This window comes from Arthrobacter sp. 10T44, from assembly GCF_056393885.1.
The window spans coordinates 566,010-621,839 of sequence record NZ_JBFTGT010000001.1; the positions used below are offsets into that span (position 1 = coordinate 566,010).

The window sequence follows — 55,830 nt, forward strand, 5'->3', positions numbered from 1 at the left end:
CAAACGATCCGGGCTCCCCCGCAAGCTCTTCCGGATGGTTCATGGAGTTCATGACGTTCTGTTCCACGGGCTTGCCGTCGCGGCCGTGCTTGGACACAAATGCGCCCATCGGGCTCATCACGTCCAGGACGTCGCCGGCCTTGAGCTCGGAGTTGGCCCAGGTGGAGAAAAGGCCGCCGAGGTCCTTCTTGATGGCCACACGGATCTCGCTGCTGCCGTCCGCGAAGCTGCGCGGCTCCGCGCAGATCGAGTAGCTGCGGCGGATTTCCTTCGGCTCGCCGGACTCGTCCGGAAGGGTGGTTCGCAGGGCGACGTACTGGCCCGGGAGGTAATCGAACTGGCCGGCCAGTTCAGCCGGAACGCCGAAGGTCACCTCGATGGCGTCATCGGTGAGCCGGCGGACTTCGTCCACCGTCAGGGCGTGGAAGGACGCACGACGGCGGCCGGTGGCTGCGGCCGACTCGGCGGCGGTCTGGCGGACAACAGTCATGGAGGCACCTGTTCCTTACAAAACTTTGAAGTAGTCGAACGGTTCCTTGCAGTCCTGGCAGACGTACAGCGCCTTGCAGGACGTGGAACCGAAGCGGGTGAGTTCCTTGGTGTTCAGCGATGAACACTGCGGGCATTTGACGGCGAGGGACAGGCGGATCGGCCCGGCGTGCCGGACGGCGTTGGAGTGGCCGGAAGGCGGGGCGATCCCGTACTGCTCCAGCTTGGCCTTGCCGGACTCGCTCATCCAGTCCGTGGTCCATGCCGGGGAGAGAACCAGCTCAACGTTGACGCTGGGATAGCCCTCCCGGTTGAAGGCGGTCACGAGGTCGTCGCGAATGGCGTCCATGGCAGGGCAGCCCGAGTAGGTGGGCGTGATGGTGACTTGCACGGCCGGGACCATGCCGCCGTCGTCTGCGTTTGGTTCCTTCGTCACCCGGACGTCGCGAAGGATCCCGAGGTCCTCGATGGTGAGGACGGGGATTTCCGGGTCGCAGACCCTGGCGGCGACGTCCCAGGCTTTCTGATCCGCAGTCTTCTGGTCTGCGGTCTTCTGCTGCCCGGGTGCCATGGAATCGGCCGTGGGGTGGCTGACGTACATGTCCGGCATGGTTACCAGCTCGCTCCGGGGAATTCGCGTGCCAGGACCTGCATTTCGGAGAGGAGGTAGCCCAGGTGTTCCGAGTGGAGTCCGCGGCGGCCGCCGCCCGGTGCGGGCTGGACCTGCGGGACTTCCAGTTCCGCTTCCGCGAGCACCGCGCCGGTGAGGCGGTCGAAGTCGGCGCGCAGGCTGGAGGGCTCGACGGCGGCACCGGACTCGCTGAGGCGGTGGGTAAGCTCATCGTCGCGGAACAGCTCGTCGACGTAGGGCCAGATGACCTTGAAGCCGTGGATCATCCGCTGGCGGGACTCGTCCGTGCCGAGGGCCAGGCGCAGCACCCACTGGGCGCTGTGGTCGCGGTGGTAGTCCACTTCCTTGACGGCCTTCGCCGCAATGCCGGCCAGGGTGGCGTCGGTGGAGTCCACCAGCCGGCGGTACAGCTCGAACTGGTAATAGCTCACGACGAACTGCCGGGCGATCGTGACCGCGAAGTCGCCGTTCGGGATTTCGAAAATCTCGACAGACCGGAACTCAGGCTCGCGGCGGAAGTACGCAAGATCGTCCTCGCTGCGGCCGTCAAATCCGCCGGCGTAGCTGAGGAAGGAGCGGGCATGGCCCACCTGGTCCAGGGCGATGTTGCCCAGGGCGATGTCCTCTTCGAGCTCCGGCGCACGGGAGATCCAGTGGCCCAGGCGCTGGGCCAGGACCAGGGCGTCGTCGCCCAGGCGGAGGGCGAATTCGGCGGCGTCTTCGCTGGGCTTGGCGGTGCCGCGGCTGACGGCCAGGGCAATGTCCTCCGGGCGGAGGGCATTTCCGGGGGTGATCCGGGTGGCGCTGGCCATGCCGTCGCCGCCGGCTCCTGCCCCGGTGACGCCGACGGAGATGTCCCCGTGGCCGGCGTCGTGGGCGTTTGCTTCAGTCGTTGCTTCGGGGGTGCTCACAGGTGCTTCACGCCTTCGCTCTTGGTGTAGTACGTCGCGTGCCGGTAATCCTTGCCCTGCGGCGACTCGAAGAAGGAGCCCTTTGAATCCGGGTCGCTTGAGGCGATGGCGTCGGCGGGGACTACCCAGATGGACACGCCCTCATTGCGGCGGGTGTAAAGGTCCCGCGCGTTGCGCAGGGCCATCGCGGCGTCCGGGGCATGCAGGGATCCGGCGTGGACGTGGGAGAGGCCGCGGCTGGAGCGGACGAAGACTTCCCAGATGGGCCAGACGTTGCCTGCGTGGGGTTCGGGGGTTGTCATGCTGCGGATTCCTTCTCTGCGTGCTTTTTGGCCTGTTTTTCCGCGTAGGCGGCGGCGGCTTCGCGTACCCAGGCACCGTTCTCGTGGGCTTCGCGGCGTCGTTCCAGGCGCTGGGCGTTGCACGGTCCGCGGCCGGCCAGGACTTCGTGGAACTCATCCCAGTCAAGCGGGCCATGCTCCCATTTCTTGGTTTCTTCGTTGAAACGGATGTCCTTGTCCGGGAGGGTGAGTCCCAGGACCTTGACCTGCTCCATCATCATGCCGACGAAACGGTTGCGGAGCTCGTCGTTGCTGAAGCGCTTGATGTTCCAGGCCATGGACTGCTTGGAGTTGGGGGAATCGTCATCCGGCGGGCCGAACATCATCAGGGCCGGGGCGTACCAGCGGTTCACGGCGTCCTGGGCCATCTGCTTCTGCTCGGGGGTGCCGTTCGAGAGTTCGAGCAGGATTTCGAAGCCCTGCCGCTGGTGGAAGGACTCCTCCTTGCAGACGCGGACCATCGCGCGGCCATAGGGGCCGAAGGAGGCCCGGCAGAGCGGCACCTGGTTGGCAATCGCAGCGCCGTCGACCATCCATCCGATGGCACCCATATCCGCCCAGGTCCGGGCCGGGTAGTTGAAGATGGAGGAGTACTTGGCCTTGCCGTCCATCAGGTCCTGCATCATCTGGTCGCGCGGCTGGCCAAGGGTCTCGGCGGCGGAATAGAGATAGAGGCCGTGACCGGCCTCGTCCTGGACCTTGGCCATCAGGATGGCCTTGCGCTTGAGGCTCGGGGCACGGGAGATCCAGTTGGCCTCGGGCTGCATGCCGATGATCTCCGAGTGCGCATGCTGCGAGATCTGGCGCAGCAGGGTTTTGCGATAGGCCGGCGGCATCCAGTCACGGGGTTCGATCCGGGAGTCCTCCGCCATGACTTTGTCGAAGTAGGCCTGCCCCTCGGCATCACGGCGGGCCGCGTCCTCCGGGCTCATTTCATGCCGCGTTTCGTGCCGTGCCGGGGATGGCTCGGCGGGCACTGACTGCAGGGTCTGCGATGCCATGGTTGCTCCTATGCATTTCCGATAAATAATTACCGACCGTTCGTTCAGGATATGCGGAAGGCGGGAAGGGAGTCAAGCACCGCGGCGCTGGCCGCGGCAGCCGACACGCGGGGCCCCGGCGGCCCGGAGGAGACGGACCAGCCATGGCCTCCGGTGATATTGTCCGGTCATGGCAACGCCGGAAGCAGCAGAACCACCAGCAGCACCACCCCCGCCACCGACGGGCCGGCGGCGCCGCCGGATCCTGTTCGCCGCCCTGGGGCTGCTGCTGACCGCCGGCATTGCCGCGGCGGCCTTCCTGATGGCACCGCGGACGGAGAACGCGGCCCCGCCGCAGACCCCGGCCCCGAGCGCCACACCAGCGGCGACCAAGAAGCCTAAGCCCACCCCGCCGCCGGAGCCTCCGCCCACCGCGCTGAACATCCTGCTGGTCGGCAGCGACAGCCGGGTCAACCAGCGGGCCGCGGCCGCTGCGGGCAAGCCGTCGACCCAACTGGCGGACAGCATCGTGTTCGTGCACATCCCTGCCAACCGGAAGCAGGCGTACGGCATCTCCCTGATGCGTGACCTGTGGGTGGACATCCCCGGCCACGGCCAAGCCAAGATCAACTCAAGCCTGCTGCTGGGCGGCCTCCCCCTGGTGACGCGGACCGTCGAGTCCCTGCTGGGCCAGCACGTCAACCACACCGTCATGGTCGATTTCCAGACTTTCGCCGCCCTGACGGACGCAGTCGGCGGCGTCGACGTTAATGTGAAGCTGCCCTTTGAGTCGACCATCGACCCGGGGGTCAGGTTTCCGGCCGGAGTGAACCGGCTCAACGGCGCCCGGGCCCTGGACTTCGTTCGCGAACGCAAAGCGTTCGTCGACGGCGACTACCAGCGCGTCCGCAATCAACAGACCTTCCTCAAGGCCGTTCTGACCAAGGTCGTCAAGCAGGGCGCAACCGACCGCGCCACCGCCCGCAAACTGGCGACCACTGCACTGCCCCGCATCACGGTGACCCCGGGACTGACCTTGGACGCCCTGGCACGCCTGGCGTTCAGCTTCCACACCATCCCGGCCAACGGCGCCGTGTTCTTCACGCTGCCGACGGCGGGGGTCGGAACCAGTGCGGACGGGCAATCCATTGTGCTCGAGGATCCCGCCGCCACCGCGGAGATCGCTGCGGCCCTCCGCGCCAACAAGCTCAGCAACTACGTGGCCGCCCACAAACTGCAAAACGGCAACTGACCGGCGCGGGGGTTGGGTAGATTGGGTCCATGACGCAGACTCCCGTGCAGCCTTCCCCGCAGCCCCCCGTCGCCAAGAAGGTCCCTGCCCCACGCACCCACCACGGCGACGTGTTCGAGGACGACTACGAGTGGCTCCGCGACAAGGAATCCGCCGAGGTCGTGGAACTCCTGAAGGCCGAAAACGCGTACCAGGAAGCCGTGACCGCCCACCAGGAACCGCTGCGCGAGGCCATCTTCCAGGAAATCAAGGGACGCACCCAGGAGACCGACCTCTCCGTGCCGAACCGCAAGGACGGTTGGTGGTACTACACCCGCTCGGTCGAGGGCAAGGAATATGGCATCCAGTGCCGCGTCCGCGCGCAGGACAGCGGCGACCGCGTGGCGGACTGGACTCCCCCCGCCGTCGAGGTCGGCGTCGAAATCCCGGGCGAGGAAGTTCTCCTGGACGGCAACATTGAGGCCGAAGGCAAGCCGTTCTTCGCCGTCGGCGGCTCCGCGGTCACTATCGACGGGAACCTGTATGCCTACGCCGTGGACAACGCCGGCGACGAGCGGTTCACCCTGCGCATCAAGGACCTCCGCAGCGGCGAACTGCTCCCGGACGTGATCGAGAACGTCTTCTACGGCATCTCCTTCTCCCCCGACGGCAGCCGGATCTTCTACACCGTGGTGGACGCGTCCTGGCGCCCGTACCAGGTGAAGTCCCACGTCCTGGGCACGCCCGTCAGCGAGGACGAGGTGATCTACCAGGAGGACGACGTCGCCATGTGGCTCGGCTTCGAGCTCTCCGCGGACCGCCGGCACCTGGTCCTGGGCATCGGCTGCTCCGAGTTCAGCGAAACCCGCCTGCTGCGCTTCGATGACCCCGATGCCGGGCTGACAACCGTTATTTCCCGCGACGAGCGCATCCTGTACGAGGCCGAACCGTTCCTGCTGACCGGCCCGGACGGCGACAAGTCCGAAACCATCCTGCTGACCCACAACAAGGACGCCATCAACTCGATGGTCTCGCTCGTGGACCCGGCCGAACTCGCCAAGCCCGCCGCCGAGCAGCACTGGCTTACGGTTGTCGCGCATTCCGACCAGGTGCGCGTCAACGGCGCCGGCGTCACCTCCACCCATCTGGTGCTGTCCATCCGCAAGGACACGATCGAACGGGTGCAGGTCCTTCCGTTGGCGGGCCTCGGCACCCCGGACCAGGGCGCACCCGTGGAGCCGGCCTTTGACGAGGAGCTGTACACCGCCGGGGTGGCCGGCTCCGACTATGAGGCCCCCGTCATCCGGATGGGCTACACCTCCTACTTCACGCCCTCGCGGGTCTACGACTTTGTGCTCCCGACGGCGGAAGCGCCCGCCGGCGAGCTGCTGCTGCGCAAGGAAAGCCCGGTGCTGGGCGGCTACTCGTCCGCCGACTACGTCGCAACCCGGGAATGGGCGGTGGCGTCCGACGGGACCCGCATCCCGCTCTCGGTCCTCCGGCACGCCTCGGTGCGGCAGGATTCGACCGCGGCCGGGCTGGTCTACGGCTACGGCTCCTACGAACTGAGCATGGACCCGGGCTTCGGCATTCCCCGGCTCTCGCTGCTGGACCGCGGCATCGTGTTCGTGATCGCGCACGTCCGCGGCGGCGGCGAGCTGGGCCGGCACTGGTACGACGACGGCAAGAAGCTGCACAAGAAGAACACCTTCACCGACTTCATTGCGGCCACCGACTGGCTCGCCGGATCCGGCTGGGTGGACCCGGCCCGGATTGCGGCGATGGGCGGCTCCGCCGGCGGCCTGCTGATGGGCGCCGTGGCCAACCTAGCGCCGGAAAAGTACGCGGCGATTGTCGCAGCCGTCCCGTTCGTGGATGCCCTGACCACCATCCTTGACCCGGAACTGCCGCTCTCCGCCCTGGAGTGGGAGGAATGGGGCAACCCGATCACGGACCCGGACGTGTACGCGTACATGAAGTCCTACACGCCGTACGAGAACGTCCGGGCGGCGGCGTACCCCAAGATCGCGGCCGTCACTTCGTTCAATGACACGCGGGTGCTCTACGTGGAACCGGCCAAGTGGGTGCAGCGGCTGCGCGAGGTGAACACCGGCAGCGAGCCGATCGTGATGAAGATCGAGATGGAGGGCGGCCACGGCGGCGCCTCCGGCCGCTACGTGCAGTGGAAAGAGCGCGCCTGGGACTACGCCTTCGTCGCGGACTCCCTCGGCGCCACGGAACTGCTGCCCGGCGCCGGGCTGAAGTAGGCGTCGCCTCTCCCCCGTCGGTCGCTCCGTAACCGCCGTCTTGAGCCTTCAAAAGGGCCGTTACGGAGCAACCGACGGAATATCCAGCCTCCCGTGTACCCAAATTTGATCATCATGCTTACTATTGACCTGCACTAGGCACGTAGTTGGAGACACTGCTCACTGGGGGCAGCAGGAAACCGTGCCGGAACTGGAGTCATTCGTGAGCACTGAACAAGCTATGAGCGGGCTGTCCGACGAGGAACTGATGGCCGAGGGCGCCACCGCCCTGCCGGACAAGGAAGTTGCCTCGGTCCTGGATCTGAACGCCGACCTCAACCTGGGCATCGAGGCCGCCGCGCCGATCGACCTCGCCGTCGCTGCCAACGCCAACGTCGCGGCCCCGATCGACGCCGCCGCATCGGCGAACATCCTCTCCGCTGGCTCGGAGGCGCAGGCCCTCTCCGACCAGGGCGTCATCATCGACCAGGGCATCACCGCCGACGCCAACGCCACCTCCGTCCAGGACAGCGGCATCGACCAGGCCGCCGACTCCACCGCACCCACCGCCGCCGGCGATGCCGGTACGGCCGCTCCCACGGCCGACGGCGGCACCACCGCGACGGTCGATGCCGGAGGGGTGCTTCCGGACGGAACTGTGGACGGCGCTGTTGGCGACGCCACGGGCGTCCTTCCGGACGGCACGGCACCCGACCTGGGCGGCGCCGTGGACGGCGCCGTGGGCGGAGCAACCGGAGCACTCAACGGCAACCTGCTGAACGTCGACGTCAACCTCGACGCCAACGCTGGCATCACCGCGCCGATCAACGGTGCGGTGGCGGCCAACGCCAACGTTGCGGCACCGATCGATGCCGCCGTCGCCGCCAACATCGGCTCGATCGACAGCAACGCGTTCGCCGTGTCGCAGCAGGATGCGATCATCACCCAGAACATCGAGGGCGAGGCAACGGCCTCGGCTGACCAGCAGTCGAACATCCAGCAGTAGCAGCTAGATGACTACCTTGCATGGCGGGCCGTCCGCGCAGGACGGCCCGCCGGTCTCTGCCGCCCCGGGCACCCTGCCGCCTCCGGCCCTGGCCGACGGCGTCCAGCTGATCGGCGAGACGAAGGGCTCCGGCTACAAGCAGGCCCCGTCGTTGGTCCGGCGTGCCGACGGCCAGACGATCCAGCTGACTCGCCTGCTCTACTTGGTGCTCGAGGCCATCGACGGCCGCCGCAGCCTGGAGGAGATCGCGCAGCACGCCGGCAGCGCCTACGGCAAGCCAGTCAATGCGGGGAACGTCCAGACACTGATCGACTCCCAACTGCTCCCCCTGGGCCTCCTGCGGCTGGCCGACGGCTCGCAACCCGAAGTCAAGAAGTCCAACCCGCTCCTGGGCATGCGCTTCCGGTACTCCGTGACGGACCCGGAACGCACGCGGAAACTTACCGCCCCCTTCGCCACACTCTTCAACCCGCTGATCGTCGTGGCCGTGACCGCCGCCTTCCTGGCGACCTGCTGGTGGGTGCTGATGGTCAAGGGGCTCGCCTCGGCCACCCATGAGGCCTTTGCCAATCCGGGTCTGGTGCTGCTGATCCTGCTGGTCACGGTACTGTCGGCCGGCTTCCACGAATTCGGGCATGCCGCCGCGGCCCGCCGCGGAGGGGCCACGCCGGGCGCCATGGGCACCGGTCTGTACCTGATGTGGCCGGCGTTCTACACCGACGTCACGGATTCGTACCGGCTGGGCCGCGCCGGCCGGATCCGCACCGACCTGGGCGGCCTGTACTTCAACGCCATCGTGGCTGTGGCCATCATGGGTGTCTGGTGGGCCACCGGTTTCGACGCCCTGCTGCTGGTGGTGGTCACCCAGATCCTGCAAATGGTCCGGCAGCTGATGCCGATGGTCCGGTTCGACGGGTACCACATCCTCGCTGACGCCACCGGAGTCCCGGACCTCTTCCAGCGGATCAAGCCGACCCTGCTGGCGTTAATTCCCTGGCGCAAAACCGATCCCGAGGCCCGGCTCCTCAAGCCCTGGGCCCGGGCCGTGGTCACCGTTTGGGTGCTCGTCACCGTGCCCTTGCTGCTTTTCAGCCTGGTCACCATGGTGCTTACCCTGCCGCGGATCCTCGGCACCGCCTGGGACAACGGTTGGAAGCAGCAGGCCATGCTCTCGCACAGCGCCGCCTCGGGCGATTTTGCCGATGCTGCCGTGCGGGGGCTTGCGATCATCTGCATTGCGCTGCCGGTCCTGGGCATCTTCTATATCCTGCTGCGCCTGGGCCGGCAGTTCGTGACCGGCCTCTGGCAGCGGACCCGCGGCAAGGCACTGCAGCGCGGCGTCGCCATGGCCGCCATCGCAGCTGTCACAGCGGGCCTCGCCTGGGCCTGGTGGCCCGGCGCCGAGACCTACCGCCCGGTCCAGCCCTACGAACGCGGCACCCTCAGCGACATCACCACGGCCGTGTTTCCCGCCGCCTCGACCAAGGCGATGAAGGAGGGCCAGGCCGGCCGTACCGTGGCGCTCTGGCCGGCCGGCGCGAAGAAGCCCACCCGCGAGGACCCACAGCTGAGCATGGTGTTGGTACCCCGGGAAGGGTCTGCCCCAGCCGGCGGATCCGGCACCACGACGGCGGCCCCGTCCTGGGTGTTCCCCTTCGACAAACCGGCCGCACCGGAAGAGGGCGGCAACCAGTCGCTGGCCGTCAACACCACAGACGGTTCGGTCGTGTACGACGTCGCCTTCGCATTGGTGTGGGCCGACGACGGCGAAGACGTCCGCAACACCAACGAGGCGTATGCCTTCGCCAGCTGCAAGGACTGCGCCGCCGTGGCAGTCGGTTTCCAGGTGGTGCTGATCGTGGGCCAGGCGGATGTGGTCGTGCCGGAGAACCTCTCCGCCGCCGCCAACTACAACTGCCTCAGGTGCCTCACCTACGCCCTGGCCAGCCAGTTGGTCCTCACGCTGGACGGGCCGCTGAGCCCGGACGGCATGTCCAGGCTCACCGCGCTGTGGCAGCAGATCGCGGAGTACGGGCGGAACCTGCAGAACGTTCCGCTCTCGGAGATCCAGGGCAAGCTGAACGGGTTCAAGGAACAGATCATGGAGATCGTCCGGACGGACCCCAGCGCCACCCCGGGCGGGGCTGGCACGCCGACGGCGCCGGCAACGGCTTCGCCGGGCGCCACCCCCGGGTCCACACCCTCGCCGTCGCCTGCCACGACGGACCAGCCCGGCCCGGGTGCAACCGTCCCGCCCGCACCGGACGCCACGCTCGACCCGGAGCCCAGCCAGCCTGTGGACGGCGCCACCGAGCCGGCCCCCGCGCCGGGTCCCGGCGAAGACACCGCCTCGCCCGCCACCACGACGTCGGCTCCGCCGGCCCCGTAGGCCGCCGTCGGGAGCCGCCGGCTGCCGTCGTTGACGCTCCAGCCCAGTTCATGGCTGCCCGAACCTGGCCGGGATCAGACGAGCCGCGGGATCTCGGGGGCCGCCGGAGTCCGGAGGCTGCGGGTACGGGAACAACTGGGCGGGAGCGTCGGGAGCTGTCGGCCGGAGCAATCGCCGGGTTGTACGGGCCGGCGTCCCTACCCCGGCTGCCGGGCCTGCCACTCCTCGGCGAGCATCGCGTAGACCACCTCGGTGGCCCACTGGCCCTGGTAGTGCCACTTGTCCACCTGGGTGGACTCCAGCCGCATGCCGAGGCGCTCACACAGGGCTGCGGAGGCGGTGTTCAAGGCATCCAGCTTGGCATCGATCCGGTGGAAGCCAAGGTCCTCGAAACCCAGCTTCAGCATCGCCTGCGCAGCTTCGGCCGCGTAGCCTTTTCCGCGGGCTTCCGGCGCCAGGCTCCAGCCGACCTCGGCCTGGCCGCAGCCGGGGAGCCACTTGAGCACCACCTCGCCCAGCAGTCCCGGCGAGTCGGCAGCCTCGATTGCCAGCGCCACCCAGTCGCCCTCCTGTTCGAAGACGAAGTTCGCGTACTTACCCACGTACTCCATCGACTGCGTGTAGCTCTTGGCCTCCCGCGGGAGGAAGCGGGCGGTTTCCGGCAGCGAGTGGTAGGCGTGGAAGGCGTCCAGGTCCCCGGCCTCGAAGCGGCGCAGCACCAACCGCCGAGTGCGGAGGGGCAGCCGGAAGGAAAGGTTCAGTTCGGTCATGCCCCCAGCCTAGGACCCGTTCCCCGCCGGTTGCTCCCCGCCGGCCCCCTCCCCTCGCAAGCTCGGTCAGGGAACCCTGCCGGCGTGGGCCCAGCAGTGCCGTTTTGAGCCGCCAGAAGGGCGGTTACTGAGCAACCGATGAGCGGGCGACGACGGCGGCGGTCGCCTCCGCGATCGCGCGTTCCTCGTCGGTGGGCACCACCAGCACCGGCAGGGCCGACTCGGGCGTGGAAATCACCCGGGGTTCCTTTGACCGCTCTCGGTTCAGCCCGGCGTCGAGCTCCACGCCGAGAGCCCCCAGCCGTTCCGCAACCAGGCTCCGGAACTGGTGCGAGTTTTCGCCGATCCCGGCGGTGAAGACCAGGGCCTTCGCGCCGCCGACGGCCACGTGGTAGCCGCCGATGTACTTGGCCAGCCGGTAGGAGGCCACCGCGAGGGCCATGGCGGACTTGGCGTCGCCGGCTTCGGCCGCCTCGACGACGGAGCGCATGTCGTTGTTCCCCGCGAGGCCCTTGAGCCCGGACTGGCGGTTCAGCATGGAATCGAGGTCCTCGGCGGACCAGCCGGCCCGGCCCAGGAACACCAGGATCGACGGGTCCAGGTCGCCGGAGCGGGTGCCCATCACAAGGCCCTCCAGCGGGGTGAAGCCCATCGAGGTGTCGATGGACTTGCCGCCGCGGATGGCAGTGACCGAGGCGCCGTTGCCGAGGTGCGCGATGACGGCGTCGAATTCGTCCACCGGCAGGTCCAGCAGCGCCGCGGCCCGGTGCGCCACATACTCGTGCGAGGTGCCGTGGAAGCCGTAGCGCCGGATGCCGTGGTTGGTGTAAAGCTCGTCCGGCACGGCGTAGCGCCAGGCGTGTTCGGGCAGGGTGCGGTGGAAGGCGGTATCGAAGACGGCCACCTGCGGCAGCTCCGGCCACTTCTTCGCGATCGCGCGGATGCCGAGGACGTTGGCCGGGTTGTGCAGCGGCGCCAGGGGGTTCAGCCGTTCGATGGCGCGGGTGATCTCGTTATTGACCAGCACGGGCTCGGCGAAACGCTCACCGCCGTGCACCACACGGTGGCCTACGGCGTCGAGCGGCCGGTCACCCAGTGCCTCGTGGATCGCCCCGTCCACTTGTTCCAGGGCCTCCGCGTGGTCGCGGGGGCCCTCAATCTCGCCGTCGCCGTCACCGCCGTTGCCCATCCCGATCTTCTCGACCAGCCCCTCGGCAAGGACGCTGCCCGCTTCGACGTCGCGGACCTGGTACTTGAGCGAGGATGAGCCGGAGTTGATGACGAGAACGAGCATGGGGCCTCCTAAGCCTTGGCTTCGACGGGCTGTACGGTTGCGTGTCCGGCGGCCGGCGCGGCGGCCTGTCCCGTGGCCGGCTGGGCCGACTGGGCCTGGATCGCGGTGATGGCGACGGTGTTCAGGATGTCATCCACCGTGCAGCCGCGGGACAGGTCGTTGACCGGTTTGCGGAGCCCCTGCAGCACGGGCCCGACGGCGACCGCACCGGAGGACTGCTGGACCGCCTTGTAGGTGTTGTTGCCGGTGTTCAGGTCCGGGAAGATGAAGACCGTCGCCTGGCCGGCCACGGACGAGCCGGGCATCTTGGACTCGGCGATGGCGGCGTCGACGGCGGCGTCGTACTGGATGGGGCCCTCCACCGCGAGGTCCGGGCGCCGCTGGCGCACGAGTTCGGTGGCCTGGCGGACGGCGTCGACCGCTTCGCCTGCCCCGGAACCGCCGGTGGAGTAGGAGAGCATGGCAACGCGCGGTTCGACGCCGAACTGGGCCGCGGTTTCGGCCGAGGCCAGGGCGATGTCCGCGAGCTGCTCCACATTGGGCTCGGGGTTGACCGCGCAGTCACCGTAGACCAGCACCCGGTCCGGCATCAGCATCAGGAACACGGAGGAGACGATCTTGACGCCCTCGCGGGTCTTCACGAACTCCAGCGCCGGGCGGATCGTGTGTGCCGTCGTGTGCGCGGCGCCGGAGACCATGCCGTCCACCACGCCGAGCTGGACCATCATGGTGCCGAAATAGCTTTCGTCCTGCATCACCTCGAGTGCCTTCGCCAGGTCCACGCCCTTGTGCGCGCGCAGCTCCGCGTATTTCTGCGCGAAACCCTGGCGCAGCTCGGAGGTGGCCGGGTCCACGATGTTGATTCCGGCGAGGTCGATCCCCTGGGTGGCGGCAAGTTCGCGCACGTCCGCCTCCCGGCCCAGCACGGTGAGCTCGCAGACGTCCCGGCGGTGCAGGATCTCCGCGGCCCGGAGGATCCGGACGTCCGTGCCCTCCGGCAGGACGATGTGGCGGCGCTGCGAACGGGCCCGTTCGATCAGGTCATGCAGGAAGCGCAGCGGCGTCATCCGCTCCGGCCGTGGCAGATGCAGCCGCTCCAACAGTTCCGCCTCGTCCACGCGTTTGGCCCACAGGCCCAGCGCTGACGCCACCTTGCGGCGGTGGCCGGACCAGATTTCGCTGCGCACCTCGGAGACGCGTTTGGCGGTCACGTAGGTGTCGTCCGGGGCGGCGAAGATCGGGAACGGGGCCTGCGCCAGGAGCGAGTAGATGGTGGGGTCCGGGGCCAGTCCGCCGGTCAGGATCAGCGCCGACGGCACCGGGAATTCCGGCGAGAAGGAGGAGGCCAGGCAGGCCACCAGCACGTCCGCCCGGTCGCCCGGAACGATCACCAGCGCGCCGTCGTCGAGCACGTGCAGGAAGTTGGCCACGTTCATGGCCGCGACCTTGACCGAGTGCACATCGCGTTCCAGGTCCGGCAAGCCGGCCACCTGGCCGATGCCCAGCGCGGCGGCCACCTCGCCGGTGGTGGGCCGCGCGATGTCCTCCAGTTCGGGGAAGACGTACACCGGCCGGCCGGAGGCGCCCGGGCGCACCGCCGCGGCGATTGCCTCCAAGTCCTCGGGATTGGCACGGTTGACCATGATGGCCAGCAGGGTGCACCGCTCGGCCAGGAGTTCCTTGCGGGCCACCTCGACGGCGTCCGCGGTTTCGGCCACCGTGCGGCCCTTCGCCCCTACGACGGCGACCATCGGCGCCGCGAGGTTGTTGGCGAGCCGGGCGTTGAGGTCGAATTCGACGGCGGCGTCCTGGCCGGTCAGGTCCGTGCCCTCGATGATCACCACGTCGCAGTGCCGGGACATCTCCGCGAAGATCTCCACGCAGCGCGAGTCGATCTCCTCGCGGTTTCCCTCCGCGAGCAGGCCCCGGACCTCGGCGAAGGTCAGACCGCTGCGGCAGCGGTCGTCGTCGAGGTCGAAGCGGGACTTCATCAGCGCAACCATCGGGTCCGCGTCGGCGCGGCCGTGGACCACGGGCTTGAAGAAGCCGATGCGGTCCGCGTGCCGGTGCAGGGTGTCTGCCAGGCCCAGGGCAATGAGCGACTTCCCGGATCCCGGCGTCGTCGCGCTGACATATATTCCTTTGGCCATGTGTCCCAGCATACTTACACCCCTTGACAGCAGGCACCCGGATGGGATTACCTAATGAACATTCGGTAAATAAAGCTGGAGGCAATGACGCATGGCTGAACTGACGATTTCCGGTGACACCCACCCCATCCTGAAAGACGACTACGCCTCCGAATGGATGGGCATTGAAGTCCTGGCGCTCGACGACGGCCACGCCACCATCCGGATGCCGCTCCGCCAGGAGATGCTCAACGGTTTCGGCATGGCCCACGGCGGCATGATCTTCGCCTTCGGCGACACCGCCTTTGCCCTCGCCTGCAACCCGGTGAAGCCGGGCGTGGCCGAGGAAGGCACCATCACCGTGGCGTCCGGCGTCGACATCAACTTCATCAAGCCGGCCTTCCGCGGGCAGATCCTGACCGCCGTCGCCAACCACCGCGCCAGCACCGGCCGCAGCGGGCTGTACGACATCCAGATCTACGCTGCCGACCCCGCTGCCATCCCCGGCCCGGCAGGCTCCCCCGCCGGCTCCACACCGGCCACCACACTCCCGGGCGGGCTACCCTCCGACATCGCACCGGGCGAACTCATCGCCGAGTTCCGCGGCCGCAGCCGCACCATCTCCAAGAAATAGAAACAGGGACACAGATGACCACCCCCACCGCCGAATCTGCCCTCGCCCCCAGTGACGCCGTCCTGGACCGCGAAGAAACCATCTCCCGCGACGAGCTCGAGGCCTTGCAGCTCAGCCGCCTGCAGCACACCGTGGCGTACGCCTACGACCGAGTCCCGCTGTACAAGCGGAAGTTTGATGAGGCCGGTGTGCACCCCACCGACCTGCGCGAACTCTCGGACCTGGGGAAGTTCCCTTTCACCACCAAGGAAGACCTCCGGCTCGAGTACCCCTTCGGTATGTTCGCCGTGCCGCAGCACGAGGTGGCCCGGATCCACGCCAGCTCCGGCACCACCGGCCGCGCCACCGTGGTGGGCTACACCAAGAAGGACCTCGCCGACTGGGCCAAGCTGGTGGCCCGCTCGCTGCGCGCCTCCGGCGTCCGGCCCGGCATGAAGGTCCACAACGCCTACGGCTACGGCCTGTTCACCGGCGGCATGGGCGCCCACGCCGGCGCCGAAGCGCTGGGCTGCACCGTCATTCCGATCTCCGGCGGCCAGACCGAGCGCCAGATCACGTTGATCCAGGACTTCAAGCCGGACGCCATCCTGGCCACCCCGACGTACCTGCTGACCATCGCGGACGCCATGATGAAGCAGGGCATCGACCCCGCCTCCACCTCGCTCAAGTACGCCGTGCTCGGGGCCGAGCCGTGGACCGAGGAAATGCGGCACGAGCTTGAAGTCACCATGAACATCAAGGCCTGCGACATTTACGGCCTCTCTGAGGTCATGGGCCCCGGCGTCGCCGGCGAGGCCGTGGAGACCCAGGACGGCAGCCACATCTGGGAGGACCACTTCCGGCCCGAGATCATCGACGCCTTCGACCCGTCCGTGGTCCTGGGCGACGGCGAGCCCGGCGAACTGGTTTTCACCTCGCTCACCAAGGAAGCCCTGCCGATCATCCGGTACCGCACCAAGGACCTCACCCGGCTGCTGCCCGGCACCGCCCGTCCGGCGCACCGCCGGATGGGACGCATCACTGGCCGCAGCGACGACATGATCATCCTGCGCGGCGTGAACCTGTTCCCCTCGCAGATCGAGGAAATCGCGCTGCGCATCCCCGAACTCAGCCCGCACTTCCAACTGGAGCTCACCCGTCCGGAGGGGCAGCGGATGGACCAGCTGACCGTCAAGATCGAACGCCGCGAGTCGGTCACGGTCGAGGGCAGCGCGACGGCGGCGAAGGTGCTGCAGCAGCAGATCAAGATCCACGTCGGCTCCTCCTGCACCGTCGACGTCGTCGAGCCCGGTTCGCTGGAGCGTTCCAACGGCAAGTTGCGCCGGATCTACGACATGCGCCCCAAGTCCTGACCCGTCCCCGCTTGTCCAGCCACCGGCCGGCCCGGCAGGAGTGTCCTTCGAGGCCACGCTGCCGGGCCGACCGACCGTTCATGAGAAACTAGCGAGTATGCCCAGCACAGCAACCACCACCAAGCGCGGCCGTCCCGGCTATGACCAGCAGTCGGTGCTGCTGATCGCCGTCGATGTCTTCAACCGCCACGGCTATGACGCCACCTCGATGGGCATCCTCGCCGAGAACCTGGGCATCTCCAAGTCCGCGATCTACCACCACGTGCCGTCCAAGGGCGATCTGCTCAAACTCGCCCTCGACCATGCCCTCGGCGGCCTCGAAGCCATCCTGGACCGGCCTGAGGCGCGGACCGGCTCGGCCGACGCCCGGCTGGAATTCGTGGTCCGCGAGACCATCTCCGTCCTGGTGGAACGGCTGCCGTTCGTCACCCTGCTGCTGCGGCTGCGCGGCAACACCGAGATCGAGCGGGACGCCCTGGAACGCCGGCGCACGTTCGACCACAAGGTGGCCGCCCTGATCTCGGCCGCCGGCGACGAGGGCTCGCTGCGCCAGGACATCGACCCCCGCACCGTCACCCGCCTGCTGTTCGGCACCATCAACTCGATCGTTGAGTGGTACAAGCCCGGCGGGTCCCTCTCCCCCGAGAAGCTGGCCGACGACGTCGTCGCCATGGCGTTCCACGGCCTCCACGTCCCCACCAAAGCCTGACGCCGCCTCCGGGGGCACCGTTAACGGCCGCGGGCAGGCGGTGTCGCCCTCAAAGCCCGGCGGGTCCGTGTCAACCTGCCCCCGCAAGGCCGGGAAACCCGTTCACGGCCACGAACCAGCCCATGTACAGCAACACGGCGGACAGCGGAAGCACTGCCAGCCCAAGCACGATCGAGTAGTCCTTGGCGCGGAGCAACGCTGCAAGGTTGACCACCAGCGTGCCGGCCACCACGAGGCCCTGGAAAACGCTGTTCGCGACCACCGCCCGGGGCGACTCGAACATGCCGCCGGCACCCACCAGTAACGTCACGAGGTACCAGGACGGCAGGACCCAGACCGGGAAAGCAGCCATCGCGAGGTCCAGGACCAGAGCCACATTGCCGATGCGGGTGCGTGGCAGCCAGGCAATCTTGCGGCCGCGCGCCTTGGAAGGCGACGTCACGGGGCCGCCCCGCCCGGGGTCGAAGTGAGCCAGCCAAGGAAATACATCAGCGCAGCCGACAGCAGCACGGTAAAGGCCGCGACCAGGAGGGAGCGTTCCTTCGCCCGGAGCAGGGCAGTCCAGAGCGCCGCGACGGAACCCACCAGCATGGCTACCACCACGTCGTCGGCGGCTCCCGCCCTGAACACGGCCTGCCCCAGGACCAGGAGCACCCAGACGGGCGAGAGCACCGTGAGGTAGGCCAGCGTCAGAGCCACCTTGCCGGCCCGGGTGGTGGGGAACCAGACGACGCGACGGACCAGGGTTTCGGATACCGGCCCGGAAGACGACTCAGTCATGTCTGCGCCTCGCCTCCGCCATCCGGGAATCTGGTCTCAAGCTACACCCGGGGTGCGTCCCGGGGACAGGACCGACCGGCCCTAGCCGCGGCCCCGGCCCGGGACATAGAACAGCGCCCCGGCAGGCCGGGGCGCTGTTCTATGATTCCGTTCCGCAATTCCGTTCTGCAGCGGGAGCCCGCAGCCGGGAGCCCGGAGCCGCCGCTCAGAGCTGGTAGTCGGCTGCCGTGGTGATGTTCTCGTGCACGCAGAGAATGTTGTGCTCGGAGTCCATGAACCAGGCGCACTTCTCGGAATCCGTTGTGCAAATGTGGTTCTCGGTCTTGAGATCAGGGAGGTTGTAGTCCTGGAACGTGACGCCCCTGGCTTCCATTTCCCTCACGGTGCGTTCGATCTCGCTGACTTCGAAACTCAGGGTGGTGTGCTCCGAATGCTTTCCATCCTTGACTGGCATCAGTTGCAGCATCGGGCCGCCTTCTGAACCAAATAGTTCACTTCCGTCGTCTGCCACGCCACGGTGCGGGAGCCCCAGGGTGTCCGCATAGAAATGCCGGGCACGCGCTACATCATCGACTGGCAGGACTGTTGTGGCTTTGTTGAGTGCTAGGGACATTTCGCCACCTCCTACGAGCACGATTTTACGCCGGGGCAAGGTGGAAAGACCCGCCCCTCCGCGGTTGCTCTATCACCTGTGGGTTGCCATTCGAACGTCGCGGCAGCCATAAGTGATAGAGCAACGGGCGGGGCGAGGGGTTACTTCTCGACGAGGGTCAGGACGTCGTAGGTGGCGACGATTTCATCGTTCTGGTTGGTCAGGACGGCGTCCCAGGCCACCTCGCCGTACTCGTCGGTCTCGCGCGGGGTGATCTTCTTGGCCGTCAGGGTGACGCGGATGGAGTCACCGGCCGCGACGGGCGTGATGAAGCGCAGGTTCTCCAGGCCGTAGTTGGCCAGGACCGGACCCGGCGCGGGCTCCACGAACAAGCCGGCACCCCAGGCCAGGAGCAGGTAGCCGTGCGCCACGATGCCCGGGAAGAACGGGTTGGCTGCCGCCGCTTCTTGGTTCGTGTGGGCGTAGAAGGTGTCGCCGGTGGAGTTCGCGAACTTGGTGATCTCCTCCAGCGAGACCTCGCGCAAATCGGAGCGGATGGCGTCGCCGATGTGCAGCGTGCTCAGGTGCTTCCGGAACGGGTGCTGGCCCTCGGTCTCGAGGGTGTAGTTGCGGTCCGCACCGGTGTGCCAGACGCCCGTGACGGCCGTGAGCATGTTGGGCGAGCCCTGGATGGCGGTGCGCTGCATGTGGTGCATGACCGAGCGGATGCCGCCCAGTTCCTCGCCGCCGCCGGCACGGCCCGGGCCTCCGTGGACCAGGTGCGGGACCGGGGAGCCGTGGCCGGTGGAGCTGCGGGCGTCCTCCCGGTTGAGCATGAGGACGCGGCCGTGGTGGGCCGCAATGCCGGTGACGAGTTCGCGGGCCACCGCCGGATCGTTGGTGCAGACCGAGGCGACCAGCGAGCCGCCACCGCGGGCGGCGAGGCGGACGGCGTCGGCGAGGTCCGTGTAGCCGATCACGGAGGAGACCGGGCCGAAGGCCTCGAGCGAGTGGACCTCCTCGGCTTCGGGGTCGGCCCAGCTCAGCAGCACCGGGGACATGAAGGCTCCGCCGTCGACGACGCCGACGCTCCCGTCCGCGCTGGTGACCTTCGGCGAGTCGAGGGTGCCATAGGCGAGCTCGCCCCCGGCGTCGAGCATCGACTGGACGGCGGCCCGCACGTCGGCGAGCTGCTCACGGGAGGCGAGGGCGCCCATCGTGACGCCCTCGGCGCGCGGGTCTCCCAGCACGACGCGTTCGGTGATCCGCTCCCCCACGGCGGCGACGACGTCGGACACCAGGTCCTGCGGCACGATCGCGCGGCGGATCGAGGTGCATTTCTGGCCGGCCTTGGCGGTCATCTCGGTGACGAGGGACTTGATGAAAGCGTCGAATTCCGGGGTCCCCTTGACCGCGTCCGGGCCCAGGATGGCGGCGTTGAGGGAGTCGGTTTCGGAGGTGAAGCGGACGCCACCCATGACCACGTTGGGGTGGGACTTGAGCGTGTTGGCGGTGGAGGCCGAACCGGTGAAGGCGACAAGGTCGCGGTAGTCGAGGTGGTCCAACAGGGTGCGGACCGAGCCGGAGACCAGCTGCAGCGAGCCCTTGGGCAGGATGCCGGATTCATCGATCGCCTTCACCACGGCCGCGGCGACGTAGCCGGTGGGGGTGGCTGGCTTGACGATGGTGGGGACGCCGGCGATGAAGGCGGGGGCGAGCTTCTCGAGCATGCCCCAGACCGGGAAGTTGAAGGCGTTGATCTGCACGGCGACACCGGGGATCCGGGTGTAGATGTGTTCGCCGGCGAAGGAACCGTCCTTGGACAGCACCTCCATGGGCCCGTCCACCACCACCTGGGCGTTGGGCAGCTCGCGCCGGCCCTTGGAGCCGAAGGTGAAGAGCACGCCGATGCCGCCGTCGATATCGATCATCGAGTCGATCTTGGTGGCGCCGGTCTGCGCGGAGAGCGCGTAGAACTCGTCGCGGCGGCCGTTGAGGTACTGCGCCAGTTCCTTGAGCTTGAGGGCGCGCTGGTGGAAGGTCAGCTTCCCCAGTTCTGCCTGGCCGGTGGTGCGGCCATAGTCGACCACGGCGGCGAGGTCGAGGCCCTCGGTGCTCACCTTTGCCAGGAGTTCGCCGGTGCTGGCGTCCAGGACGGAGGCGGCTCCGGCGGCAGAGGCTGCGTCGGGGGTCCACCACGAGTTGCGGATGAAGCTGGGGACGATCTCGACGGTCCCCACTGAGGGTTCCGGAGCTGTTGCAGTGGTGGTCATCGTTGACGGGTCCTTCCAACGCGGGGCAAGATCAACACGGCCGGCGCATTACTGACCGTCCGTTCGGTAATATGTCTACAGTACATGAAGGAGCCCTGCGGCACACTAGTAGCGGCGGGCCCGACCGGCCCATGACAGGCCAGAGCCCCAGAGGAGACGCAATGACGCCCGACCCCCGCAACATTCAAAGTGGTACCGAGCTGTGGAAAATCACCCTCGGTGAACTTGACGAGAAGATGGGGGTCAAGATCGTTGAGCAGTCCGTGGAGCGCGTCGTGGCAACCATGCCGGTGGAAGGCAACCGCCAGTCCTTCGGCCTGCTGCACGGCGGCGCCTCACTGGCCGTCGGCGAGGCCGTGGGTTCGTGGGCCTCGGTGATCCACGCCAGCACCCTGGGCAAGACCGCCGTGGGCGTGGACGTTTCCGCCACGCACCACAAGTCCGCCCGCGAGGGGCTGGTCACGATAACCGCCACCCCGATCCACCTCGGCAGCACGGTGACCACCCACGAGGTGCTGATCACCAACGAGGCCGGGGAGCGGCTCTGCACGCTGCGGATCACCAACCTGCTGCTGGACCGCAAGGGCTGAGCGGGCCGGGGCAAAAGGTCCGACCGTCTGCATCCAAAGAGGGGCGCCGGCCGGTAGTAACGGTGTAAGCAAATCACCGCCCGGATCCGGGCAACTCAATGAGGAGTTTGAAATGCGTAAAACCGTTTATGCCGCCGGTGCCGTGTCGATGGCGGCCGCCCTCGCGTTTGCCGCCCCGGCCCAGGCCGGCGGGAAGCACGACGGCGGCAGGCACCACGGCGACGATGCCGTCCTGTCCGTTTTGCACGGAGTCCCCGGCCTGACCGTGGACGTATGGGTGAATGGCAAGCTCACCTTGGACGACTTCAAGCCCGGCAAGCTCGCGGGCCCGCTGAAGCTCGAGGGCGGCAATTACAAGATTGCTGTCACGGCCGCCAACGCCAAGAGCGCCGACGACGCGGTGATCGGCCCGGTCGAGGTCAAGCTCAGGGAGGGCCGGAACTACACCGCCGTGGCCCACCTGGATGAGGACGGCGATCCCACCGCCACCCTGTTCAAGAACGACACCTCGCCCAGCCCTCGGGGTGAGGGGAAGCTGACGGTCAGGCACGTGGCCGCGGCGCCCGCCGTCGACGTCCTTGCCGGCAAGACTGCCGTGATCGAGGACCTGACAAACCCGGACCAGGAAGTGCTGACGCTGAAGGCCGGGAAGGTGTCCGCCTCGGTCGCGGCCGCCGGGACCACCAAGCCCCTGATTGGCCCGGCGGACATTCCGGTCGCCGCGGGCAAGAACACGATTGTCTACGCCTGGGGCAGCCTCAAGAAGGGCAACCTCGGCGTAGCGGTCCAGGTAGTCGACTCGGACAAGTGGCGGGATCACGGCCGGCACGGCCGCTAAGCGGCCGGTCCTGCCTGCCCGCTGGAAATTCCCGGCCTAGCCGGGGGTGCTGCTTTCCCTGACGACGAGGCGGGCCGGGAATATCAGCGGGTCCCGGCCCGTCCCCGGATCTTCGATGTCCGCAAGAAGCAGGCGGCCCGCCTGGGCGGCCATTTCTACCGTGGGCTGGTTGATCGTGGTCAGGGGCAGCTCGCCCGGCGCGGCCAGGTGGTCATCGAAGCCGACGACGGCGACATCCCCGGGCACCGTGCGCCCGGCGGCCAGCAGGGCCGTTATGGCACCGCGGGCCATGAGGTCGGACGCAGCGAAAATGCCGTCCACACTGCTGTCCTCGGCCAGCAGCCGTTCGGCCGCTTCGGTGCCGCCGGCAGGGGTGAAATCCCCCTGCGCGACCGGCCCCGGCGGCAGCCCGGCCTCCCTGAGGCCCGCTTGCCATCCCTCCAGCCGGTCCGCGGCTGCCGTCATATCGAGCGGTCCGGTGATGGTTGCCAGCCGGGTGCGCCCGGCCGCCGCAAGGTGAAGCGCGGCCAGGCGGCCGCCTTCGAAGCTGTCCACGTCAACGTAGTGGATCCCCAGCCCGGTATCCCACGGCCTTCCAATGAAGACTGTGGGCAGCCCCGCGGCGGCAAGCTCCTCGGTCCAGCCGTCGGCTTTATGGTGCGAGACGACAATGGCACCGTCCACGTGGCCTCCACGCAGGTACCGAAGCGTCCGGGAGGGATCGCCGCCGGCCCGGGACATCAGCAGGACCAGCTGCATTTCGGTCTCACGCAACGCCTCCGTCACCCCGGTGATGACGGCCGCGAAGAACGGGTCCATCATGACCCGGGCATCGGGTTCGTTGATCACCAGGGCGATCGAGGAAGTCCGGCGGGTGACCAGGCTGCGCGCGGCCCGGTTCGGGGTGTAGCCCAGCGAGATGACCGCAGCGTCCACCGCGGCCTGAGCTTCCGGGCTGACCCGGGAGCCGCCGTTGATGGCCCGGGAGGCGGTGGAGCGTGACACTCCCGCCGCCGTCGCGAGGTCTTCAAGGGTGGGGCTAAGTCTCGCCGGTCCGGCCCGGAGACCCGCGTGCTTCTGTTCGCTCATCACTTTGAGAATACGACATGCCCGGTCTCCGCAGGGACGGGCCCTACCGTGCCGGCAGGGCGTTCGCCGCCGCCACCCCCGAGTACCAGAGTCCGCTGGCCTTCGGGATCCGCTGCTGGGTTTCATAGTCCACCCGGACCAGACCGAAACGTTGGTGATAGCCGTACGCCCACTCGAAGTTGTCCAGCAGCGACCAGGCGAGGTAGCCGCGGACGTCGGCGCCGGCGTCGATCGCGGAGCGCACTGCGCGCAGGTGCGCGTCGAAAAAGGCCAACCGCTCCTGGTCATCGACGAAGCCGTCGGTGTCGGGAGCGTCCGGGTACGCGGCGCCGTTTTCCGTCATGTAGATCGGGATGCCGGCCGGGCCGGTGTACTCAAGCTGCAGCCGGGTCAGCAACCGGTACAGCCCCTCGGGTTGCACCTCCCAGCCCATCCCCGTCACCGGCAGCCCGCGCGGCACGGAGTGCACGTCCTCCGCGGAAACGAACGGCGTTGCCTCACGCCTGTCGGCCGACGCCGGGGCGGCCTGCGCCGTGGTGGTCACGGTGTCCGGTTGGACCCGTTCTTCGGCTGCCGCCGCCTTGGTCAGCGCCTCGCCCTGGTAATAGTTGACCCCCAGCAAATCCACGGGCGCCGAGATGACAGCCAAATCACCGTCCTGCACCACGGTGTCGAAGCCGAATCCGGCGACGTCGTCCAGCACGTCCGCGGGGTACTGGCCACGGAAGATCGGGTCGAGGAAGATCCGGTTGTGCAGCCCGTCGATCCGGCGGGCCGCATCCCGGTCCTCCGCGGAGCCGGGGTCGGCAGGATCGGCGACAGTGAGGTTCAGGGTGATGCCAAGGCTCGCTGCCGGATCACGCCGGCGCAGTTCCCTGACGGCGAGCCCGTGCCCGAGCAGGAGATGGTGGGCAGCGGCGAGGGCTGCCCGCGGTTCCTGCCGTCCCGGGGCGTGGACGCCTGCGGCGTAGCCGAGGAACGCCGAACACCACGGCTCGTTGAGCGTGGTCCAGATGCGGACCCGGTCGCCGAGGGCCTCGTGCATCACGGCCGCGTAGTCCGCAAACAGCCGGGCGGTCTCGCGGTTGGCCCAGCCTCCCTCATCCTCCAGGGCCTGCGGCAGGTCCCAGTGGTAAAGCGTCAGCCAGGGTGTGATGCCTGCGGCGAGGAGTTCGTCCACCAAGCGGGAGTAGAACGCGATCCCCTCGGGGTTCGGCGTCCTGCCGTCGGGCATGCAACGTGCCCACGACGTCGAGAAACGGTACGCCTTTAGGTGCAGCGACGTCATCAACTCCACGTCCTGGCCCGAGCGGTGGTAGTGGTCGCACGCCACGTCACCGTTGTGGCCGTCTGCCACGGCGCCCGGAACCCGGGCGAAGGTGTCCCAGATCGAGTCCTTCCGCCCTCCGGTGTGGGCGGCTCCTTCGATCTGGTAGGCGGCCGTGGCCGCGCCCCAGAGGAATCCGTCGGGGAAAGTTAGCTCGGTGGTGCTCATCCTTTGACTGCTCCTTGCATAATTCCTGAAACGAGTTGGCGACCGGCGGCGATGAAGAGCAGCAGCAACGGGACGGTGGCCAGCACGGCACCTGCCAGCACCACCGAATAGTCCACAAAGTGTGCGGCCTGCAGCAGCTGCAGCGCCACCGGGAGGGTCGGGTTGGAAGGGTCCAGCACAATGAACGGCCAGAAGAAGTTGGTCCAGGTCGCGACGAAGGTGAAAAGCGCCAGCATCGCCGCGGCCGGTCGCGCCGCGGGGAAGCCGACATACCAAAAGGCCTGGATCATGGAGGCCCCGTCCACCCGGACGGCCTCAATGAGTTCGTCCGGGAGGGCGTCCCGTAGATACTGGGTCATCCAGAACACCCCGAAGGCCGTCACCACGCCGGGGAGGATCACCGCCCAGAGGGAACCGGTCCAACCCAGCTTGGCCATCACAATGAACAGCGGAACCACGCCCAGCTGGGTGGGCACCGCCATTGTGGCGATCACGAAGACCAGAAGCCCCCTGCTGCCCCGGAAGCGCAACTTCGCGAACGCGAAGCCCGCCAGGGTGGAGAAAACCACCACCGAGGCGGCCGTGACCGTGGACACCAGGACGCTGTTGCCCATGGCCTTCCAGAACGGGATGCTGTCGAAGACTTTCGCGGCGTTGGCCACGAAGTTCCCGCCCGGCAGGACCGGGACACCGCGACTGAGCACCGTGCTGTCATGGCTGCCCACCAGGAACGACCAATACAGCGGGAACAGCGACGCCAGCAGGACCGTGCCGAGGACACTGTAGGTCAGCGCCCCGGGACGGCGCTGACCGCCTGCGCCGCCCCGGTTGCGCGGCCGGCCGGTTATGCGGTTCGGCCGCTTGGCCGCCGCCTTGGCCGCACCTTTGCCGGCGGTTTGCCGGATCATGGGGATGGAGCTCATTTGCGGCCTCCCTGGCTGGCGATACGCCGTGTGAGTAGATAGTTCAGGAGGGCAATCAGCACAATCATCAGGAACAGCAGCCACGCGACCGCAGATGCCCTGCCGAAATTGCGCTGTCCCCAGCCCAGTTCCCAGATGTACATGGTCAGCGTCTGCCACTGCCGGTCGGCGCCGCCGAGCCCGGATTGGTCGAACACCCGCGGCTCGTCGAAAATCTGCAGCCCGCCGATCGTGGACGTGATGGCCACGAAAATCACGGTGGGCCGGAGCATCGGAACCGTCACGGACAGGAACTGCCTGACCCGGCCGGCGCCGTCGATGGTGGCGGCTTCGAAGACATCGCGGGGGATGGCCTGCATGGCGGCAAGGAAGATCAGTGCGTTGTAGCCGATCCAGCGGAAATTCACCATCGTGGCGATGGCAATGTGGCTGGCGAGTTGCTCGGAGTGCCAGCGGACCGGGTCAAGGCCGACGAGTGCCAACAGCTCATTCACGAGGCCAAACTGGTCGGCGAACAGGTTGTTGAAGATCAGCCCGACCGCCACCGGGGCGACGACAAAGGGCACCAGGACGCCCATCCGCCAGAACGTTCTGGCCCGGAGGTTGGCGTCCAGCGCGGCCGCAATCAGCAGCGCCAGCACCACCTGCGGCACGGACGAAAGCAGGAAGATGCTCAGCGTGTTTCCTACCGCGTTCCAGAAGTACGGCTGCGCGAGGACGAAGCCGAAGTTCTCCGTCCCGACGAACTTGCCCTGCCCGCCGATCAGGTTCCAGTTGTGCAGGGACACCCAGGCTGTGTAGAGCAGCGGAAAGAGTCCCGTGAGGGCAAACAGCAGGAAGAACGGCGAGATGTAGAGGTAGGGCGAAAGTTTGACGTCCCACCGAGACATCCGTTGCGAGAACGCGAGCCGCCGGACGCTCCTCTTGCCGGGTATCTCCTCGTCAGCCAGTTGGCTCTGGGGCCTGACCCGGTCCGTTACCGACATGACCTACAGGGACTTCACAGCGGTGAGGAACTTCGCCCAGGAGGACTCGGCGTCGTCCTTCTTGTCCACGTCCACGCGGGTGAGGGCCTGCTGCATGGCGTCGTTGATGGCAAAGAACTTCGGGCCCTTGAACGGGGTGGCGCCCACGGCCTTGGCCCGCTCGGCGAAGATCTTTCCGGTGGGGGCGTTGTTGAAGAACTTGTTGGTCTGCCCCAGCAGTGCCTCGCTGTCGAGCGCCTTGACCTGGCTCGGGAAGTTGCCCTTGGCGGTGAAGGCCTTGATCTGCTGCTCCGGGGCGGTCAGCCAGGCGGCGAGCTTCTTGGCTTCGGCCTGGTGCTTGCCCTGCGCCGGCACGGTCAGGTACGAACCTCCCCAGTTTCCGCCGCCGCCGGGGAAGACGTTGGCGACGTCCCAGCCCTTGACGCCGGTGGCGTTGCCCTCGATCACACCGAGCATCCAGCCCGGGCAGAGGGTGGTGGCGAACTTCTGGGACTGGAAACCGGCCACCCAGTCGTTGCTCCACTGGCCCAGGTGCGCGGAGAGGTTGTCCTTCGTCGAGGCGTTGAGGACCTTGGTGTAGACGTCCTTGACGGCGGGGTTCTCGGCGGCAATGACAGTGCCGTCCTCGTTTTCGTAGGCCTTTTCCAGCTGGTTGCTCATGCCCTGGTAGATGGCTCCGGCGGAATCGAACCAGGCCGCGCCGGTCTTCGCGGCGACAAACTTCTTGCCGGCGTCGAAGTAGCTGTCCCAGGTGGTGCCGAGCATCTTGGCGACGGATTCGCGGTCCGTCGGCAGTCCTGCCGCCTTGAGCAGTGCCGAGTTGTAGCAGACAGCCTCGGGACCGGAGTCTGTGCCGTAGCCGATCAGGCGGCCGTCCTGCGTGGTCGCCGCCTCGGTCTTCCAGTCCAGCCAGCGGCCTTCGACGGCGGGATCCTTCAGGTCCACGAACTGGTCCGGATACTGCTTGAGTTCGGAGAGCCAGTCAACCTCGATAGCTTCGACGTCCGAGAGGCCCGATCCCGCCGCCAGGCGGGTGGTCAGGTTGTCGCGCGCTTCGTTGGTGGTGGCGGCTTTCTTGTGCTGGATCTTGACGTTGGGGTTGAGTGATTCGTACTCCTTGAGCAAGCTCTCGTAGCCGAACTCGTTGAACGTGGCGAGGGTGAGGGTTACAGGCTCCTTCCCCGTCTCGCCGGTGGGTGCCGCGGCTTTGGGGGCGTCTGCTCCGCAGGCGCTCAGGGCAAGGGTGAGGCAGGCAGCCGACGCCGACAGGGCGGCGAGCTTGCGGGAAAATTTCACGCGGGGACTCCTTTGTCAGGGTATGGCACGAAGAGTGCGGGGCGATGCGCCCAGAGCTGGGAGCGCTCCCGTGACTCGCATGGGAGCGCTCCCACGAGCATGGTGTCGCACATCACAATGAATTGTCAAGGTGGCGCCCTTGGCGGAATCGGGGCCCTTGCCGGGCCTTGAGGCCGGTGTTAGGCTTCCCGGCGGGAGCGCTCCCACACCGTGCCCTTCCCGGCAGCGGGGCGCCTGATTCCCTTTTGCTCCACTCCACAGCCCGTGCAAAACCGCACCCCAACGAGAGCAGGACAAGCAATGCCGCTAGCCCACCTCCGCCGCCACCGCGCGGCCCAATCCACGTCGTTCCGGGCGCCAACGCACCACCAGAGACGGCTGCTGGCCGGCGCGGTAGCGGTGATGCTTGGCGTGCTGGGCGCCGCAGCCGCCCCCGCCGCCAACGCCGCTCCGCCCCCGGCGATGAACCCGGCAGTGAACCAGGCGAAGACCACGCCTGCGCCGGCCCCCGACTTCGGCCCCAACGTGCGGATCTTCGATCCCGGCATGCCGGTGGCCGCCATCCAGGCCGAGGTGGACGCCATAGCGGCCAAACAGGTCGACGACGAGATGGGCACCAACCGTTATTCCCTGCTGTTCAAGCCCGGCACCTATGGCAGCCCGGAAACGCCGCTGATCATCCAGGTGGGCTATTCGACCGAAGTGGCCGGCCTGGGCGCCTCACCCACGGACGTCACCATCAACGGCCATGTGGACACGTACAACCGGTGCCTGACCGCGGACAACTGCATCGCCCTGAACAACTTCTGGCGCTCCGTCTCCAACCTCACCATCAATGTCACCGGTCTGGAGGGCTGCCGCAGCTCGGCGAACTTCTGGGCGGCTTCGCAGGCATCGCCCATGCGGCGGGTCAACATCACCGGCGGCAACCTCTCCCTGATGGACTACTGCACCGCCGGCCCGCAGTACGCCAGCGGCGGCTTCATTTCCGATTCAAAAGCCGGCACGGTCATCAACGGTTCGCAGCAGCAATACCTGGTCCGCGACAGCAGCATTGGCAGCTGGTCCAACGGCGTCTGGAACCAGGTCTTCTCCGGGGTGAACGGGGCTCCGGCCCAGTCCTTCCCGAACCCGCCGTACACCACCCTGGCCAGCACCCCGGTCAGCCGCGAGAAGCCGTACCTGGTGCTGGATTCCGGCGGGGGGTACAACGTTTTTGTTCCCTCGGTGCGCAAGGATTCCGCAGGAACCACGTGGGAAAACGGCCCGACGGCGGGCCGCAGCATCCCGCTGTCCGACTTCTTCGTGGCCAGGCCTACCGATTCCGTCCAGACCATCAACTCCCAACTGGCCCGCGGCAAGAACCTGCTGCTGACCCCGGGTGTCTACGACATTGATCGAAGCATCGAAGTCAAGCGTGCCAACACCGTCGTCCTCGGACTCGGCATGGCCACCCTCACCGCCGTCGACGGTTCCGTGCCGCTGACGGTCGCGGATGTCCCCGGCGTCGAAATTGCCGCCGTCACCGTGGACGCCGGCGAGAAGAATTCACCGGCACTGCTTCGCGTTGGCACCCAGCGTGCCGCAAAAGGCAACGCCCGCGCCCACAACGGCTGGAGCGATCCCGCCAACCCCACCACCCTCCACGATGTCTTCTTCCGGATCGGCGGGCCCCACGTCGGCAAGGCCTCGCTGAGCCTGGAGGTCAACAGTGACGACGTGCTCCTGGACCACATCTGGGCCTGGCGCGCCGACCACGGAAACGGCGTGGGCTGGACTACGAACACCGCAGACAACGGCGTCATCATCAACGGCGACAACGTCACCGCCACCGGCCTGTTCGTCGAGCACTACCAGCAGTACAACGTGATCTGGAACGGCGAACGCGGGAAGACCATTTTCTTCCAGAACGAGCTGCCTTACGACGCGCCCAACCAGGCCGCCTGGCAGCACGACGGCGTACTGGGCTGGGCTGGTTACAAGGTCGCCGACTCGGTTCGGACGCACGAACTCTGGGGCGGCGGCAGCTACGTCTACAACAACGTCGACCCCACCATCCACGCCACCCGCGGATTCGAAGTGCCGGTAACGCCCGGCGTGAAGCTGCATGGCCTGCTGACGGTCAACCTCGGCGCCGGGACCCTGGACCACGTCGTCAATGACACCGGCGCAGCCGTCTCGACAGACGCCGTGGGGGTGCCCAGCTACGTCGCCGATTTCGGTTAGGACGCCTGCGGGCGGGAGCCTTCCGGCCCCGCCCGCCGGCACCGGCGCAGCTAACGCACCGTCCGGCGTCGCCCTAGTGCGATGCAGGCCCCGCCGAGCAGCAGGGCCGCCGCCGCCAAAGCTGCGGCAGGAAGCACGCCGTTGGCTCCGGTGCTGGCGAGCATCGCGGGGCTGCCCGGCTGCTGCGGAGTTGAGACACGGGCGCCCGCTGCCGCCGTCGGAGGAATGTTCCCTGCCATGGCTGCGGACGCCGGCGGGCTGATCGTGAACCTGGCCCTAAGCGGTGACGAGGCGATCCCGTCGACGGACTGGGTTACGGACAGTGTGTGCAGCCCCACGGCCAGGCCGGCGGGGAACCGTACACTCCAGCGGCCGCCAGCCACGAGGACATGCGGGACCAGCGAAGGGAACACCGACTTCGTCCCCACGCCAGATCCGCCCTTCTGCACGGCACCGATCGGCTGTCCGTCAATCAGCACGGTGACCGCTGCGCCGTCGACACCCGTCCCGGAAATCGCATCGGGCAGCAAGTCCTGGCGGAACGAGACCCCGTTCCACTGTCCGGCGACAGCGGGCGCCGGCGGCGGCACCGTGAACACCAGCGTGGCTGGCGGGCTGTCCACGTGGCCGGGCGCCGTCTGGACCGCCGAGACCGAGAGCTTGCCGTACACCCGCTGGCTTCCCACCGAAACACTCCACCGGCCCTGCGGCGAAACCTTCGCGGAACCGGTCAGCTGGCCCGAAAGGACCACGGTGTTGCCCGGGGTGCCCGTTCCTTCGACGCGATCCAGCGCCGCGAGGCTGGATCCGGAGGCGGGGGCACTGATCTCCGGCGCGAGCAACCCGGAGACCTTGAGGCTGAACGCTGCGGCCCCTGACCGGCTGTGGCCGTTGACGGTCTCAGCCGTGAATTGGAACGTTCCTTCCGACGCTGGCGCGTTGAAGGACCAGCTTCCCGCCGCGTCCACCGGGATTTCGACGGCGTCCTGGTCCGGGCGAAGCAGGCGGACCGTGGAGTTCGCGGCGACGCCCGAGGCGGGGGCGGCAGGCACGCGCCCCCGAATGAGGCTGCCCGGCAACACCGTGCCGGTGTCCGGTGTCCCCGCAAGTTCGGGCTTGTTCAAGAACAGCTGGAGCTGGACGGGGCCAGGAATGGAGCCCAGCGCATCGTCGAGCGTTGTCGCGACCGCAAAGTTCTGCGCCGCGCCCCGGGGTTCCCCGGCGGAGTGTGTGCCGACGGCAAAGTTTCCGCTGATCCAGGGCCCCCCGGAGTCTCCACCGCTGGATTGGACGTCATAGGACAAGAAGCCCTTGAAGGCCCTCAAATCTCCTGCCGCGGTGGTGCGTCCTCCCACAACGTAGACGCCGGTTTCCGCTACCTCGCCGCAGGACCATCCGGTGGTGCGGCCGGACCGGCAGACAGCCTGGCCCTGGTACGGCGCTGCGGTGCCAATGATCTTGACGGAGGTTTGTCCCGGGTTGGCCGGGGTCTTCCACGTAGTGGCGGAGGGCTGCACCTTGAGCCCGGGCCGCAAATCCTTGATCACGGCAATGTCGGTGCCGATGTTGCCCGGACTCGACTCTGCACCGGTGATCGGCGAGTTATCGGGTCCGCCGAACTGGCTGAACCCGAACGATCCCAGGGGTTCGAGAACGGCCGGCAGCGAGGTGGTCGCTCCGCCGGCCGGCGCCGCGGTGGGCGGCTCGACGTCGGCCTTTGCCGCCGTTCCATCTTCGGCGCAGTGCCCGGCAGTCAGCACCAGCGGCAGGCCGGCGGGATCAAAAGCCCCGAAGCCGGCAGAGCAGATCGTCATCTTGTCGATCACGTAACCCTGCCCGCCGAAGTAGTCGTCTTCGGTCTTGATCGGAGCGCCCTTTTCCAGTTTCACGTTGGCGTAGCGGGACACGAAAGCTGCGGCCGAGATCTTTCCGGGGGCGGGCGCCGGCGCCGGGTCGAGGCTGCCGGGCGCCAGGGCCGCCGAGGTCCACGCCTCGGCTGTGTTGGTGCCGCCGGTGCGGACGATGAAGTGGCCGTCGGCGTAAGCCACAGCCTGCAGCCCGGCAGGACCGACCTCACGGACATACGCCTGGAAGAGCTGCTCGGCACTGCCGGCGACGAGTTCCGGCTTCACGGCTGCGGCCGGCGTGGCGCCTGGTCCCGTGGGAGCGGCCAGCGCGGAGGTCTTCAGCGCGGGCGCCTCGAGCGCGAATTCCGCCGGGCCGGCCTGGTTCAGTTCGTCGATTCGGGCTTGGAGCTCCACGCCGGAGCCTTCGACCACGATTTTTCCGTCCCGCAGGACAATCCCGACATAGCCAGGCAGGCCGCGCAGGGAGGGTGCAGCCTCGGCGGCCCGCTTGGCCTGCGCTCCGGCGGCGTTGAACTCCGCCAGGGTCATGCCCAGGTCCCGTCGGATCGCCTCGGCGAGCCCGGCGTCGCTGATGCCCGGTTCTGGCGAGGACGCAGCGGGTTCAACCGGCGCCGTCGGCGCGAGGGCCGCCTCCGAAGTGGGGCTGGGCGAAGGGGAAGGGGACGCCGTAGCGGGATTAGGGGACCCGGCCTCTGCCAAGGCGGGGACAGCCACAGACGACCCCGCGAGCGCCACGGCGACAGCCGCCGCTGCCCGGATTACCAGCGCGTACGTGGGAGTCTTCACCCGGTTACTCTAGTGCCCCAATTTGCCCCGGATGGCAGTCAACTCAGGAACCGTTACCCCATTGTGGCCCAAAAATTCGGCAGTTTTCAGCTGCCGCACAAAGCGCAGGAGGCTTTCCTGGCGCGCCTCGATCAGCGGCGCGAGGATCTCCTCGGGCAGGTACCGCTCATGCGGATGCGGGGTTGCGGACAGCCGGTGGTGCTCGTTGATGCCCCGCATGGCGCGTGCGTAGGACAGGGCGATGGCGTCCTCCCCGGCTCCGGCGAGGTCCTGGAGCATGGCGGCGATCATGCCGCTGCGGTCCCGGCCGGCCGAACAGTGGATCACGACTCCGCCGGGGGCTGCCGCGACGGCTCTGAACACTGCGGCGAGCTTGCCGGGGAAGATCCTGGCGTTGTCCGGATAGGACGCCGGGTTGTTCAGGTAAGGAACGCAGAGCGCGCGGAATTCAGCGTTGCCGGGATCCTCGGTGGGGGCGTGCACGACGTCGAACGCCGCCAGGGTCGCCTCGCCCACCCGTGGATCGGTGTCGCGGCGGCGGATCTCATCCGGGTTGCGGAGGTCGATCACGGTCCGGATGCCGCCGTCGTATGCCTGCTGCCAGCCGGTCTCGGTGAGCCATTCGCGGCGGCCCATCCGGTACACGCTGCCCGCAACGTGCCAGGCGTTGACGGCCCCGTCCCAAGTGACAGACCCGTCGCTGTTGACGGCCCCGTCCCAGTTCATGGGCTTCACGGCGCCGCCCTCCGGCCGGCTAGCCACGGGACTCGTCCCGCCGCTTCCCCAGCCGGAACTCCAGGCCGCTGCGTACCATCGGCCATTCATGTTCGAGGATGGAAAACACCACGGTGTCGCGCAGCACGCCGTCGGCCGTGCGGCTGTGGCTGCGCAGCACGCCGTCCTGTTTGGCGCCCAGCCGGGCAATCGCCTCGCGGGACTGGTGGTTGAGCCAGTGCGTGCGGAATTCGACGGCGGGGCAGCCGAGCGTCTCGAAGGCATGACGGAGCAGCAACAGCTTGGAGTCCGGGTTGCTGCCGCTGCCCTGCGCGGAGGCGGCGTTCCAGGTGGAACCGATCTCCACCCGGGGTGTGGCGGCGTCGATGTTCATGTAGGTGGTCATGCCGATCACTTTCCCGGGGCCGCCGGTGGCCGGGTCAAGCAGCCGGGTGGTGAACGGCAGCATCGAGCCTGCCTGCTGCAGGGCCAGCCGTCGATCGATCTCGGCCGCCATGGCCTCCGGGGCGGGGACGGACGTGTACCAGAGTTTCCAGAGCTCGCCGTCCCGGACTGCCTCCACCAGGCCGTCGTGGTGGGCATGGCTCAGCGGTTCCAGCACCACGTGCTGGCCGGTGAGGGTGATGGGTTCAATGCGCGGCGGGGCGGTAGTCACCGCACCATCCTAGGCATGCCGGCCCCTCGCTGGCGCCCGGACGGATCCCCCAATGAGCATCCGTCCGGGACCGGCTCAGGCGGTCCAGTCGAAGAAGCCCTGGCCGGTCTTGCGTCCGAGTTCGCCGCGGGCCACCTTGTCCCGGAGGATCTGCGGTGGCGCAAAGCGCTCGCCCAGGGTGGAGGCCAGATACTCGGCGATGCCGAGCCGGACGTCGAGGCCGACGATGTCGGTGGTGCGCAGCGGACCGGTCGGGTGTTTGTAGCCCAGGACCATGGCGTTGTCGATGTCCTCGGCCGAGGCGACGCCTTCCTCCACCATGCGCATCGCCTCGAGGGCGATTGCGACGCCCAGCCGCGAGGAGGCGAAGCCCGGGGCGTCATTGACGACGACGGCGGTCTTGCCGAGCGCTTCGACCCAGCCGCGGGCGGCCTGGGCGAGGGCCTCGCTTGTCTGCTCGCCGAGGACGACCTCGATCAGGGTGGACGCGGGAACCGGGTTGAAAAAGTGCAGGCCCAGGAAGTTCTGCGGGCGCTTCAGCTCGCGGGCCAGGCCGTTGACGGAGAGCGAGGAGGTGTTGGAGGCGAGGTACGCGTCCGTGGCGAGCCGCTCCTCGATCCCGCGCAGCGAGGCCACCTTCAGGTCCCAGTCCTCGGGTACGGCCTCGATGACCAACTGCCGGTCCTTGAAGTCGTCGTAGTCCACGGTCACGGAGAGGCGGGAGACCATCTCGTCGAGGTTGCCGTCGGTGGCGCCGCGCTCGATACTCTTGGCCGCCGCGGACTCCACGCGCTCGCGGGCCGCCTCGGCAGACTCCTCGTCACGCTCGACGACGAGCACGTTGGCGCCGTTGATCAGGAAGGCATGGGCGATGCCCGCGCCCATCCGGCCGCCGCCGAGCACCCCAACAAAGTCGGGAAGGCCAGTGGCAGGCAGGTTGGCGGGGAGTACCGAGTTGCTCATATCTACTTCTTCCGGTCTGGATTGGGGCCTGGCGTGGCGGCTGGCTTGTTGCTCACTTCGCGGCTGACTCTTGGGCTGATTTCTTGGCTGATTTCTTGTCCGATTTCTTGTCCAGGAAAGCCTGCATACGGTCGAACTTCGCCTGCGATTCGAAGAGGATGCCCTGCGCCAGCTGGTCGATCAGCGGGTGCGCCTCAGCCGGGGCATGGAACACGGACTTGGTGATCCGCACCGCGAGCGGGTCCTGCTGCGCGATCCGGTCCGCCAGCGCGTGGGCGGCGTCCATCAGCTCCGCGGGTTCGTGCACCTCGGTGATGAGCCCGACCGCGAGCGCCCGGTCGGCGCGGAGTACTGCGCCGGCCAGGAGGATGTCCTTGGCCACCGGCTCCCCCACCAGCTCCTTGAGGCGCCAGCTGGCCCCGGCGGCGGCGAGGATGCCGAGGCCCGTCTCGGGGTTGCCGATCCGGATCCCGGGGGTGCCGATCCGGAAGTCGGCGGCGTAGGCCAATTCGGCGCCGCCGCCCAGGCAGAAGCCGTCGAGGGCCGCGATGACCGGCATCGGCAGCTTGGCGATCCGGACGAAGATGGTGGAGTTGATGCCCTGCAGGGCGTCGTCGCGGCGGCGTTCCCGCAGCTGCGCGATGTCGGCGCCGGAGGCGAATACGCCTTCCGTGCCGGCAAGGATCAGCACCTTGGGGGTCTGCTCGAGGTACGCGCAGACGCTGTGGAGCTCATCGACCATCTGCTGGTCGATCGCGTTGCGGACCTCCGGGCGGTTGAGCAGGACCACCAGCCGGTCCTCGCGCTCCTCGACCAGGAGCGTGCCGAAGCCTGCGGTGTCCAGGCTGCCGGGCCGGGCCGCCATTAGACGCGCTCCAGCAGCATGGCTGTGCCCTGGCCGACGCCGATGCACATGGTGGCGAGGCCGATTTTGGCGTCTTCGCGCTCCATCCGGCCCAGCAGGGTGATGGCAATCCGGGACCCGGACGAGCCGAGCGGATGTCCCAGGGAGATCGCGCCGCCGTCGCGGTTCACAATCTCCGGGTCGAGGCCGAGCCGGCGCATGCTGGCCAGCGACTGGGTGGCGAAGGCCTCGTTGAGTTCGACGGCGCCGAGGTCACCGACGTCGAGCCCGCTTCGGGCGAGGACCTTCCGGGTGGCCGGGACCGGGCCGATGCCCATGATCTCTGGCTCGCAGCCGGCCGAGGCGCCGTCGATGATGCGGGCCCGCGGGGTGAGCCCGAGCTTCTGGATCGCGGCCTCGGAGGCGACGATGATCGCGGAGGCGCCGTCGTTGAGCGTGGAGGAGTTGCCGGCGGTGACCACGGAGCCGCCCGCGACGACGGGGCGCAGCCCGGACAACACGTCCATGGTGGTGCCGGCGCGGGGGCCTTCATCGGTGTCCACGACCGTCTCGCCCTTGCGCGTCTTGACGGTCACGGGAACGATTTCGTCCGCGAAGCGGCCGGCGGCAATCGCGGCGAGCGAACGCTCGTGTGAGCGGACGGCGAACGCGTCGGCGTCCTCGCGGGAAATGCCGTCCACGCGGGCGACTTCCTCGGCCGTCTCCGGCATGGAGTAGGTCATCTTGCCGTCGCGGGAGAGCTCGCCCTTCTGGAACAGCGGGTTGGCGAAGCGCCAGCCGATCGAGGTATCGAAAATTTGGCCCGGCTTGGCGAAGGCGGTCTGCGGCTTTTCCTGCACCCAGGGGGCGCGGCTCATGGATTCGACGCCGCCTGCAATGACGATATCTGCGGCGCCGGCCTTGATCATCTGGCTGGCCATGATGATGGCGCTCAGGCCGGAGGCGCAGAGCCGGTTAACGGTAATGCCGGGGATGTGGAGCGGTAGTCCGGCCAGGATGGTGGCCATCCGGGCGACGTTGCGGTTCTCCTCGCCGGCTCCGTTGGCGTTGCCGAGGATGACCTCGTCGATGGCGTCCGGGTCGATCCCGGCACGGGCGACAGCTTCACGGACCACCAGCGCCGCCAGGTCATCGGGCCGGACCGCGGAAAGGGCGCCGCCGTACCGTCCCACGGGAGTGCGGGCACCGCCAACAAGAAAAGCCTCGACCATGAGAACATCCTTCACCAAGGGAGCAGGGCCGGCAGCAGAGTAAATTACCGACCGTTCGTTCTATAAAGATTACACAACGGGTCAAGGCGGTCAACCGGACGGCCCCGGATGACGTGGCGTCGACTCAGGCCACGGTGATGCCCAGGTGGCCGGCCAGCAGCGGGGCCAGCAGGCTGAGCTGGTGCTCGTCGACCACGATGCCGGCGAGGCTGCCGAGGCCGCTGAGGGACCGGAACTCCGTGCCGCGCAGGTCGAAGTCCTTCAGTCGCGCTCCACTGAAGTCCAGGCTGCCGATGGTGCAGTTCTTCAGCGCCACCCGGGTCGCCGTGCAGGAGCCAAGGTCCAGTTCGTTGATGATGCAATCGTTGATCTGCACGTCCACCAGCTTGGAGCCGCGGAGGTTGACGTAGTCCAGCTTGCCGCCGTCGATCCGCACCGACTGCCAGCCGCTTTCATACAGTTCCGCCGACCCCCAGCGGGGGTTGCGGAGTTCGACGTCGCGCAGGCTTGAGCGCGCCGCCGTGAAGACCGGGGCGTAGATCTCGGCCAGGACGCAGTCGCGGAAACTCGCGCCGCGCAGCTGGGTTTCATTAAAGGAGGCGCCGGAGAACTCGCACTCGGCGAAATCCGTGCCGCTGAGCTCCAGCCCGTCCGCGGCCGCGCGGGTGTACCGGACGCCGTCGTAGCGCTCCCCGCGGCGGAAATCGGGGGCAGGATCCTCCGCGAGGTCCGCCAGCTGGACCGGCGTGAGGCGCGGGGCGGTGACTTTGGCTGCGCCGGAGGGCTTGGCCATCACTGTAACTCCGCCTTGGCCGCGGTCTTGGCTGGGACAGGGGGGGTTGTGGGCTCCATGGTTTCGAGCCTAGCCGGGCGGATCGACAACCCTGGCACGGAACGGATCGAATGATCTCGCAAAAGGGCTTGAATTAGTAAGCATGCTTCGTGTTATGGTGAAACTGCGTTGAATTTCAACCGGAAACGAAAGGTGGAGTACACCATGGGTATCGGAGACAAGATTCAGAACGAGGCGGAGCACCTCGGCGGCAAGGCCAAGGAAGCTACCGGAAACGCCACGGACAACGACCGCCTGAAGGCCGAAGGCCAGAAGGACCAGGTCGTCGCCGACGCGAAGAAGGTCGGCGAAAACGTCAAGGACGCCGTCAAGCGCGACTAGTCCTAAAAATCGACGGCGTCGGACATTCCTTTGGGGGATGTCCGGCGCCGTTTTTTGTGCCCGGATGCAAGACTGTCCGAACACGACTCCCGCACGACCCGACCTAGGAGTGCCCATGGCCAGGAATGCCGCCAACCGGGGCGAAGACCCGGACCCGGCCCTGCATAACGTCGACCTCAGCGGGGCCAGCCTCGCCGCCGGCGGCTCCCCCCGGCTCCGCGGCTACCTGGCGGAACCGGAAGGGGACGGTCCCTTCCCGGCCGTGCTGATGATCCATGAGGCGTTCGGCCTGGATGGCATCACGGTCCGGCACGCAGAGCGGATGGCGGCCGCCGGCTATCTCACCCTGGCTGTGGACCTGTTCAGCGACGGCGGCGCGCGCCGCTGCCTCGTCTCGACCATGCGTTCCCTGGCTGCCGGGCAGGGGCGCGCGTTCACGGACCTGGCGACGGCGCGGCAGTGGCTGTTGGACTCCGGCCGCACGACCGGAAAAATCGGCGTCATCGGGTTCTGCATGGGCGGCGGCTTCGCCCTGCTGCTGGCCAATGACGGCTTCGACGCCGCGGCGGTGAACTACGGCAGGCTGCCCAAGGACCCGGAAACGGCGCTGGCGGGCGCCTGCCCGATCGTGGCCAACTTCGGCGCGAAGGACCGTTCCCTTTCCGGGGCGGCGGCACGGCTGACCTCCGTGCTTGAGTCCCTCGGCGTTGAACACGACATCAAGGAATTCGCGACCGCCGGCCACTCGTTCCTGAACGATGAGGAAACGGGACCCAGGCCGCTGCGTCCGTTGTTCCGCGTCCTCGGCGTCGGGCCCGATCCGCAGGCCGCACCCACGGCCTGGCGCAGGATCGAAGACCATTTCGCCCGGCACCTGAAGGACTAGGCGCCAGATCCCGCATCGGCTGCTCCAACGGTGCCTTTTGCAGCCCCGGAACGGCCGTTACGGAGCAGTCGATGGAACAAACGACGGCGGCGGCCACCTTGTTCGGGTGGCCGCCGCCGTCGTTGGTCATTCAGGACCGGAGCCCTAGCTGAAGAGCTGGCTCTTCGGTTCGTTGTTCTTGACCTTCTGCCAGCCGAGCCAGAGGACCACCGCGAAGAACGGGATGGTCGCCAGGGTCCACAGGCCCAGCGGGAAGACCTCCCCGGTCTTACTGGTCATCGTGTCGAAGCCGATCAGCACGGTGATGGCCAGCAAGGCCACCAGTCCGGCCCAGCTTGTCCACGGTGAGCCCGGCATGGGCAGGGAGGACACGTTGCCCTTGGTCTTGCGCAGCGCGATCTGGCTGGCGAAAATCGAGCCCCACGTGAAGATGACGCCGATCGAGGCGGTGTTGAGTGCGAGGTCGAAGGCGTGCGAGCCGCCAAGCCAGATGTTGAGCAGGATGCCGACCAGGTAGACCGAGCCGATCGCCAGGATCGCGGCGTAGGGGACGTGGCTCTTGGACATCCGGGTCAGCCACTGCGGGGCATGCCCGTTGTTGGCCATGGTGCGGAAGATCCGGCCAATCGAGTACAGGCCCGAGTTGCAGGACGACAGTGCGGCGGTGATCACGATCATGTTCATAACGTCGCCCATCCACGGCAGGCCCATCTGGCCGAAGACGGTGACGAACGGCGAGGTGCCGGCCTTGTACTGGTCCGAGGGCAGCAGCATCGCCAGGAGGGTCACCGACCCGACGTAGAACACGACGATCCGGATCACGACGGCGCGGATCGCCTTCGGGACCTCCTTGGCCGGGTCCTCCATCTCGCCGGCGGTGATGCCGACGAGCTCGATGGCGTTGTAGGCGAAGATCACGGCGTTCAGCACGAGGATCATCACGAGGGCGCCCTTGGGGAACATGCCGCCGTCCGCCGCGAAGAGGTTGTTCACCGAGGCGTGGCCGTCGCCGACCTTGGCGTTGGTGACCACCATGAAGGTGCCGACGGCCAGGAAGATCAGGATGGCCGCGACCTTGAGGACGGAGGCCCAGAACTCGAACTCGCCAAACGCCTTGACGCTCAGCAGATTCACTCCGACGAGGAGCAGCAGCGCCGCGATGGCGGTCAGCTCCACCGGCACGTTGGGGAAGAAGAACTGGAAGTACAGCCCGATCGCGATCAGCTCGGCGATGCCGGTCATGGCCCAGTTGATGACGTACATCCAGCCGGACAGGTAGGCACCCTTCTTGCCGAACATCTCACCGGCGTAGCTGACGAAGGAGCCGGAGGTCTGGCGGTACATGATGAGCTCGCCAAGGGCGCGCATCAGCAGGTAGGCGATGACGCCCGCAATGGCGTAGGAGAAGATCAGCGCGGGGCCGGTCGAAGCCAGGCGGCCGCCGGCGCCCATGAAGAGGCCGACGCCGATTGCGCCGCCCATGGCGATCATGGTGACCTGGCGGCCGTTCAGGGACTTCTTGTAGCCCTCGGCGCTGAGGGTCGAGTCGACGACGGCGGATTGCGCCGGCGCGCTCTTAACGTCTGTGGAAGTACTTTGTGGCACAACAGTTCCTTGCAGGTCGGGGTATTGCCGCGACGGGAAGGCGGCTCCGGGAGCAGAAGTACGGACCCGGCCTGTGCCCTGAGCCCAGGAAACGGGCAGGGTTTTAGACCGAAACTCACAACGGGTCGCAGCGTCGCGCGGCACGTCCATAGTACTAGCTTTCGGCGCCGCACCGTGACGCGGGCTACACCCGGAACCGCCGAAAATACGAAATTAAAACAACGTTTTGGCGCAAAAGCGCTGGTCAGGCCGAGGTTTCCATTACTCTGAGCGAACCGGCGGGGACGTTCCCGCTGGTTCGCCTGCAACGTCACTGCAGGCCATGGCAGCAGTGCCGTGAGTCAGGGGGGACTATGAAACAGAGAGCGCTACTGCCCGCAGTGCTGCTTCTCGTACTGGCAGGGTGTTCGAGCGGCGGTTCCGGTCCGGCCACACCCAGCACCGGCAGCAGCACCGCAGCAACGCCGGCACAATCATCATCATCATCAGGATCTCCGGCGCCGAGCGCGTCCGAACCGGCCGATGTTTCCACTTCGCTTAACGCACCCGAGGCCTTGCGCGAGCCCATCTGCCGCGCGACGGCCGACGGGTCGTGGTCCTTCACGGGGACCCTGGTCAACAGCAGCGACAAGAACAAAGTGTTCACCGTGGCAATCGCGGTCACCGCCGGCCCTGCCGTGGCAGGGCACACGATCATCACCAAAACCGTCGCTGCCGGCAAGTCGGCCGAGATTGCAGCACCGAACTTTGCCAAGACCAAGGACAGCGCCGGGACCTGCACACCGGTCGTCTCCGTAGAGGATGCGCCATGAAAAAACTACTTGTCATCTCAGCGGTGGTGCTCGGGCTCGCGGCCGGACCGCTGGCGGTCGGACCGGCCTTCGCCGAGACCGCACCGCTGCCGCAGGACACAGCCAGCCCCACGGCAACGGACACGGCCGCGCCGACCGAGTCGGCGTCGACCCCCGCCATTCCGGGTCCGGAACTAAGCACGTCCCCGACAGCGACGGCGGAGCCCACCGTGGAGCCGACCTCCACTGTTGCGGAGCCAACGCCGACGCCGACGCCGACTCCGACGGAGGAGCCGACGTCGCCGTCAGTCGTTGTCCTGGGCGCCATCCAGGCGAAATGGACTGCGCTGAAGGGCGCAGCCGGTGCCCTCGGCGCACCGACCGCCAACCAGGCCTGCTCTCTCGACGTCTGCAGCCAGGTGTTCGAAGGCGGATCCGTCTTCTGGACCGCTGCAACCGGCGCGCACCCGGTGCTGCGGACGGCCGGCCACACGGGCCCCCGCTGGCACGCGCAGGGAGGCTTGGCGCTCTACGGCTATCCGGTCACGGACGAAACCGCGGTCACGGGCGGAACCATCCAGAAGTTTTCCAGTGGGCGGTTCCTCACCTGGACCACCAAGGGAATCCAGCAGATCTGGTCACGCGGCGCCATCGGCGCCCTGTGGCGGGCCCAAGGTGAGGCCGCCGGGCTCGGGCTGCCGACCACCGCCGAGGTCTGCGGGCTGACGGCGCGGGGCTGTTCTCAGTTCTTCGCCCATGGAGCGGTGTTCTGGTCCCCGAGGACCCCCGCCCAGGTTCTCAAGGGGACCATCTACACCAGGTGGAAGGCGGCCGGCGCGCAAGCCGGCGTCATGGGCTATCCCACCGGCCCCAGGACCTGTGGCCAGGCTGCCGGCGGATGCCTGCAGCGGTTCCAGGGCGGAACCGTCTACTGGTCCTCGGCAACCGGGTCCTGGATCTCCCGCGGCGGCCTCGGAGCCCGGTACGTCCGGGTGGGGGCCACCCGGAGCAGCCTGGGCTACCCGCTCGCCAACGAAAAGTGCGTTCCGGGGCAGTGCATCCAGGCCTTCCAGCGGGGGTTCATCGGCTGGACGGTGAAGCCGGGATACCGGGTCTTCGGGATGTCGGAGTGCCAGAACCTCAACAACGGCAAGTCCAAGTACCCCACCTACGGCGCGAACCGGGTCCTCCTCACGTGGACCCAGGGCTACGGACTGAACCATGCGACCAACCTGTACTGCATGAAGATCGCCGGGACGTACGTGCCGGACTGGCGGACTGACGGGTACGTCGGTAAGTCCGGGTTCAAGCCGCCGGGAGTTCCGTCCGGCCCCACCCGGAACCTGTTCTCCCCCACCGGATCGTTCTCCGTGACCGAGGCCTTTGGCCTGGGCAACCCCGGCACGAAGCTTTCGTACCGCACGCTCAACCCGCGCTCACGCTGGGGCGGCAACCCCTGGACGGCCACCTACAACAAGTACCACGAGTCCTCGTCCTGGGTTGGCTGGGACGAGAACATGTGGTGGTTCGCCAGCCTGGGCTACTACCGCCAGGGCGTGGTCATCAACTACAACCGGCCGAACATTGTCCAGGATGCGGGCTTCGCCATCTTCCTGCACATGAACAAGATCCCGACGGCCGGCTGCATCTCCCTGGATGACTGGGCGGTGGTGGACTACATCCGCAAGTCCACCCCGGGCGACCGGATCATCATGGGGACCTACGGGGCGCTGTTCCGATAGATTCCCGGCTCTGCAGCTACACGGCTAACGCCCGGCGCCCTCCGCCCGGGCGTTAGCCGTGTCCGCTCGGCGGCGGGGCTAGGCTGGTGGCATGGGTCCCGCTCTCCGTCAACCACCTGCGCAGCGTCCGGAACTGTACGCATTCTCCCGGCTGGACCTCATCACGGCGGGGATTTACGTGGCAGTGGGGGCGGTCTTCGCCACCGCCTCAGGCCTGCTGGCGCCGCTCGTGCTGCAGCTCTCGCCCAATCCGGCGGTGGCGTCCTACGCGGTGAACCTTCTGGTCTATGCGGTCATCGGCCTGCTCGCCCTGTTCGCGGCACGCCAAGTCGCGCGCCGGGATCTCCGCGTCCTGGCCACGAGACCCTGGTTCACCCTCCTGACGGTGCCGCTGGCCGTGGTGGCTGCGATGATCCTGACCGCCATCCTGGTGGCCGTGGCAGGGACCCCGCAAACCTCCGCCAACCAAGCCGGCCTGCAGGCACTCATGCAGCAGGTCCCGGCCTGGCTAATGGTGCCGCTGCTGGTGATTGTGGGCCCCTTCGTGGAGGAGTACATGTTCCGGCACCTGCTGATCGGCAAGTTGAGCCGGAAGCTGAACATCTGGCTCTGCTGCGCGCTCTCCGTCGTGCTGTTCGCGGCCATGCACGTCGTGGGCCAGGAGGCGCTGACGCTGCCCGTGCTGATGCCCTATCTCGCCATGGGCGCCACCCTGGTGTTCGTCTACGTCTGGACGGGCAAGAATGTGATGTTCTCCTACTTCGTCCATGCCTCGAAGAACCTGCTGGCCGTCATCTTCATCTACGCCATCCCGCCGGAAATCCTCGAGCAGCTGCAGTAGCGCCCGGAAAAACAACAGCGAAAGTTGCCCCGGCGGCACCCTAGCGCCGCGGGCGCCGTCGTCGTAGGTTTTTCCCATGGCACTGAACATCCAAATCGCTGTCGACTGCGTCGACCCGCACGCCCTTGCGGACTGGTGGGCCGAAACCCTGGACTGGGCCGTGGAGCCGCAGGACGAGGACTTCATCCGTTCCATGATCAAGCAGGGTTTCGCGACGGACGCGGAGACCAAGCGGCACCACGGAATGCTTGTCTGGCGGGACGGCGCCGCCATCCGGCCGCCCGAGGACCTGGGCGTCAAGCCCGCCTCACGCCGGATTCTTTTCCAGACCGCGCCGGAGGCGAAGACCGTCAAGAACCGCGTCCACTGGGATGTGAACCTGGCCGGCGCTGACAAGGACGAGGTCCGGGCCGCGCTCGAGGCCCGCGGCGCGACGTACCTGTGGACCGCCAACGAGGGCCCGCATTCCTGGCACACCATGGCGGACCCGGAAGGCAACGAGTTCTGTATCAGCTGAGCCGATTACTAGACTCGGACTGTGAGCAACGAAATCCCCGCCAAGGTATCCGACGTCTTTGACCCCACCCGCTGGCGCACCGTGACCGGCTTCGACGATTTCCAGGACATGACCTACCACCGGCAGGTGGAGCGCTCCGCGGACGGCACCGTGGTCCGGGACCTTCCCACCGTCCGGATCGCCTTCAACCGCCCGGAGGTGCGCAACGCGTTCCGGCCCGGCACCGTGGACGAGCTGTACCGGGCCATGGACCACGCCCGGATGACCCCCGATGTCGCCACGGTCCTGCTCACCGGCAACGGCCCCTCCGCCAAGGACGGCGGCCACTCCTTCTGCTCCGGCGGCGACCAGCGGATCCGCGGCCGCGACGGGTATCGGTATGCAGAGGGCGAAACCACCGAGACCATCGACCCCGCCCGCGCCGGCCGGCTGCACATCCTTGAGGTCCAGCGGCTCATGCGGACCATGCCCAAGGTGGTCATCGCCGTCGTGAACGGCTGGGCGGCCGGTGGCGGCCACTCGCTGCATGTCGTCTCCGACCTCACCATCGCCTCCCGGCAGCACGGCAAGTTCAAGCAGACCGACGCGACGGTAGGCAGCTTCGACGCCGGCTACGGCTCGGCCCTACTGGCCCGCCAGATCGGCCAAAAGTCCGCCCGCGAGATCTTCTTCCTGGCCCGCGAATATTCCGCCGAGGACATGGTCCGGATGGGTGCCGTGAACGAGGCCGTGGACCACGAGCGGCTCGAGGAGGTGGCGCTGGAGTACGCCGCGGACATCGCCCGGCAGTCCCCGCAGGCCATCCGGATGCTCAAGTTTGCCTTCAACCTCGCCGACGACGGCTTGGCCGGCCAGCAGGTGTTCGCCGGCGAAGCGACGCGACTGGCTTACATGACGGACGAGGCGGTGGAGGGCAAGGAGGCCTTCCTGGAGAAGCGTGATCCGGACTGGTCCAAGTTCCCGTACTACTTCTAAGGCTGCCGCGATGACTTCCGGAGCGGTGAACATCGAACCCGCCCTCGCTGCCCTCGCGGCTGCCCTCGGCGGGGAGGGTCCCGCCGTCGAGCTGTCCGCCGGCCCGGACGGCTCCCCCGTCGTCGGGCTGGTGGAAACCCCCGGCTTCGAGGACGCCGCCGTCGTGGTGCGGACCTCCGGCTCCACCGGCGTGCCCAAGGCCACGGTGCTGACGGTGGATGCCCTGGCGGCTTCCTCCATGGCAACGGCGATGGCGCTTAAGGGCGAGGGCCAGTGGCTGCTGGCGCTCCCGGTGCAGTTCGTGGCCGGCGTCCAGGTCCTGGTCCGGTCGCTCTTCGCCGGCACCCGGCCCTGGGCGATGGACCTCTCCGGCGGGTTCACCCCGGAGGCCTTCACCACCGCAGCCCTAGAGCTCACGGACAAGATCCGTTTCACCTCTCTGGTTCCCACGCAGCTGCAGCGGCTTCTGGAGCGGCCCTCGGCACAGACGCTGGCCATGCTCCGGCGCTTCAACGCGGTTCTGCTGGGCGGCGCCCCCGCCTCGGCGGAGTTGCTCGCCGCGGCCCGGGAGGCCGGCGTCCGGGTGGTGACCACCTACGGTTCCGCCGAGACCTGCGGCGGCTGCGTGTACGACGGCGTGCCGCTGGACGGCGTCGAGCTGAAACTCGCCGCGGACGGCCGGATCCTGCTCGGCGGCGCCACCATTGCGGCCGGCTATCTCGACGAGCCGGAGCTCACGGCCTCGGCATTTGTCGAGGACGACGGGATCCGCTGGTACCGCACCAACGACCTCGGCGCGCTGTCCGCGGACGGCACGCTGACCGTGCTGGGCCGTGCCGACGACGTCGTCATCACCGGCGGCGTCAAGGTGTCCGCCGCGCATGTGCAGGCGGAACTGGAGAAGCTCGACGGCGTGCGGGCGGCGTTCGTGGCGGGTGTCCCGTCCGCCGAGTGGGGCCAGGCGCTGGCGGCCTATGTGGTGCTGGCGGACGATTCGACGGAGGCAGCCGAGGCCTTCACGGCGCGTTTCACCGCCGGCGGCGCGGGGGCGTTGGCGGGGGCCTTGGTTCCTAAAACAGTGCTCACCGCCGCGGAACTGCTGATGCTTCCGAACGGAAAACCGGACCGAATGGGCATGACCGTTCGGCTGGACACCCGTCATCAGGGAAAATAGAAAAGCTTCAAGCAACCCTTTCCACTAGATCAACACCCAAACCAACGAGGTACTGAACGTGGCCACAGCGGCACAATGGATCCAAGGCGCCCGTCTGCGCACCCTGCCGGCCGCAATCGCGCCGGTCCTGATCGGGACTGCAGCCGCCTATGAGATGAACGCGTTCCGGCCCGTCAACGCCCTGCTGGCCGCCATGGTGGCCCTGCTGCTCCAGGTCGGCGTGAACTTCGCCAACGACTACTCCGACGGCATCCGCGGCACCGATGAGGACCGGGTGGGCCCGCTCCGGCTGGTGGGTTCCGGGGTGGCGAAGCCGGAGCACGTCAAGCGGGCAGCGTTCGCGGCGTTCGGCCTGGCGATGCTGTTCGGACTGATCCTGGTCATTATCACGCAGGCCTGGTGGCTGATCCTCGTGGGTGTGGGCTGCGTACTTGCCGCGTGGGGCTACACCGGCGGCAAGAACCCCTACGGCTACCTGGGCCTGGGCGACCTGTTCGTGTTTGTGTTCTTCGGGCTGGTGGCCACGCTTGGCACCACCTACACGCAGGCCGGCCAGCTCAGCCTCGCGGCCATCATCGGTGCGATCGGCACGGGACTCATCGCCTGCGCCCTGCTCATGGCCAACAACGTCCGGGACATTCCCACCGACCGCGTGGCCGGGAAGAAGACGCTGGCTGTCCGGCTGGGCGACAAGCACGCCCGGGAAAGCTACGTGCTGATGCTCGCCGTGGCGATCCTGCTGGTGATTGTGCTTGCGCCCGGTCGGCCTTGGATGCTGATTGTGCTGCTGCTCATCCCGGCCATCCTGATGCCGTCCTGGCTGATGATCGCGGGCCGGCGCCGCAAGAGCCTGATCCCGGTGCTGAAGCAGACCGGGCTGATCAACCTTGGCTACGCCGTGCTGTTCTCGCTCGGCTTGGTGCTGAGCCGCGGCTTCTAGGGCGGGTTCCGGGGGTCCGGCTGGTTCCGCTGGTTCCAGCGGGTTCCAGCGGGTTCCGTCTGGTTCCAGGGGGTGCTGACGGGCTCTAGGAGTCCTTGGGCCGGGTGTCGGTGCGCACGGTGACGTCCGGGTGTTCGTCCACCAGGCGGTCTTCGGCGTGGGCGTCGTCGATCTCCCCGGCACTGCGCAGCGGCTTGGCTTTGCCGGAGAAACGCTGGTGGATCGAGGCGGTGGCCGCGTCGCGCTGCTTCTGGAAGAACAGGAAGCTGATGGCGAAGGCCATCATCCCGGCGCAGAGCGCGGCCAGCAGCCAGCCAAGCTGCAAATAGACAAACAGGGCGAACAACGGCACAAACAGTGCCAGACGGATCAGGGAGTATTTCAGGAAAGCCACGCTCCCAGTTTAGCCGTCCCGGCCGGGGCGGGGACCCGGCGGTCCGTCTGCTGCTGAGTGCGGGCACCAGCGCGGCGGCCCGGCGCCGGGCCGCGGGGTTGCGGGCGGCGGGGTTCCGGGCGGCTGCCGTGCGGGTGCCGGGCGCCGGAAGCTCGCGCGGAGGCTAAACTGAAGCTATGCTCCGTGTCGTGGTACCAATCGTTGTACTGGTCGTCTTTGTCTACGGACTGATCGACCTCATCAGGACTGACGCACGCCTGACCAAGGGCATTTCCAAGCCGGCCTGGATCGTGGTGCAGATCGTTCTCCCGGTGGTCGGCGCAATCCTCTGGTTCCTCATCGGCCGGCCCCGCGGCGAGGCCGCGGCGGCTCCGGCCACGTACCGCCACCCCACCGCCCCGGACGACGATCCCGACTTCCTCCGCAACCTGGAGCTGCGCCGCCGCAACCAGGCGGAGGCTGACCGGCTCAAGAAGCTGAAGGACGAGCTGGACGCCAAGGAGCGCGAGCTGGGCAGCGGCACCGGAGACGCCCGCGGCACGGAATCCGGCGAAGCCCACGGCAGCGGCGACCCCACGCAGGGCACCGACGAGGTCAAGTAGCCGCTCTGCCCCCTGGCGCGCAGACGCGCCCTCTCAGCCGGCGCGTTCCCCTTCCCATTTGCCAGAAATGGCCTGAATCCGGACCCTCGTAGCGGCCATAGCCGGCAAATCGACGCCGCGCACCCGGACCTGCAAACCAGCCTCCACTGGCCCGCTCTTCCCCCACACCCTGCCCGGGCTGTGGACAACGTCAAATCCCGCTCCAGGCGGGCGCAGAATGCTCTTATGCGCCAGCCCAGCGAGCTTCCCCCACAGCTTCACGACAAACCATTCACGCTCGCGGACGCCCGCGCGGCGGGATTGAGCCGGCGTCGAACCCGGTGCCGGGATCTTGTCAGCCCCTGTCACGGAGTGCGCACCGCCGCCACGACGCCGGGCACCCTCCTTGACCGTATGCATGCCCTGGTTGCTGTGACGTGCGCGGTGGTGAGCCATGCAACTGCTGCCCTGCTGTGGGGCTTTCCCCTGCCGGCGTCCGTGGCAAACGTCGACGTCGTTCATCTCACCAGCCGGCCGGGCAATCGGGCTGCGCGTCGAAAGAACGTCGTGGGCCATCAACAGTCGTTTGAACCCGAGGAGATCGTGGCGGGCTCCAGGGTCCACTGCACGTCACCGCTGCGGACGTGGTTCGACCTGGCCAGCATGCTTAGCCTCGACGATCTTGTGATTGCCGGAGACTTCCTGCTCCGCCGAAGGAACCCTTTGTCCACCCTCGACGAGCTAGACGCCTACCTTCAAGGACGAAAAGGAAAGCCGGGCTACCAGAAGGCCGCGCGGGCTCGGATCCTGATGCGCTCAGGCACGGACTCCCCCAAGGAGACCGAACGAAACCGGCCGCTGGATCCAGGACCCTGATTTGTCCTATGAAGTGGAACGGGTCGCAATCCAATACGACGGCGGGCATCACGCCACTCCGGCGCAACGGCGCAGCGATATTTTCCGGGACGAAAACGCGCGGGATGCCGGGTGGCGGGTAGTCGTGCTGACCCAGTGGGACTTGACCCCGTTGGGCCCGGGCATGGAGCCAACAGCGGTCACCAGGGTACGGGCGGCGCTCGTGGAGCGGGGCTGGATGCCCGATCGTGGCCCGGCCCGGAGGCGACGTTCCGCACGCACCACGGCGTCCATCGGACAGGAATGGCCGCTAAGCGGGGTGGCTTAGCGGCCATTTGTGGCGAATCGACGATTCAGGCCCGAGGGTTAGCGGCCATTTGTGGCGAATCGCGGCGGTTCGGGGTGCGGGCCTGGTTGGTGCGGCGTCGTTTGGCCGATCTGACAGGAATGGCCGCTAAGCGGGGTGGCTTAGCGGCCATCTGTGGCGAATGGACGAGGAATCTAAGCGCCCAACCCTGGCGAAGCGAACTCCCGGCGCCTTACAGCCCCGAGTAGGAGTGCAGTCCGTTGAAGAACTGGTTCACGATGGTGAAGTTGAAGACCACGCACAGGTAGCCGACGATCGAGAGCCAGGCCGCGCGGGTTCCGGTCCAGCCGCGGGTGGCGCGGGCGTGGAGGTAGCCGGCGTAGACCACCCAGATCACGAAGGTCCAGACTTCCTTGGTGTCCCAGCCCCAGAAGCGGCCCCAGGCCTTCTCGGCCCAGATGGCGCCGAACATCAGCGTGAACGTCCAGCCGACGAAGGCGATCGCGTTGATCCGGTAGGACAGGTTTTCCAGGCTCAGGGCGTTGGGGACCAGGCGCATGAAGCCCAGCTTGTCTGCCCCGCCCGCGGCAATGGTCTTCTGCCGGTGCGACTGGACCAGCTGCAGCGCGGACATCGCGAAGGTCAGGGTGAACAGGGCTGAGGACATCACCGCGATGGAGACGTGGATAATCAGCCAGTAGCTCTGCAGCGCCGGCACGAGGTGGCCCACGGGCGTCCAGAACGCGACCGAGGCCGCGACCAGCATGATGATGGCCAGGCCGATCACAAAGGTACCCAGGAACCGCAGGTCGCGGCGGATCAGCACCAGAAGGAAGACCGCCACCGCCACGAACGCGCCGGTGGTCAGGAACTCGTACATGTTGCCCCACGGCACCCGGCCCGCGCCGATCGCGCGGGTGATGACGCCGGCGGCGTGGATGGCGGCGCCCAGCACGGCGAGGGCGACGGCGACCCGGGCCGGAACCCGGCGTTCGGCGCCGTAGCGCATGCCGCCGTCGGCGGTCACGCCGGCTCCGCTTGCCCGGCTGCCCGAGACCGACGACGTCGGGCGCTCGGCCCGTCCGACAGGGCCGCTGACGTCGGAAGCGGCGCGGTCAACGGCGGCGGAGGAGCCACCGACGCCGGCGCCCACCGGGACACGGACCGTCTCGGCTCCGGACAGCTCTGCCGCCTTCAGGTCCACCGCGCGCAGGGTCTTGCTGCTCTTGGCCAGGTCCCAGGCGAAGGCGATGAAGGCCACCGTGTAGGTGCCGGCCGCGAGCAGCATAAAGAGCTCGCTGTACTGGCCCATGGTTTCGTTGATGGGGAACATTACTGATCCTTCTTTGACTCAGGAGAGCCTACTGTGGACTGGATGAAGTCTGCTGCGGGTTGGTCCGTGGAGGCCTGCGCGCCGGCGTCGGCGCGTGCGCCGGTGTCCGCCCGGTCATTATCCGCTGTCGCGCTGGGAACAGGCTGGGAATCCTCCCCCGAATCGTCCGCGGCCCCATCATCGAGCGGCCAGGCTGCCGACAGCAGGGCCCGGATGGCGGCGGCTTCCCCGGCCAGGCGGTGGTCCTCGCCGCGGGCCAGGAGACCGTACTCCACCATGGTGCGGCCGTCCTCGTGGGTGCCGGTGCGGACCCAGACGCGGCGGCGGTTGACGTACAGCGACGTGACCAGGCCGGCGACGGCGAGCAGGGCGAAGAACAAGGCGTAGCCCTGGCCCGGGTTGTGGTGGATGTCCACGCCGATGTAACGCTTCACGCCGTCGAAGCTGATGGTGCCCTTGCCGTTGGGCAGGGTGTGAGTGGTCCCGGGGGTCAGCACGATGCCCTTGGTGGGCAGGTTGCGGGCGTTTAGCGGCGTCAGTTTCTTCACATCGAGTTCGAACACGTTCTGCGGCGAGCCGCTGTTCAGTCCGAGGTCGCCGTAGTACGAGTTCAGCGTCAGCTGCGGGTTGAACAGTTCAGGATCGCCGCTGAAGGAAACTCCTTCCTTCGTGATGAACGCGGTAGGCAGGAAGAAGCCCGCGAAGGCCAGCTGCTCCGGCTTGGCATCGGGGACCTTGATGACCACGGAGGAGTAGTAGTTGTCGCCTTGCAGCTTGGCCACCACCGGTCCCTGCATGGCGATGTTGCCGGCGCCGTCGCGCACCGTGACCACCGGGGCGTAGCCGTTGCCGGTCAGGTAGACGCTGGTGCCGCCCAGGCTGAGCGGGTCATTGACCTTCAGCACCTCCTGCTTGGCAGGCGCGCCCGGGTTCTCCTTGGTGGTGACGTCAGCCTTGAAGTCGATGGGCTGGCCGAACTTGCCCTTCGATTCGCGGTCGAAGGTGATGTGGAACTTGTCCAGCTGGATGGAGTAAGGCTCCAGCTGGCTGCTCTGGAAATTGGTGCCCGGGGTGAACTGGTCGTAGCCCACCAGGGTGTTCACGAAGGTGTCCCCCTCGACCAGGATCCGTTGGCCGCTGTAGCCGAACAAGCCGCCGGCCGCGACGGACACCAGGACACCGATCAGGGCGGTGTGGAAGACAAGGTTGCCGACCTCCCGGAAGAAGCCGCGTTCCGCGCCGAGCGAGGGCCGTTCGCCGTCGCGGTCCCGCACGTCGACGCGGTAGCCGCGCTTCCTCAGCAGGGCGGCGGCGTCGTCAATGGCGCGCGACGCCGGGATCCCGGCGTCGGCGGGGACCACCATGGTGCCGTACTCGGGCAGCCGGGACAGCCGTGCCGGGGTGCGCGGGGGCTGGGAACGCATGGCTTTGTAGTGCACGATGGCGCGGGGCACCACGCAGCCGATCAGCGAGATGAACAGCAGGATGTAAATCGCGGAGAACCACGCCGAGGAGTAGACATCGTAGAGCTGCAGGGAGTCCAGGATCTTGCCGTAGTCCGGGTGGTCCTTGATGTACTGGGTGACCACCGCAGGGTTAGCGGGCCGCTGCGGGAAGAGCGATCCGGGCACCGCGGCGACGGCGAGCAACAGCAGCAGGAACAGCGCGGTACGCATGCTGGTCAGCTGCGTCCACGCCCAGCGGAGCATGCCCACCGGCCCCAGCGAGGGCAGCACAGCGCCTGCCTTCGCGGCTTCGACGGGACTGGTTCCGTGATCGGGCGTGCCGGGGGACGGGGATTTCTTCTCTACGTTCACTCGCTCGCTCATCAGATCGGCAATTTCACATCGGTTTGGAACCAGTACTGCAGCCCGGACACCCAGGCACCCCACACCCCGCTGGCCATCAGCACGCCCAGCGCAATCAGGATTCCGCCGCCGGTGCGCTGGATGGCGAGCCGGTGTTTGCGGAAGAAGGAGAGCACCCCGACGCCGCGGCGGACGGCCAGGGCGATCAGCAGGAAGGGAATGCCCAGCCCAAGGCTATACACGAAGGCCAGCAGGGCGCCCTTCGCCGCGGACGATCCCCCGGAAAGGCTCAGCAGCTGCACCGCCGAATAGGTCGGGCCGATGCACGGGGCCCAGCCGAGGCCGAACGTGATGCCCAGCAGCGGCGCACCCCAAAGCCCGGCTGGCGGCTTGGCGTGGATCTTCGCGTCGCGCTGCAGCCAGGAGAAGCCGCCCATGAACACGACGCCCATCACGATCACCAGCACGCCGAGCAGTTGCGTAATCCAGGCGTTCTGGGAGCCGGTGATCAGCGTTCCCAGCTGGCCGAAGGCCCCGCCGAGGAGCACGAAGATCACCGAGAAGCCGAGGACGAACAATCCGATCCCGGCCAGCATCCGGCCCCGCTTCTGCTTCTGCAGGTCGACGCCTGTCAGGCCCGTCACGTACCCGAGGTATCCGGGCACCAACGGCAGCACGCAGGGCGAGAGGAAGGATACGAGTCCGGCCAGCAGCGCCACCGGGATGGCGAGCAGCAGCGAACCGTTCAGGATGGCTTCGGCGAAGGGGCTGTTCACGGCGCCGGCCTTACTCGGCCACGGCTGCGGCGATGAGGGACTTGAGGGTGCCCTTCTGGATTTCGCCAAGCACCCGGGAGGCGACTCGGCCCTGCTTGTCGAGCACCAGCGTGGTGGGGACCGCGCCGGGCGGAACCAGCCCGGAGACGGCCAGCAGCACCGCGCCGTCCTTGTCGTTGAAGCTCGGGTACGTCAGGTTGAAGGTCTTGTCGAACGCTTCAGCCGTCGGTTTTTCGTCCCTCAGGTTGACGCCGAAGAACTGGACGCCCTGGCTCTTGAACTCCTGGTGCAGGGCCTCCAGCGACGGCGCCTCGACCCGGCACGGCGCGCAGGCGGCGAACCAGAAGTTGAGCACCGTCACCTTGCCCTGAAACTGCGACGCCGTGACTTCGGTGCCGTCGAACAGGGTGCCCTTGATCTCCACCGGTTTTTTCCGGTCGGCAGCGGCGAATTCGGTCACCGAGCCGTCGCCGGCGACGTAGTTCTTGTTATCCCCCGCCTTGGCCTGCTTGGCGAGGTCGTCCTCCTGGGCGCAGCCGGTCAGGCCCAGCATGGCGGCCAGGGCCGCACCGCCGGCGGTGAGGACGCCGCGGCGGGACAGGCGGGAGTCGTCGTCGAACATGTTCAGGCTCCCGGGGTGCTGGAGGCACCGGGCAGGAGGACGGCGGCGGGCTCGCTGTAGTCGACGCGAAGCAGCGTCCCGTCGTCGTTGAATACGAGGGAGGTCACGGAGGTGAGCGTGCATTCGCGCTTGCGCGGGTCGTGCCACAACGGCCTGCCCTCGGCGCTGAGCCGGGTGGCCCAGATGGGCAGCTGGTGGCTCACCAGGATGGCCTCGGCGCCGTCGCCGCCGAGCTCGACGGCCCGCAGGCGTGCGTCCTGCACCGCGGCGGTCACGCGCGCGGCCTGCTCTTTGTACGGCTCGCCCCAGGACGGCCGGAGCGGGTTGCGGAGCATCGGCCAGTGCTTCGGTTTGAAGATCTCGCCTTTGGACACCTGCATCCCCTGGAAGTAGTTGGCGGCCTCGATGATCCGCTCCTCGGTGGCGATTTCAAGGCCGAGGGCCTCGGAGATCGGCTGCGCCGTTTCCTGCGCACGGGTCAGCGGGGACGCCGCGAGGTGCACGATCTTCGCCCCCTGCGCGGCGCGGTCACTGAAGTGCTCGGCAAGCATCCGGGCCATCTGCTGACCCAGTTCGGAGAGGTGGAACTCGGGCAGCCTGCCGTACAGGACGCCTTCGGGATTGTGGACCTCGCCGTGGCGGAGCAAGTGAACAGTGGCTTGGGGCATGTGTACCAGTTTCTCAAAGGGCAGGGGCAATGACGAAATCTTCTACAAGAGGTAGAACTGAAACTTTTTGGGAAATGTTCCCCGGGGGTGGAATAAAAGATGCAAATGCATGTTTATACTGGGTGAAGCAGTTAGTTGAGACTTCAACCAATGAAGTGAAGACCGACGATCAGATGAACTTCCGCACGACCCACCCGACTCAAGGAGAATCACCATGGCACTTCCCGCCAACCTCACCACCGGCACCTGGACCCTCGACTCCTCGCACAGCGAAATCGGCTTCACCGTCCGCCACGCGGGCATCAGCAAAGTCCGCGGCCAGTTCAAGGAAGCCGACGCAACCCTGGACCTCGCCGAGAACGTCGCCGACTCCAAGGTGAACGCCACCATCAAGACCGCGAGCTTCGACTCCGGCGACGTCAACCGCGACGGCCACGTCCGCGGCGAAGACTTCTTCGACGTCGAGAAGTTCCCGGAGATCTCCTTCGTCTCCAACGCCATCGTCCCCAAGGGCGACGCCTACGAGCTCCAGGGCGACCTCACGATCAAGGGTGTCAC

53 protein-coding genes (2 of these 53 running past the window's edge) are annotated in these 55,830 nt (G+C 67.7%); 22 read left to right on the forward strand and 31 right to left on the reverse strand.

Features of this window, described 5'->3' with window-relative positions; genetic code table 11:
* The 5 genes in view from paaE to paaA are tightly spaced (at most 41 nt apart) and all read right to left on the reverse strand, a layout consistent with a single transcriptional unit that may run on beyond the window.
* Positions 1-490, reverse strand: the beginning of a protein-coding gene (gene paaE, locus AC1DBL_RS02625) for a 1,2-phenylacetyl-CoA epoxidase subunit PaaE (RefSeq protein WP_476925405.1). It extends 737 nt beyond the left edge of the window; the window shows 490 of its 1,227 coding nt (coding positions 1-490); its start codon is at positions 488-490; its stop codon lies beyond the left edge, outside the window.
* A 15-nt stretch (positions 491-505) separates the two neighbouring features.
* Positions 506-1,060 (reverse strand): 1,2-phenylacetyl-CoA epoxidase subunit PaaD, encoded by a 555-nt coding sequence (paaD, locus tag AC1DBL_RS02630; protein WP_476925547.1) that lies wholly within the window; start codon positions 1,058-1,060, stop codon positions 506-508.
* 41 nt (positions 1,061-1,101) lie between these two features.
* Positions 1,102-2,031: a 1,2-phenylacetyl-CoA epoxidase subunit PaaC gene (gene paaC, locus AC1DBL_RS02635; protein WP_476925406.1), complete on the reverse strand. Its 930-nt coding sequence runs from the start codon at positions 2,029-2,031 to the stop codon at positions 1,102-1,104.
* A complete protein-coding gene (gene paaB / locus AC1DBL_RS02640; RefSeq protein WP_028265291.1) occupies positions 2,028-2,333 on the reverse strand; it encodes a 1,2-phenylacetyl-CoA epoxidase subunit PaaB in 306 nt (101 codons plus the stop codon). Before paaB ends, paaC begins: the two co-directional genes overlap by 4 nt.
* Positions 2,330-3,373, reverse strand: coding sequence for a 1,2-phenylacetyl-CoA epoxidase subunit PaaA (gene paaA / locus AC1DBL_RS02645; RefSeq protein ID WP_476892031.1), 1,044 nt, complete (start codon positions 3,371-3,373; stop codon positions 2,330-2,332). Before paaA ends, paaB begins: the two co-directional genes overlap by 4 nt.
* 169 nt (positions 3,374-3,542) lie before the next feature.
* Between paaA and AC1DBL_RS02650 the strand changes: the two genes are divergently transcribed.
* From AC1DBL_RS02650 to AC1DBL_RS02665, 4 genes are all read left to right on the forward strand, one after another.
* Positions 3,543-4,604 carry an LCP family protein gene (locus tag AC1DBL_RS02650; protein ID WP_476925407.1) on the forward strand — a complete coding sequence of 354 codons (1,062 nt, stop codon included), beginning with the start codon at positions 3,543-3,545 and terminating at the stop codon, positions 4,602-4,604.
* Positions 4,605-4,633: 29 nt separating this feature from the next.
* Complete coding sequence (locus AC1DBL_RS02655; protein ID WP_476925408.1) at positions 4,634-6,850, forward strand: S9 family peptidase; 2,217 nt, start codon at positions 4,634-4,636, stop codon at positions 6,848-6,850.
* A 220-nt stretch (positions 6,851-7,070) separates the two neighbouring features.
* Positions 7,071-7,835, forward strand: a complete 765-nt coding sequence (locus tag AC1DBL_RS02660) for a peptidoglycan-binding protein (RefSeq protein WP_441417832.1) — start codon at positions 7,071-7,073, stop codon at positions 7,833-7,835.
* Between the two features lie 7 nt (positions 7,836-7,842).
* Entirely contained in the window at positions 7,843-10,224 is a 2,382-nt protein-coding gene (locus AC1DBL_RS02665; RefSeq protein WP_476925409.1) for a hypothetical protein, read from the forward strand.
* A gap of 197 nt (positions 10,225-10,421) precedes the next feature.
* On the opposite strand, the gene AC1DBL_RS02670 is transcribed toward AC1DBL_RS02665, so the two are convergent.
* The 3 genes from AC1DBL_RS02670 to pta form a co-directional block, all read right to left on the reverse strand.
* Positions 10,422-10,994, reverse strand: a complete 573-nt coding sequence (locus AC1DBL_RS02670; RefSeq protein ID WP_476925410.1) for a GNAT family N-acetyltransferase — start codon at positions 10,992-10,994, stop codon at positions 10,422-10,424.
* Positions 10,995-11,118: 124 nt separating this feature from the next.
* Positions 11,119-12,288, reverse strand: a complete 1,170-nt coding sequence (locus AC1DBL_RS02675; RefSeq protein WP_441416873.1) for an acetate kinase — start codon at positions 12,286-12,288, stop codon at positions 11,119-11,121.
* 8 nt (positions 12,289-12,296) lie between these two features.
* Positions 12,297-14,438: a phosphate acetyltransferase gene (gene pta, locus AC1DBL_RS02680; protein ID WP_441416872.1), complete on the reverse strand. Its 2,142-nt coding sequence runs from the start codon at positions 14,436-14,438 to the stop codon at positions 12,297-12,299.
* A 91-nt stretch (positions 14,439-14,529) separates the two neighbouring features.
* Between pta and AC1DBL_RS02685 the strand changes: the two genes are divergently transcribed.
* From AC1DBL_RS02685 to AC1DBL_RS02695, 3 genes are all read left to right on the forward strand, one after another.
* The gene (locus tag AC1DBL_RS02685; protein ID WP_441416871.1) at positions 14,530-15,051 is read left to right on the forward strand and encodes a hotdog fold thioesterase; all 522 of its coding nucleotides are present in this window, start codon (positions 14,530-14,532) and stop codon (positions 15,049-15,051) included.
* Positions 15,052-15,065: 14 nt separating this feature from the next.
* Positions 15,066-16,403 carry a phenylacetate--CoA ligase PaaK gene (gene paaK / locus AC1DBL_RS02690; RefSeq protein WP_476925411.1) on the forward strand — a complete coding sequence of 446 codons (1,338 nt, stop codon included), beginning with the start codon at positions 15,066-15,068 and terminating at the stop codon, positions 16,401-16,403.
* A gap of 97 nt (positions 16,404-16,500) precedes the next feature.
* Positions 16,501-17,112 (forward strand): TetR/AcrR family transcriptional regulator, encoded by a 612-nt coding sequence (locus AC1DBL_RS02695; protein ID WP_476925412.1) that lies wholly within the window; start codon positions 16,501-16,503, stop codon positions 17,110-17,112.
* A gap of 70 nt (positions 17,113-17,182) precedes the next feature.
* Here the strand turns inward: AC1DBL_RS02695 and AC1DBL_RS02700 are convergent, their stop codons facing one another.
* The 4 genes from AC1DBL_RS02700 to paaZ form a co-directional block, all read right to left on the reverse strand.
* Positions 17,183-17,554, reverse strand: coding sequence for a hypothetical protein (locus AC1DBL_RS02700; RefSeq protein WP_476925413.1), 372 nt, complete (start codon positions 17,552-17,554; stop codon positions 17,183-17,185).
* Positions 17,551-17,892 (reverse strand): hypothetical protein, encoded by a 342-nt coding sequence (locus AC1DBL_RS02705; protein WP_476892025.1) that lies wholly within the window; start codon positions 17,890-17,892, stop codon positions 17,551-17,553. The genes AC1DBL_RS02700 and AC1DBL_RS02705 overlap by 4 nt, the downstream gene beginning before the upstream one ends.
* Positions 17,893-18,097: 205 nt before the next feature.
* Positions 18,098-18,505 carry a VOC family protein gene (locus AC1DBL_RS02710; protein ID WP_476892024.1) on the reverse strand — a complete coding sequence of 136 codons (408 nt, stop codon included), beginning with the start codon at positions 18,503-18,505 and terminating at the stop codon, positions 18,098-18,100.
* A 140-nt stretch (positions 18,506-18,645) separates the two neighbouring features.
* A complete protein-coding gene (paaZ, locus tag AC1DBL_RS02715) occupies positions 18,646-20,757 on the reverse strand; it encodes a phenylacetic acid degradation bifunctional protein PaaZ (RefSeq protein WP_476925414.1) in 2,112 nt (703 codons plus the stop codon).
* Positions 20,758-20,918: 161 nt separating this feature from the next.
* Between paaZ and AC1DBL_RS02720 the strand changes: the two genes are divergently transcribed.
* Both AC1DBL_RS02720 and AC1DBL_RS02725 read left to right on the forward strand, forming a co-directional pair.
* Positions 20,919-21,347, forward strand: coding sequence for a PaaI family thioesterase (locus AC1DBL_RS02720; protein ID WP_441416864.1), 429 nt, complete (start codon positions 20,919-20,921; stop codon positions 21,345-21,347).
* A gap of 112 nt (positions 21,348-21,459) precedes the next feature.
* Positions 21,460-22,185: a DUF4397 domain-containing protein gene (locus AC1DBL_RS02725; RefSeq protein WP_441416863.1), complete on the forward strand. Its 726-nt coding sequence runs from the start codon at positions 21,460-21,462 to the stop codon at positions 22,183-22,185.
* 36 nt (positions 22,186-22,221) lie between these two features.
* On the opposite strand, the gene AC1DBL_RS02730 is transcribed toward AC1DBL_RS02725, so the two are convergent.
* The 5 genes from AC1DBL_RS02730 to AC1DBL_RS02750 are packed head-to-tail and all read right to left on the reverse strand — an operon-like array spanning position 22,222 to position 27,974.
* A complete protein-coding gene (locus AC1DBL_RS02730; RefSeq protein ID WP_441416862.1) occupies positions 22,222-23,274 on the reverse strand; it encodes a LacI family DNA-binding transcriptional regulator in 1,053 nt (350 codons plus the stop codon).
* A 43-nt stretch (positions 23,275-23,317) separates the two neighbouring features.
* The gene (locus tag AC1DBL_RS02735) at positions 23,318-24,769 is read right to left on the reverse strand and encodes a glycoside hydrolase family 1 protein (protein WP_441416861.1); all 1,452 of its coding nucleotides are present in this window, start codon (positions 24,767-24,769) and stop codon (positions 23,318-23,320) included.
* On the reverse strand, positions 24,766-25,692 hold the full coding sequence (locus tag AC1DBL_RS02740; protein WP_441416860.1) for a carbohydrate ABC transporter permease: 927 nt from the start codon (positions 25,690-25,692) through the stop codon (positions 24,766-24,768). The genes AC1DBL_RS02735 and AC1DBL_RS02740 overlap by 4 nt, the downstream gene beginning before the upstream one ends.
* Positions 25,689-26,678 carry a carbohydrate ABC transporter permease gene (locus AC1DBL_RS02745; RefSeq protein WP_441416859.1) on the reverse strand — a complete coding sequence of 330 codons (990 nt, stop codon included), beginning with the start codon at positions 26,676-26,678 and terminating at the stop codon, positions 25,689-25,691. The genes AC1DBL_RS02740 and AC1DBL_RS02745 overlap by 4 nt, the downstream gene beginning before the upstream one ends.
* Positions 26,679-26,681: 3 nt before the next feature.
* A complete protein-coding gene (locus tag AC1DBL_RS02750) occupies positions 26,682-27,974 on the reverse strand; it encodes an ABC transporter substrate-binding protein (RefSeq protein ID WP_441416858.1) in 1,293 nt (430 codons plus the stop codon).
* Between the two features lie 402 nt (positions 27,975-28,376).
* On the opposite strand from AC1DBL_RS02750, the gene AC1DBL_RS02755 reads away from it, so the two are divergent.
* Positions 28,377-30,200, forward strand: coding sequence for an adenylyl cyclase (locus AC1DBL_RS02755; RefSeq protein ID WP_441417831.1), 1,824 nt, complete (start codon positions 28,377-28,379; stop codon positions 30,198-30,200).
* Between the two features lie 50 nt (positions 30,201-30,250).
* Here the strand turns inward: AC1DBL_RS02755 and AC1DBL_RS02760 are convergent, their stop codons facing one another.
* The 7 genes from AC1DBL_RS02760 to AC1DBL_RS02790 form a co-directional block, all read right to left on the reverse strand.
* Complete coding sequence (locus AC1DBL_RS02760; RefSeq protein WP_441416857.1) at positions 30,251-32,854, reverse strand: S1 family peptidase; 2,604 nt, start codon at positions 32,852-32,854, stop codon at positions 30,251-30,253.
* Between the two features lie 9 nt (positions 32,855-32,863).
* Complete coding sequence (locus tag AC1DBL_RS02765) at positions 32,864-33,580, reverse strand: tyrosine-protein phosphatase (protein WP_441417830.1); 717 nt, start codon at positions 33,578-33,580, stop codon at positions 32,864-32,866.
* Between the two features lie 28 nt (positions 33,581-33,608).
* Positions 33,609-34,244, reverse strand: coding sequence for a GNAT family N-acetyltransferase (locus AC1DBL_RS02770; protein ID WP_441416856.1), 636 nt, complete (start codon positions 34,242-34,244; stop codon positions 33,609-33,611).
* 75 nt (positions 34,245-34,319) lie between these two features.
* Positions 34,320-35,207: a 3-hydroxyacyl-CoA dehydrogenase family protein gene (locus tag AC1DBL_RS02775; RefSeq protein ID WP_441416855.1), complete on the reverse strand. Its 888-nt coding sequence runs from the start codon at positions 35,205-35,207 to the stop codon at positions 34,320-34,322.
* 52 nt (positions 35,208-35,259) lie between these two features.
* On the reverse strand, positions 35,260-36,072 hold the full coding sequence (locus AC1DBL_RS02780; RefSeq protein ID WP_476925415.1) for an enoyl-CoA hydratase/isomerase family protein: 813 nt from the start codon (positions 36,070-36,072) through the stop codon (positions 35,260-35,262).
* Positions 36,072-37,283, reverse strand: a complete 1,212-nt coding sequence (locus tag AC1DBL_RS02785) for a thiolase family protein (protein WP_476925416.1) — start codon at positions 37,281-37,283, stop codon at positions 36,072-36,074. Before AC1DBL_RS02785 ends, AC1DBL_RS02780 begins: the two co-directional genes overlap by 1 nt.
* Positions 37,284-37,407: 124 nt before the next feature.
* Positions 37,408-38,076 carry a pentapeptide repeat-containing protein gene (locus AC1DBL_RS02790; RefSeq protein WP_476925548.1) on the reverse strand — a complete coding sequence of 223 codons (669 nt, stop codon included), beginning with the start codon at positions 38,074-38,076 and terminating at the stop codon, positions 37,408-37,410.
* A 204-nt stretch (positions 38,077-38,280) separates the two neighbouring features.
* On the opposite strand from AC1DBL_RS02790, the gene AC1DBL_RS02795 reads away from it, so the two are divergent.
* Together AC1DBL_RS02795 and AC1DBL_RS02800 are read left to right on the forward strand one after the other, a co-directional pair.
* Entirely contained in the window at positions 38,281-38,457 is a 177-nt protein-coding gene (locus AC1DBL_RS02795; RefSeq protein WP_138768393.1) for a CsbD family protein, read from the forward strand.
* 115 nt (positions 38,458-38,572) lie between these two features.
* A complete protein-coding gene (locus tag AC1DBL_RS02800; protein ID WP_476925417.1) occupies positions 38,573-39,343 on the forward strand; it encodes a dienelactone hydrolase family protein in 771 nt (256 codons plus the stop codon).
* A 144-nt stretch (positions 39,344-39,487) separates the two neighbouring features.
* Here the strand turns inward: AC1DBL_RS02800 and AC1DBL_RS02805 are convergent, their stop codons facing one another.
* Positions 39,488-40,948 carry an amino acid permease gene (locus tag AC1DBL_RS02805; RefSeq protein ID WP_476925418.1) on the reverse strand — a complete coding sequence of 487 codons (1,461 nt, stop codon included), beginning with the start codon at positions 40,946-40,948 and terminating at the stop codon, positions 39,488-39,490.
* Between the two features lie 380 nt (positions 40,949-41,328).
* On the opposite strand from AC1DBL_RS02805, the gene AC1DBL_RS02810 reads away from it, so the two are divergent.
* From AC1DBL_RS02810 to AC1DBL_RS02840, 7 genes are all read left to right on the forward strand, one after another.
* Positions 41,329-41,760 (forward strand): hypothetical protein, encoded by a 432-nt coding sequence (locus tag AC1DBL_RS02810; protein WP_476925419.1) that lies wholly within the window; start codon positions 41,329-41,331, stop codon positions 41,758-41,760.
* The gene (locus tag AC1DBL_RS02815; protein WP_476925420.1) at positions 41,757-43,481 is read left to right on the forward strand and encodes a hypothetical protein; all 1,725 of its coding nucleotides are present in this window, start codon (positions 41,757-41,759) and stop codon (positions 43,479-43,481) included. The genes AC1DBL_RS02810 and AC1DBL_RS02815 overlap by 4 nt, the downstream gene beginning before the upstream one ends.
* Before the next feature lie 91 nt (positions 43,482-43,572).
* Entirely contained in the window at positions 43,573-44,322 is a 750-nt protein-coding gene (locus AC1DBL_RS02820) for a lysostaphin resistance A-like protein (protein ID WP_476925421.1), read from the forward strand.
* Between the two features lie 76 nt (positions 44,323-44,398).
* Complete coding sequence (locus tag AC1DBL_RS02825) at positions 44,399-44,839, forward strand: VOC family protein (RefSeq protein WP_476917015.1); 441 nt, start codon at positions 44,399-44,401, stop codon at positions 44,837-44,839.
* A 21-nt stretch (positions 44,840-44,860) separates the two neighbouring features.
* A complete protein-coding gene (locus AC1DBL_RS02830; RefSeq protein ID WP_476908389.1) occupies positions 44,861-45,814 on the forward strand; it encodes a 1,4-dihydroxy-2-naphthoyl-CoA synthase in 954 nt (317 codons plus the stop codon).
* A 10-nt stretch (positions 45,815-45,824) separates the two neighbouring features.
* A complete protein-coding gene (locus tag AC1DBL_RS02835; RefSeq protein WP_476925422.1) occupies positions 45,825-46,988 on the forward strand; it encodes an AMP-binding protein in 1,164 nt (387 codons plus the stop codon).
* A 58-nt stretch (positions 46,989-47,046) separates the two neighbouring features.
* A complete protein-coding gene (locus AC1DBL_RS02840; protein WP_175321447.1) occupies positions 47,047-47,928 on the forward strand; it encodes a 1,4-dihydroxy-2-naphthoate polyprenyltransferase in 882 nt (293 codons plus the stop codon).
* Between the two features lie 85 nt (positions 47,929-48,013).
* Here AC1DBL_RS02840 and AC1DBL_RS02845 read toward each other — a convergent pair whose 3' ends face one another.
* Positions 48,014-48,322 carry a DUF4229 domain-containing protein gene (locus AC1DBL_RS02845; protein ID WP_476925423.1) on the reverse strand — a complete coding sequence of 103 codons (309 nt, stop codon included), beginning with the start codon at positions 48,320-48,322 and terminating at the stop codon, positions 48,014-48,016.
* A gap of 176 nt (positions 48,323-48,498) precedes the next feature.
* On the opposite strand from AC1DBL_RS02845, the gene AC1DBL_RS02850 reads away from it, so the two are divergent.
* A complete protein-coding gene (locus tag AC1DBL_RS02850; RefSeq protein WP_441416843.1) occupies positions 48,499-48,924 on the forward strand; it encodes a PLD nuclease N-terminal domain-containing protein in 426 nt (141 codons plus the stop codon).
* A 225-nt stretch (positions 48,925-49,149) separates the two neighbouring features.
* Positions 49,150-49,779: a hypothetical protein gene (locus AC1DBL_RS02855; RefSeq protein ID WP_476925424.1), complete on the forward strand. Its 630-nt coding sequence runs from the start codon at positions 49,150-49,152 to the stop codon at positions 49,777-49,779.
* Between the two features lie 518 nt (positions 49,780-50,297).
* On the opposite strand, the gene ccsB is transcribed toward AC1DBL_RS02855, so the two are convergent.
* The 5 genes from ccsB to AC1DBL_RS02880 are packed head-to-tail and all read right to left on the reverse strand — an operon-like array spanning position 50,298 to position 55,272.
* On the reverse strand, positions 50,298-51,398 hold the full coding sequence (gene ccsB, locus AC1DBL_RS02860) for a c-type cytochrome biogenesis protein CcsB (RefSeq protein WP_441416841.1): 1,101 nt from the start codon (positions 51,396-51,398) through the stop codon (positions 50,298-50,300).
* Positions 51,398-53,227 carry a cytochrome c biogenesis protein ResB gene (resB, locus tag AC1DBL_RS02865; RefSeq protein ID WP_476925425.1) on the reverse strand — a complete coding sequence of 610 codons (1,830 nt, stop codon included), beginning with the start codon at positions 53,225-53,227 and terminating at the stop codon, positions 51,398-51,400. The genes ccsB and resB overlap by 1 nt, the downstream gene beginning before the upstream one ends.
* A complete protein-coding gene (locus AC1DBL_RS02870; protein ID WP_476925426.1) occupies positions 53,227-53,982 on the reverse strand; it encodes a cytochrome c biogenesis CcdA family protein in 756 nt (251 codons plus the stop codon). Before AC1DBL_RS02870 ends, resB begins: the two co-directional genes overlap by 1 nt.
* Before the next feature lie 10 nt (positions 53,983-53,992).
* Positions 53,993-54,604, reverse strand: a complete 612-nt coding sequence (locus AC1DBL_RS02875) for a TlpA family protein disulfide reductase (RefSeq protein ID WP_441416838.1) — start codon at positions 54,602-54,604, stop codon at positions 53,993-53,995.
* A gap of 2 nt (positions 54,605-54,606) precedes the next feature.
* Positions 54,607-55,272 carry a histidine phosphatase family protein gene (locus AC1DBL_RS02880; RefSeq protein WP_441416837.1) on the reverse strand — a complete coding sequence of 222 codons (666 nt, stop codon included), beginning with the start codon at positions 55,270-55,272 and terminating at the stop codon, positions 54,607-54,609.
* A 214-nt stretch (positions 55,273-55,486) separates the two neighbouring features.
* Between AC1DBL_RS02880 and AC1DBL_RS02885 the strand changes: the two genes are divergently transcribed.
* Positions 55,487-55,830: the 5' portion of a YceI family protein gene (locus tag AC1DBL_RS02885; RefSeq protein ID WP_175321455.1), read on the forward strand. It continues 205 nt past the right edge of the window; the window shows 344 of its 549 coding nt (coding positions 1-344); its start codon is at positions 55,487-55,489; the stop codon falls past the right edge of the window.

What these genes read in the sequence shown, in the direction of transcription:
- paaD (WP_476925547.1), bottom strand. Translation starts at nt 1,060, where the DNA reads ATGGCACCCGGGCAGCAGAAGACCGCAGACCAGAAGACTGCGGATCAG.
- paaB (WP_028265291.1), bottom strand. Translation starts at nt 2,333, where the DNA reads ATGACAACCCCCGAACCCCACGCAGGCAACGTCTGGCCCATCTGGGAA.
- paaA (WP_476892031.1), bottom strand. Translation starts at nt 3,373, where the DNA reads ATGGCATCGCAGACCCTGCAGTCAGTGCCCGCCGAGCCATCCCCGGCA.
- AC1DBL_RS02650 (WP_476925407.1), top strand. Translation starts at nt 3,543, where the DNA reads ATGGCAACGCCGGAAGCAGCAGAACCACCAGCAGCACCACCCCCGCCA.
- AC1DBL_RS02655 (WP_476925408.1), top strand. Translation starts at nt 4,634, where the DNA reads ATGACGCAGACTCCCGTGCAGCCTTCCCCGCAGCCCCCCGTCGCCAAG.
- AC1DBL_RS02660 (WP_441417832.1), top strand. Translation starts at nt 7,071, where the DNA reads ATGAGCGGGCTGTCCGACGAGGAACTGATGGCCGAGGGCGCCACCGCC.
- AC1DBL_RS02665 (WP_476925409.1), top strand. Translation starts at nt 7,843, where the DNA reads ATGACTACCTTGCATGGCGGGCCGTCCGCGCAGGACGGCCCGCCGGTC.
- AC1DBL_RS02670 (WP_476925410.1), bottom strand. Translation starts at nt 10,994, where the DNA reads ATGACCGAACTGAACCTTTCCTTCCGGCTGCCCCTCCGCACTCGGCGG.
- AC1DBL_RS02675 (WP_441416873.1), bottom strand. Translation starts at nt 12,288, where the DNA reads ATGCTCGTTCTCGTCATCAACTCCGGCTCATCCTCGCTCAAGTACCAG.
- pta (WP_441416872.1), bottom strand. Translation starts at nt 14,438, where the DNA reads ATGGCCAAAGGAATATATGTCAGCGCGACGACGCCGGGATCCGGGAAG.
- AC1DBL_RS02685 (WP_441416871.1), top strand. Translation starts at nt 14,530, where the DNA reads ATGGCTGAACTGACGATTTCCGGTGACACCCACCCCATCCTGAAAGAC.
- paaK (WP_476925411.1), top strand. Translation starts at nt 15,066, where the DNA reads ATGACCACCCCCACCGCCGAATCTGCCCTCGCCCCCAGTGACGCCGTC.
- AC1DBL_RS02695 (WP_476925412.1), top strand. Translation starts at nt 16,501, where the DNA reads ATGCCCAGCACAGCAACCACCACCAAGCGCGGCCGTCCCGGCTATGAC.
- AC1DBL_RS02705 (WP_476892025.1), bottom strand. Translation starts at nt 17,892, where the DNA reads ATGACTGAGTCGTCTTCCGGGCCGGTATCCGAAACCCTGGTCCGTCGC.
- AC1DBL_RS02710 (WP_476892024.1), bottom strand. Translation starts at nt 18,505, where the DNA reads ATGTCCCTAGCACTCAACAAAGCCACAACAGTCCTGCCAGTCGATGAT.
- paaZ (WP_476925414.1), bottom strand. Translation starts at nt 20,757, where the DNA reads ATGACCACCACTGCAACAGCTCCGGAACCCTCAGTGGGGACCGTCGAG.
- AC1DBL_RS02720 (WP_441416864.1), top strand. Translation starts at nt 20,919, where the DNA reads ATGACGCCCGACCCCCGCAACATTCAAAGTGGTACCGAGCTGTGGAAA.
- AC1DBL_RS02725 (WP_441416863.1), top strand. Translation starts at nt 21,460, where the DNA reads ATGCGTAAAACCGTTTATGCCGCCGGTGCCGTGTCGATGGCGGCCGCC.
- AC1DBL_RS02730 (WP_441416862.1), bottom strand. Translation starts at nt 23,274, where the DNA reads ATGAGCGAACAGAAGCACGCGGGTCTCCGGGCCGGACCGGCGAGACTT.
- AC1DBL_RS02735 (WP_441416861.1), bottom strand. Translation starts at nt 24,769, where the DNA reads ATGAGCACCACCGAGCTAACTTTCCCCGACGGATTCCTCTGGGGCGCG.
- AC1DBL_RS02740 (WP_441416860.1), bottom strand. Translation starts at nt 25,692, where the DNA reads ATGAGCTCCATCCCCATGATCCGGCAAACCGCCGGCAAAGGTGCGGCC.
- AC1DBL_RS02745 (WP_441416859.1), bottom strand. Translation starts at nt 26,678, where the DNA reads ATGTCGGTAACGGACCGGGTCAGGCCCCAGAGCCAACTGGCTGACGAG.
- AC1DBL_RS02755 (WP_441417831.1), top strand. Translation starts at nt 28,377, where the DNA reads ATGCTTGGCGTGCTGGGCGCCGCAGCCGCCCCCGCCGCCAACGCCGCT.
- AC1DBL_RS02765 (WP_441417830.1), bottom strand. Translation starts at nt 33,580, where the DNA reads ATGAACTGGGACGGGGCCGTCAACAGCGACGGGTCTGTCACTTGGGAC.
- AC1DBL_RS02775 (WP_441416855.1), bottom strand. Translation starts at nt 35,207, where the DNA reads ATGAGCAACTCGGTACTCCCCGCCAACCTGCCTGCCACTGGCCTTCCC.
- AC1DBL_RS02780 (WP_476925415.1), bottom strand. Translation starts at nt 36,072, where the DNA reads ATGGCGGCCCGGCCCGGCAGCCTGGACACCGCAGGCTTCGGCACGCTC.
- AC1DBL_RS02785 (WP_476925416.1), bottom strand. Translation starts at nt 37,283, where the DNA reads ATGGTCGAGGCTTTTCTTGTTGGCGGTGCCCGCACTCCCGTGGGACGG.
- AC1DBL_RS02790 (WP_476925548.1), bottom strand. Translation starts at nt 38,076, where the DNA reads ATGGCCAAGCCCTCCGGCGCAGCCAAAGTCACCGCCCCGCGCCTCACG.
- AC1DBL_RS02795 (WP_138768393.1), top strand. Translation starts at nt 38,281, where the DNA reads ATGGGTATCGGAGACAAGATTCAGAACGAGGCGGAGCACCTCGGCGGC.
- AC1DBL_RS02800 (WP_476925417.1), top strand. Translation starts at nt 38,573, where the DNA reads ATGGCCAGGAATGCCGCCAACCGGGGCGAAGACCCGGACCCGGCCCTG.
- AC1DBL_RS02815 (WP_476925420.1), top strand. Translation starts at nt 41,757, where the DNA reads ATGAAAAAACTACTTGTCATCTCAGCGGTGGTGCTCGGGCTCGCGGCC.
- AC1DBL_RS02820 (WP_476925421.1), top strand. Translation starts at nt 43,573, where the DNA reads ATGGGTCCCGCTCTCCGTCAACCACCTGCGCAGCGTCCGGAACTGTAC.
- AC1DBL_RS02825 (WP_476917015.1), top strand. Translation starts at nt 44,399, where the DNA reads ATGGCACTGAACATCCAAATCGCTGTCGACTGCGTCGACCCGCACGCC.
- AC1DBL_RS02835 (WP_476925422.1), top strand. Translation starts at nt 45,825, where the DNA reads ATGACTTCCGGAGCGGTGAACATCGAACCCGCCCTCGCTGCCCTCGCG.
- AC1DBL_RS02850 (WP_441416843.1), top strand. Translation starts at nt 48,499, where the DNA reads ATGCTCCGTGTCGTGGTACCAATCGTTGTACTGGTCGTCTTTGTCTAC.
- AC1DBL_RS02855 (WP_476925424.1), top strand. Translation starts at nt 49,150, where the DNA reads ATGCGCCAGCCCAGCGAGCTTCCCCCACAGCTTCACGACAAACCATTC.
- ccsB (WP_441416841.1), bottom strand. Translation starts at nt 51,398, where the DNA reads ATGTTCCCCATCAACGAAACCATGGGCCAGTACAGCGAGCTCTTTATG.
- resB (WP_476925425.1), bottom strand. Translation starts at nt 53,227, where the DNA reads ATGAGCGAGCGAGTGAACGTAGAGAAGAAATCCCCGTCCCCCGGCACG.
- AC1DBL_RS02875 (WP_441416838.1), bottom strand. Translation starts at nt 54,604, where the DNA reads ATGTTCGACGACGACTCCCGCCTGTCCCGCCGCGGCGTCCTCACCGCC.
- AC1DBL_RS02880 (WP_441416837.1), bottom strand. Translation starts at nt 55,272, where the DNA reads ATGCCCCAAGCCACTGTTCACTTGCTCCGCCACGGCGAGGTCCACAAT.